At 56.2% G+C, this 47,387-nt stretch carries 38 protein-coding genes and 1 tRNA gene; 25 read left to right on the top strand and 14 right to left on the bottom strand.

The genetic code is table 11. The features are described 5' to 3' along the window. Window positions 1-276 precede the first annotated feature (276 nt). Entirely contained in the window at window positions 277-2,409 is a 2,133-nt protein-coding gene (locus AC13CN_RS11950; RefSeq protein ID WP_062363306.1) for a TonB-dependent receptor domain-containing protein, read from the bottom strand. A gap of 290 nt (window positions 2,410-2,699) precedes the next feature. Here AC13CN_RS11950 and AC13CN_RS11945 point away from each other — a divergent pair, with 290 nt between their 5' ends. From AC13CN_RS11945 to AC13CN_RS11925, 5 genes are all read left to right on the top strand, one after another. Further along, a complete protein-coding gene (locus AC13CN_RS11945) occupies window positions 2,700-3,635 on the top strand; it encodes an ABC transporter substrate-binding protein (RefSeq protein WP_062363303.1) in 936 nt (311 codons plus the stop codon). Window positions 3,636-3,691: 56 nt separating this feature from the next. Beyond that, entirely contained in the window at window positions 3,692-4,660 is a 969-nt protein-coding gene (locus AC13CN_RS11940; RefSeq protein ID WP_054641654.1) for a FecCD family ABC transporter permease, read from the top strand. Between the two features lie 26 nt (window positions 4,661-4,686). Next, entirely contained in the window at window positions 4,687-5,817 is a 1,131-nt protein-coding gene (locus tag AC13CN_RS11935) for a FecCD family ABC transporter permease (RefSeq protein WP_062363300.1), read from the top strand. Further along, window positions 5,814-6,614 carry an ABC transporter ATP-binding protein gene (locus AC13CN_RS11930; protein ID WP_062363297.1) on the top strand — a complete coding sequence of 267 codons (801 nt, stop codon included), beginning with the start codon at window positions 5,814-5,816 and terminating at the stop codon, window positions 6,612-6,614. The genes AC13CN_RS11935 and AC13CN_RS11930 overlap by 4 nt, the downstream gene beginning before the upstream one ends. Window positions 6,615-6,712: 98 nt before the next feature. Then, window positions 6,713-8,488 (top strand): ABC transporter ATP-binding protein, encoded by a 1,776-nt coding sequence (locus tag AC13CN_RS11925; protein ID WP_062363309.1) that lies wholly within the window; start codon window positions 6,713-6,715, stop codon window positions 8,486-8,488. Between the two features lie 26 nt (window positions 8,489-8,514). Here AC13CN_RS11925 and AC13CN_RS11920 read toward each other — a convergent pair whose 3' ends face one another. Continuing rightward, window positions 8,515-9,090 carry a hypothetical protein gene (locus tag AC13CN_RS11920; RefSeq protein WP_062363294.1) on the bottom strand — a complete coding sequence of 192 codons (576 nt, stop codon included), beginning with the start codon at window positions 9,088-9,090 and terminating at the stop codon, window positions 8,515-8,517. A gap of 138 nt (window positions 9,091-9,228) precedes the next feature. Here AC13CN_RS11920 and AC13CN_RS11915 point away from each other — a divergent pair. Further along, window positions 9,229-9,305, top strand: a tRNA-Ile gene (locus AC13CN_RS11915). A 328-nt stretch (window positions 9,306-9,633) separates the two neighbouring features. Then, a complete protein-coding gene (locus tag AC13CN_RS11910; protein ID WP_062362193.1) occupies window positions 9,634-11,634 on the top strand; it encodes a TonB-dependent siderophore receptor in 2,001 nt (666 codons plus the stop codon). Between the two features lie 85 nt (window positions 11,635-11,719). On the opposite strand, the gene AC13CN_RS11905 is transcribed toward AC13CN_RS11910, so the two are convergent. Together AC13CN_RS11905 and AC13CN_RS11900 are read right to left on the bottom strand one after the other, a co-directional pair. Then, window positions 11,720-12,616 carry a sucrase ferredoxin gene (locus AC13CN_RS11905; protein ID WP_062362187.1) on the bottom strand — a complete coding sequence of 299 codons (897 nt, stop codon included), beginning with the start codon at window positions 12,614-12,616 and terminating at the stop codon, window positions 11,720-11,722. Continuing rightward, window positions 12,613-13,434, bottom strand: coding sequence for an ABC transporter ATP-binding protein (locus tag AC13CN_RS11900; protein WP_062362178.1), 822 nt, complete (start codon window positions 13,432-13,434; stop codon window positions 12,613-12,615). Before AC13CN_RS11900 ends, AC13CN_RS11905 begins: the two co-directional genes overlap by 4 nt. A gap of 280 nt (window positions 13,435-13,714) precedes the next feature. On the opposite strand from AC13CN_RS11900, the gene AC13CN_RS11895 reads away from it, so the two are divergent. Beyond that, complete coding sequence (locus tag AC13CN_RS11895) at window positions 13,715-15,841, top strand: TonB-dependent receptor (protein WP_390612156.1); 2,127 nt, start codon at window positions 13,715-13,717, stop codon at window positions 15,839-15,841. Window positions 15,842-15,844: 3 nt separating this feature from the next. Here the strand turns inward: AC13CN_RS11895 and AC13CN_RS11890 are convergent, their stop codons facing one another. The 7 genes from AC13CN_RS11890 to sstT all read right to left on the bottom strand — a co-directional run bounded on the left by AC13CN_RS11890 (window position 15,845) and on the right by sstT (window position 21,827). Further along, a complete protein-coding gene (locus AC13CN_RS11890; RefSeq protein ID WP_062362176.1) occupies window positions 15,845-16,876 on the bottom strand; it encodes a FecCD family ABC transporter permease in 1,032 nt (343 codons plus the stop codon). After that, window positions 16,873-17,877, bottom strand: a complete 1,005-nt coding sequence (locus AC13CN_RS11885; protein WP_054641471.1) for a FecCD family ABC transporter permease — start codon at window positions 17,875-17,877, stop codon at window positions 16,873-16,875. The genes AC13CN_RS11890 and AC13CN_RS11885 overlap by 4 nt, the downstream gene beginning before the upstream one ends. Beyond that, complete coding sequence (locus AC13CN_RS11880; protein ID WP_062362174.1) at window positions 17,871-18,860, bottom strand: ABC transporter substrate-binding protein; 990 nt, start codon at window positions 18,858-18,860, stop codon at window positions 17,871-17,873. The genes AC13CN_RS11885 and AC13CN_RS11880 overlap by 7 nt, the downstream gene beginning before the upstream one ends. A gap of 68 nt (window positions 18,861-18,928) precedes the next feature. Next, a complete protein-coding gene (locus tag AC13CN_RS11875; protein ID WP_062362171.1) occupies window positions 18,929-19,264 on the bottom strand; it encodes an AzlD domain-containing protein in 336 nt (111 codons plus the stop codon). Next, window positions 19,261-20,001 (bottom strand): AzlC family ABC transporter permease, encoded by a 741-nt coding sequence (locus AC13CN_RS11870; protein ID WP_062362169.1) that lies wholly within the window; start codon window positions 19,999-20,001, stop codon window positions 19,261-19,263. Before AC13CN_RS11870 ends, AC13CN_RS11875 begins: the two co-directional genes overlap by 4 nt. After that, complete coding sequence (locus tag AC13CN_RS11865; RefSeq protein WP_062362166.1) at window positions 19,998-20,528, bottom strand: helix-turn-helix domain-containing protein; 531 nt, start codon at window positions 20,526-20,528, stop codon at window positions 19,998-20,000. The genes AC13CN_RS11870 and AC13CN_RS11865 overlap by 4 nt, the downstream gene beginning before the upstream one ends. 81 nt (window positions 20,529-20,609) lie before the next feature. After that, entirely contained in the window at window positions 20,610-21,827 is a 1,218-nt protein-coding gene (gene sstT, locus AC13CN_RS11860) for a serine/threonine transporter SstT (RefSeq protein WP_074210237.1), read from the bottom strand. 235 nt (window positions 21,828-22,062) lie between these two features. Here sstT and AC13CN_RS11855 point away from each other — a divergent pair, with 235 nt between their 5' ends. The 6 genes from AC13CN_RS11855 (at window position 22,063) to AC13CN_RS11830 (ending at window position 30,013) form a co-directional block, all read left to right on the top strand. Beyond that, window positions 22,063-22,392: a hypothetical protein gene (locus AC13CN_RS11855; RefSeq protein WP_074210238.1), complete on the top strand. Its 330-nt coding sequence runs from the start codon at window positions 22,063-22,065 to the stop codon at window positions 22,390-22,392. A gap of 340 nt (window positions 22,393-22,732) precedes the next feature. Further along, window positions 22,733-24,376, top strand: a complete 1,644-nt coding sequence (locus tag AC13CN_RS11850; protein ID WP_074210239.1) for an SLC13 family permease — start codon at window positions 22,733-22,735, stop codon at window positions 24,374-24,376. A gap of 109 nt (window positions 24,377-24,485) precedes the next feature. Continuing rightward, window positions 24,486-25,634, top strand: a complete 1,149-nt coding sequence (locus AC13CN_RS11845) for an exonuclease SbcCD subunit D (protein ID WP_062362151.1) — start codon at window positions 24,486-24,488, stop codon at window positions 25,632-25,634. Continuing rightward, entirely contained in the window at window positions 25,631-28,696 is a 3,066-nt protein-coding gene (locus AC13CN_RS11840; RefSeq protein ID WP_062362148.1) for an AAA family ATPase, read from the top strand. Before AC13CN_RS11845 ends, AC13CN_RS11840 begins: the two co-directional genes overlap by 4 nt. A 109-nt stretch (window positions 28,697-28,805) precedes the next feature. Then, the gene (locus tag AC13CN_RS11835) at window positions 28,806-29,534 is read left to right on the top strand and encodes a tellurite resistance TerB family protein (RefSeq protein ID WP_062362145.1); all 729 of its coding nucleotides are present in this window, start codon (window positions 28,806-28,808) and stop codon (window positions 29,532-29,534) included. Then, on the top strand, window positions 29,534-30,013 hold the full coding sequence (locus AC13CN_RS11830) for a phosphatidylglycerophosphatase A family protein (protein ID WP_062362142.1): 480 nt from the start codon (window positions 29,534-29,536) through the stop codon (window positions 30,011-30,013). The genes AC13CN_RS11835 and AC13CN_RS11830 overlap by 1 nt, the downstream gene beginning before the upstream one ends. Window positions 30,014-30,116: 103 nt before the next feature. Here AC13CN_RS11830 and AC13CN_RS11825 read toward each other — a convergent pair whose 3' ends face one another. Together AC13CN_RS11825 and AC13CN_RS11820 are read right to left on the bottom strand one after the other, a co-directional pair. Next, a complete protein-coding gene (locus AC13CN_RS11825) occupies window positions 30,117-31,499 on the bottom strand; it encodes an NAD-dependent succinate-semialdehyde dehydrogenase (RefSeq protein ID WP_062362138.1) in 1,383 nt (460 codons plus the stop codon). A gap of 248 nt (window positions 31,500-31,747) precedes the next feature. Beyond that, a complete protein-coding gene (locus AC13CN_RS11820) occupies window positions 31,748-31,996 on the bottom strand; it encodes an IclR family transcriptional regulator domain-containing protein (protein WP_083024800.1) in 249 nt (82 codons plus the stop codon). A 382-nt stretch (window positions 31,997-32,378) separates the two neighbouring features. Between AC13CN_RS11820 and AC13CN_RS11815 the strand changes: the two genes are divergently transcribed. The 4 genes from AC13CN_RS11815 (at window position 32,379) to AC13CN_RS11800 (ending at window position 38,229) form a co-directional block, all read left to right on the top strand. Continuing rightward, complete coding sequence (locus AC13CN_RS11815) at window positions 32,379-33,551, top strand: iron-containing alcohol dehydrogenase (RefSeq protein ID WP_062362135.1); 1,173 nt, start codon at window positions 32,379-32,381, stop codon at window positions 33,549-33,551. 76 nt (window positions 33,552-33,627) lie between these two features. Further along, on the top strand, window positions 33,628-35,049 hold the full coding sequence (locus AC13CN_RS11810) for a hypothetical protein (protein WP_062362131.1): 1,422 nt from the start codon (window positions 33,628-33,630) through the stop codon (window positions 35,047-35,049). A 94-nt stretch (window positions 35,050-35,143) separates the two neighbouring features. Next, window positions 35,144-36,742 (top strand): sigma 54-interacting transcriptional regulator, encoded by a 1,599-nt coding sequence (locus AC13CN_RS11805; RefSeq protein WP_083602195.1) that lies wholly within the window; start codon window positions 35,144-35,146, stop codon window positions 36,740-36,742. A 23-nt stretch (window positions 36,743-36,765) separates the two neighbouring features. Then, window positions 36,766-38,229 carry an NAD-dependent succinate-semialdehyde dehydrogenase gene (locus AC13CN_RS11800; protein WP_054641476.1) on the top strand — a complete coding sequence of 488 codons (1,464 nt, stop codon included), beginning with the start codon at window positions 36,766-36,768 and terminating at the stop codon, window positions 38,227-38,229. A gap of 107 nt (window positions 38,230-38,336) precedes the next feature. On the opposite strand, the gene AC13CN_RS11795 is transcribed toward AC13CN_RS11800, so the two are convergent. Beyond that, on the bottom strand, window positions 38,337-39,590 hold the full coding sequence (locus AC13CN_RS11795) for an IS256 family transposase (RefSeq protein ID WP_474189217.1): 1,254 nt from the start codon (window positions 39,588-39,590) through the stop codon (window positions 38,337-38,339). A gap of 206 nt (window positions 39,591-39,796) precedes the next feature. On the opposite strand from AC13CN_RS11795, the gene AC13CN_RS11790 reads away from it, so the two are divergent. From AC13CN_RS11790 to AC13CN_RS11760, 7 genes are all read left to right on the top strand, one after another. Next, entirely contained in the window at window positions 39,797-41,320 is a 1,524-nt protein-coding gene (locus AC13CN_RS11790; RefSeq protein ID WP_233420312.1) for a class I adenylate-forming enzyme family protein, read from the top strand. Between the two features lie 11 nt (window positions 41,321-41,331). Beyond that, the gene (locus AC13CN_RS11785) at window positions 41,332-42,498 is read left to right on the top strand and encodes an acetyl-CoA acetyltransferase (RefSeq protein ID WP_054645366.1); all 1,167 of its coding nucleotides are present in this window, start codon (window positions 41,332-41,334) and stop codon (window positions 42,496-42,498) included. Window positions 42,499-42,517: 19 nt separating this feature from the next. Continuing rightward, window positions 42,518-43,321, top strand: a complete 804-nt coding sequence (locus AC13CN_RS11780; protein ID WP_044629508.1) for a 3-hydroxybutyrate dehydrogenase — start codon at window positions 42,518-42,520, stop codon at window positions 43,319-43,321. 36 nt (window positions 43,322-43,357) lie between these two features. Then, a complete protein-coding gene (locus tag AC13CN_RS11775) occupies window positions 43,358-43,924 on the top strand; it encodes a LuxR C-terminal-related transcriptional regulator (RefSeq protein WP_054641781.1) in 567 nt (188 codons plus the stop codon). 226 nt (window positions 43,925-44,150) lie between these two features. Next, window positions 44,151-45,248 carry a TRAP transporter substrate-binding protein DctP gene (gene dctP, locus AC13CN_RS11770; RefSeq protein ID WP_062362127.1) on the top strand — a complete coding sequence of 366 codons (1,098 nt, stop codon included), beginning with the start codon at window positions 44,151-44,153 and terminating at the stop codon, window positions 45,246-45,248. Window positions 45,249-45,338: 90 nt separating this feature from the next. Beyond that, a complete protein-coding gene (locus AC13CN_RS11765; protein WP_044629505.1) occupies window positions 45,339-45,839 on the top strand; it encodes a TRAP transporter small permease subunit in 501 nt (166 codons plus the stop codon). After that, window positions 45,832-47,142, top strand: a complete 1,311-nt coding sequence (locus AC13CN_RS11760; RefSeq protein WP_253557888.1) for a TRAP transporter large permease — start codon at window positions 45,832-45,834, stop codon at window positions 47,140-47,142. The genes AC13CN_RS11765 and AC13CN_RS11760 overlap by 8 nt, the downstream gene beginning before the upstream one ends. Window positions 47,143-47,387: the final 245 nt, after the last annotated feature.

Genomic DNA, 47,387 nt, shown 5'->3' with positions numbered 1-47,387 from the left:
TGGCTGGTGAGGGTGCGGCAACTGGCGCGGAACTTTATGTTGGGCATGGCACTGTCTGGGTGAATGGCGATAATGGCTATATTGCCATGCAGGTCAGTGGGTTAGAAGTGCTTCCGGGGGCCGGTCTCACGGATTCAGGATATTAAAACCATGAATTGTCGCTATAGAGGGAAGCTACTGCTGAGGCGATCCACAAAAAACATAAAAAAGCCCCGGTGCGTAGCCGGGGCAGCAAGTGAGCATTGAAACAGTAAGTGAAACTACATGGGCGTCTGTTTAGAACTCATAGCGAGCAGAGAGCCACAGGCGGCGACCCTCTTCGCTGTTGGCGTAAACGTTGCCGAAGCTGGTGCCATCGCCGTAGGCGCGGTAGTCGACAAAGTCTTTATCAAATAAGTTGTAGAGGGTGGCGCTGACGTTAAATTGGTCGGTAAACGCGTAACTGCCGCCTAGGTGAAACAGCGAGTAGGCTTTGAAATCCCCCAGGTCAGCGAAGGAGGGCGCGCCCCTAACACGTTCACGGTTGCGATAGCGCTCGCTGCGGTACTCGGCAGAGAGCCAAGTATCTAGCTTCGGTGTCGCCTGCCAACGCAGCGTGGCGTTCAGCGCGTGTTCGGGCGTATCAGTTAGCGGTTCGCCACGATTATTGCCGCTTTTCTGCTCGCTATCGGTGTAGGTGTAATTAGCGGATAAGCGCCAATCGGGGGTGAATTGATAGCTGGTGGAGAGCTCGACCCCCTGAGTCACCGCTTCATCGATATTCACGTCCTGGCTATACACGCCATCCGGGATAAGCGGGTCGTTTTCAATCAGGATATCGTTGCCGCTGGCAATTTTATCGTCGAACTGGTTGTAGAACAGCGTCGCGCTGGCGGTAAAGCCTGTTTGACTATCGTAGTGCGCGCCGATTTCGCTGCTGGTGCTGGTTTCCGGCTCAAGGTCCGGGTTGCCGATCGTCAGGATCGTGCCCTGGCCGGTCACCCCGTTAATACCCGAGTGAAGGTCATTCAGGGTCGGGGTCTTGTAGCCACGGCTCACACCGCCTTTTAATGTCCAGTTCGGCGTGGTGTTCCAGACTAAATAGCTGCGGGGGCTGAACTGGCTGCCAAACGCATCGTGATGGTCGTAGCGGCCGCCCAGCGTCAGCGCAAGATCATCCCGCAGCATCCATTCGTCTTCCGCAAAGAGCGACCAAGTGGTTTGCTCGAAAGTCTCATTGGCCAAGCCATCATCCAACTCCGCATCCCACCACTGGAGGCCAACAGTGGTCATGTGGTTACCCAACGGCATAATAAACTTGCTATCCAGCACCGTATTGGTGGTTTCCAGCTTACGCGGGGCACCGCCAATAATGCTGGAGAAGCCCTCATAGGCAACACCCTCTTCACCGGGAATCGTACGGCCAGTGGTTTCAGTGGTGTTACGCATTAGGCTCGATTCCAGCGTGCCAGAGGCAAAGCGCCCAGTATGGCCGATAGCCACCTGTTCCCGCTCAAAACGTAGCTCGTCGGCATAGCCGTTTGCCACGCCAGGGTTGGGCGCACAGCTGCGGGTGCGGCCGTCCAACGTACCGAGTTGGCACTCGTCGTTGTTGTAGCGCTGGCGGTTCACCTCCCCATCCAGCCAAAGGTCGTGGCTGTCGTTAGGCGTCCAGGTTAGTTTGCCGCCCAGGTTGTACACATCGCCCTCTACCGGGCTAGGGCCGCGCTGGCTCACCTCAACCGGGTTGCCGTTAGCGTCGGTGTAGACAAGCTCTGATGCGTCACGCTCATAAAAACGCCCGCGCAGTTGAACGCCCAGCGTGTCCTCTACCAGCGGGCCGCTGGTGTAGAGGTTAATTTCACGGCGGTCGCCAAAGTCACGATCTTCATTAAAGGTACTCTCGACGCCGACCGAGCCAACCCATTCGCGGTCTACTCGGCGGGTAATAATGTTGATCACGCCGCCCATGGCATCTGAACCGTATAGGGTGGACATCGGCCCGCGAATCACCTCAATACGCTCAATGCTGGAAACCGGCGGGAAGAAGCTGGTCGAGGTTTCGCCAAAACCGTTAGGCGTGACGCTTCCAGCCGTATTTTGGCGGCGGCCATCAATCAGGATTAGCGTGTAGTCGCTGGGCATACCGCGAATGTTGATATTGCTGCCACCGGTTTTGCCCACTTGTCCGCCAACATCGACTCCTTCTACATTACGCAGTGCATCAGCCACGCTGGTAATGCGTTCGCGCTGAAGCTCTTCTCTGGAAATAACCGAGATACTCGCCGGAGCATCCACCATTGCCTGCTCAAACCCACTGGCAGAGACAACAATGTTATCCAGTTGCGCTGATTCTTGCGCATTAGCCACCGAGGCAGTAACGCTAAGCGCGATGGCACTGGCTAGGGCGGTGCGAGTAAAGCGTGGCATGGCGATCCCCTGATATGAGTCTTGTTTGCTAATGAAACTGATTATCAAATGAGTTGCGGATTCTAAGAAGAAAAGTTCCCACTTGCGAGATGGTTTGATCGAACATGGTGTTGCTATTAATGGAACAGTGCCGGGTGGCGAGCGCCTGCCTGCAGAAGGTTGTTAGACCGCTAGCTAATATGGGCAGCCTGACGTTGCAGTAACTGCAACACGTCATTCGGTGTAATAGTAGTGCAAGTGATTTTGAGAATCGTTACTATTGGATTGACGGTTAATCAGGAGAGGCTCACATGCGACACACGTTACTGCAGCGCGGTTTACTGGGAATGTTGATGGGCGGCTTGCTGGTGGGCACTGCCCAAGCGCGCACGCTGGAGACGGCTTACGGCAACGTTGAGGTTGTTGATCACCCAGAGCGTGTAGTCACCCTATATGAAGGTGCGCTGGATGCCGCGCTGGCGGCAGGCGTGACCCCGGTAGGGGCGGTCACCACCCGTGGCGGCGACAACGTGGCGGAATACGTGACCGACTACCTCAGTGCGAACGAGCTCGAACACCCTGAGATTGTGGGCGTCGTGCGGGAAATCAATATTGAAGCGGTGTTGGCCCAGCAGCCGGACCTGATTCTAGCCGCGGCCCAGCTGCCGGAGGAGCAGTACCAACTGCTATCGCAAATTGCTCCCACTGTGGTGCCCCACACGCAACCGCTAGCGGCCGATAACTGGGAAGCCGAAGCGCGCTTATTCGGCCAGGCTTTGAATCAGGAAGAGGCCATTGACGAAGCGATCAGCGCCGTCGATCAGCGGGTCGACGCTATGTCAGACGCAGTAGCTGACGCCGACGTGGGCATCAACGCCTATCTGGTGCGCTGGATGCCTGGCGGCCCCATGGTAATGTCGGAAAACCTGATTGCCACCGGCCTGTTAGAGCGCGTCGGCCTGGATGTGCAAGGCGGCGAGCTGATCGGTGAACGGGGCGTGCACAGCGACGTATTAAGCCTTGAAAACCTCTCTCAGGTAGACGGCGACTGGCTGTTTTTGGCCACGCTAAATGATGACGGCCAAGCCGCCCTAGATAGCGCCAAACAGAGCCCCGCCTTCAACCGCTTGAACGTGGTACAGAACGAACGAGTGGTGCCGGTCAACGGCCAGCTCTGGAGCAGTGCCAACGGCCCGCTGGCGGCCCAGGCGATTCTGGATGACATCGAGAATGCGTTATTGCCGTGATGCTACTTACCAAGGCTGGAAGTAGCGCCAGGTGGCGCTGCTCATCCCGACACTGGATGCTGATTCTGCTCACCGCCCTTGTGGCGGTGAGCGTCGTTAGTTTGTTGATAGGCGCAGGCAGCGTTGGCCCCCGCCAAGTGTTAGGGCTGCTAAGCGGTAGTGATCACGCGGAAGCGCGCTTTATCGTCTGGGAACTGCGCGCCCCTCGCACGCTAATTGGTATTGCCGTTGGCGTTGCGCTGGGCGTAGCGGGGGCGCTGCTGCAAGCGGTTTCACGCAACCCGCTGGCCGATCCGGGCTTGTTGGGCGTGAGCGCAGGCGCTGCGTTTGCTGTTTCCCTGGCACTGGTGTTAGGGGCCAGCGCGGCCACTTTGCGCATTCCCGTGGCACAGCTAGGCGCGCTGATCGGCTGCGTATGCGTACTCAGCGTGGCGCGGCTGCGCGGTGTGGGGAGCGACCCGGTGCGCTTAGTGTTAGCGGGGGCCGCGTTTTCCGGGCTGCTCGGTTCGCTCAGCGCACTGATGCTGCTCTACGACCAGCGCGCCGCCGATGAGATTCGCTTTTGGGTGGTGGGCAGCTTGGCGGGTAGGCGGCTAGACGATTTATGGGCCGTGCTGCCAAGCCTGTTGATAGCAGGAGCGGGCGTTGTCGTGATTGCCCGGCCACTGGCTGCGCTGGCGCTAGGGGAGCGGGCCGCCAGCGGTTTAGGGCACCGCCCTGGGCTGATTCGCTGGCTGGCGGTGGGCTGCGTGGCGCTATTAGTTGGCGCGGCCACCGCTATTGCCGGGCCGATTGCGTTTGTGGGGCTGGTAGTGCCTTTTGTGGCGCGGGCCATCGCCGGGCCGGATATTCGCCGCACGCTCTGGTTCTGCCTGCCCGTCGGCCCGCTGATCGTACTCACCGCCGATATTATTTCCCGTGTCGTCGTCGCCCCCTCCGAGCTGCCCTTGGGCGTGCTCACCGCGCTATGCGGCGCGCCGGTGCTGATTGCGGTGGTGCGGGCCAAGCGCCTGCCCATGCTCTAACGCACTCTCTTTGGTTATCTGATGCTATGAAAATGACGGCAAAACAGTCGATGAGCGGTGTGGCACTGCCCCACACATCCACCGCTTATCAAGAAGAGCCGAGCGGCCAGGCGGTGGCTGTCCCGCAGGGCTACTGGCGCGCTGCGCTGCCCCGTTATGGGGTGAGCGTGCTGCTGGAAAAGCGCGCTGTGGCGGTGAATATCGGGTTGAGTGCCGCACTGATGGCCGCTTGCGTGCTCTATTTAAGCCTGGGCAGCGTAACGCTTTCTCCCAATGCGGTGGTGGCTTCCTTGCTGGGGCAAGGCGATAGAATGACCGCGTTTATGGTGCAGCAGCTGCGCCTACCTCGCCTGATCGCTGCCTGTTTCACTGGGGCTGCGTTTGCGCTGGCCGGGGTATTAATGCAAACCCTGGCCCGTAACCGCTTGGCGACCCCCGGCATTATCGGCATCGATAACGGTGCCACCGCCTTTGCGGTGGCCTCGATTGTTGGGTTAGGCGTAGGGATTGCCCCGCCTGCCATGGCACTGGCGGGGGCGACCACCGCCGCCGTGCTCACCTTTGGCCTAGCGGCGGGCAGCGGCACCCAGGGCTACCGCTTTATTGTGGCGGGCATTGGCGTGGGCGCGGTTTTTGGCGCGGTCACGCAGCTGATGTTGGCGCGGGTAGCGATTGATACCGCCAACGCCGCCTACCCCTGGACCGTCGGCTCCCTCAATGCCCGCCCGGCAAGCGCGGTACAGCTATTGGGTATTGGCTTGGCGCTTGGGCTAGTGGCCGCGCTGGCGCTGGCCCGCTCGCTCACGCTGCTGCGCTTTAAGGATGCCATCGCCAGTGGCTTGGGCACCGCGGTGAAAGCGCGGCGGCTGCAGGTGCTGTTACTTTCAGTGGTGCTTACTGCGCTGGCCGTTGCCGTGGCGGGGCCGGTGGGCTTGGTGGCGCTGATTGGCCCTGAAATTGCCCGCTCGCTCTCCAGCGCCCGCCATGTTCCCATTCTAGCCGCCACGCTGGCGGGAGCGCTGGTGATGGTGCTAGCCGATTTAGCGGGCCGCACGCTGTTTGCCCCTATCGAGATCCCCGTGGGGATTGTTACCGCCGTGGTGGGTGGCCCCTGGCTACTCTGGATATTAATGCGCCCGCAACGGAGCCGCCCATGACCTCATTACCCACGCTTTCCACCGATGCGCTCAACATGAGCTACGGCCAGCGCCAAGTGATTCGCGAACTCGGCGTTAGCCTGCCCAGCGGGCAAGTAACCGCCATTGTTGGCCCCAACGGCTGTGGTAAATCCACGTTGCTTTCTGGGCTTGCCCGCCTGCATAAACCCGATAGTGGTGCCGTGCTGCTCAACGGCCACGACATCGCCCAGATGCCCGCCCGCCAACTTGCCACCAAGCTGGCGCTACTGCCCCAAGAGGCGGTCGCTCCGGAAGGGCTGACCGTCACCGAACTGATTCGCTTTGGCCGCCAGCCCCACCAGGGCTGGCTGCGCCAGTGGTCGGCGGAAGATCAACAGGTGGTGCACCATGCGCTTGCCGCTGCCGGGTTGGAAGCGCTTGCCGACCGGCCGTTGGAAGCGCTTTCCGGCGGCCAGCGCCAGCGCGCCTGGATCGCCATGACCATCGCCCAGCAAACGCCGCTTTTACTACTCGACGAGCCCACCTCCGCGTTAGACTTAGGCCACCAAATCGAGGTGTTCGAGCTGGTGCGCGACCTGGCCTGCCAGGGCCGCACGGTGGTGATGGTGCTGCACGACCTCGCCAGCGCCTGCCGCTACGCCGACCACCTGATTGCCATGCGCGACGGGCAGATTGTTGCCCAGGGCGCACCCGCTGAGGTGGTAACGCCCGCGCTGGTGCGGGAGCTGTATCAGGTGGAGTGCACGCTGCTGCTCGACCCCGATACCGGCAGCCCCTTGCTCGCCAACGTGCGCCGAGCGACGCAACCCGTTTAAAGGCGATTTACGCAGATAACAACGTAAAAGGAATTGATGTGGCTTCTTCCCCGACCCGCGCTGACAAAGCGTCCGTCAATCAAAGCTTTCACGCCTTAATGCGCCTGTTGCGCTACGCCAAAGGCTATCGGCGGCAGATTATCACCGCCACGATTTGCTCGATTATCAACAAGCTGTTCGATATCGCCCCGGAAATTCTGATTGGCGTGGCGATCGATGTGGTGGTGAACCAGGAAAACAGCTTTGTGGCGCGGCTGGGGTTTGAATCGCCTCAAGAGCAGATCACCATTTTGGCGGTGCTCACCTTCTTTATTTGGGCGGGGGAGTCGCTGTTTGAGTACCTGTTCCAGATTCTCTGGCGCAACCTAGCCCAGCGGCTGCAAGCGGATATGCGCCAAGATACCTATGAGCACGCCCAGCGCCTCGACATGGCGTTTTTTGAATCGAAAAGCTCCGGTCAGCTAGTGGCCACCATGAACGATGACGTCAACCAGCTAGAGCGCTTTCTGGATGGCGGTGCCAACGCGCTGATTCAAGTAGTGGTCACGGTGGTGGCCGTAGGCGCGGTGTTCTTCGTGCTTTCTCCGCTGATCGCGCTGCTAGCGTTTACGCCGATTCCGCTGATCATTTGGGGCGCGTTTTTCTTCCAGCGCAAAGCCGGGCCGCTGTACAGCGACGTGCGCGAAAAAGTAGGCGACCTTGCCAGCCGTCTCTCCAACAATCTCAGCGGTATCGCTACGATTAAAAGCTTCACCAGTGAAGCGCGGGAAGCCGAGCGGCTGCGGGATGCCAGTGAAGCCTATGTGGAAGCCAACCGTCGCGCGATTAAAGTCAGTTCTGCGTTTATTCCGGTTATCCGCATGGCGATTTTGGCGGGCTTTCTCGCCACCTTTACTGTTGGTGGCATGATGGCGCTGAACGGCAGCCTCAACGTGGGCGCTTACGGCGTGCTGGTGTTTCTGACCCAACGCCTGCTGTGGCCGCTCACCGGCCTTGCCCAGGTGATCGACCTGTTCGAGCGCGCCATGGCCAGCACCAAACGGATTCTGGATTTGCTCGAAGTGCCGATTACCGTAAAGGACGACAGCACCACGCCCTTGGCCGCCCCGGTAAAAGGCGACGTGCGTTTCGAGGCGGTCAGCTTTCAATATGAAGCCAGCCAAGTAGGCGTAAACGGCGTGGACTTGCACGTGCCCGCTGGCAATACGCTGGCGCTGGTGGGGGCCACCGGCTCCGGTAAATCGACGCTGATCAAACTGCTGCTGCGCTTTTACGACCCCGCCAGTGGCCGTGTGCTGGTAGATGGCCAGCCCATCACCGACGTAAGTATGCACTCACTTCGCCAAGCGATTGGCTTAGTCAGCCAGGATGTGTACCTGTTTGAAGGCAGTATTCGCGACAACATCGCCTACGGCCAGCCGGACGCCGATGATGCCGCGATTATCGACGCCGCCAAAACCGCCGAAGCCTGGAGCTTTATTGAAACGCTGCCCCAAGGGCTGGATACGCCAGTGGGCGAGCGGGGCGTGCGCCTTTCCGGCGGCCAACGCCAGCGGCTTTCACTGGCGCGGGCGCTGTTAAAAGACCCGCCGATTCTGGTGCTGGATGAAGCCACCAGCGCGGTGGATAACGAAACCGAAGCGGCCATTCAGCGCTCGCTAAAACGCATCGCCCATGGCCGTACGGTGATTATGATTGCCCACCGGCTCTCCACCATTGTGCACGCCGATGAGATTGTGGTGATCGAGAAAGGCCAAGTGGCGGAGCGCGGCACCCTCGCCAGCCTGTTAGCGGCGGACGGCCATTATGCCGCCCAGTGGCGGGTACAAACCGGGGCCGCCCAGGCAGGCGACGTTGAAGCGCTTAGCCACTAAGCGCCCATCAGTGGCTAAGTCAAGCGTTAGCGGTTCACCAGCAGCGCATTTAGCGTGACGGGCACATGCTCATCAATCTGCTGGTAGCCCAACATCGACAGCACGGTGCGCACCGTGCTGTTAGCCATCAGCGCGTTGCCATCCAGCGCCATGGGTTCGGCGTGGGTCACGCGCACCTCGTTTAACCCTTCGCGGGTAAAGCGCAGTGGCACCGCCTCTTCTTGGTTAATCAGGTCGGTTTGCACCCGAAAGGTGAGGGTTTCCACCATCGACTCGCCAATATCCAAGCCGTCTAACCGCTCCGGCGGCATTTGCGCCACCAGCGTCACTAGCGTGGTGTTCGCCAGCAAGCCCACCCACGGCGGCAGCTCCCCAAAGCGATTGAGCAGATCGGTTTGGCTCAAGCGCAGCGGCAGGCGCAGCGTGCCATCGGCAGCAATATCGCCCTGCAAGTTATTCACCTGATGGTGATGAATTTGCGGGGCCTCGCCATCCAGTTGGGTGATCGACGCCTGCACCTGAGACTGGCCAGGATCAAGCTGCCAATCCGCCTGCACCGGCAGCACCAACAGCAGCGGGAAAAGAGCCATCAAAGCTTTCAAAGCGATTCTCCATAGAAGCATTCACCACCAGACCCCAGCGCCGCCAATTAGTGCCGAAAAAATGCCGACTTCGCCGTAAGATAGCGCACCAAGGGGTAGCCTCGTCCCCACACATTCGCTATTATATGCACGCTTTTCGGGCCTATAGCTCAGTTGGTTAGAGCAGGGGACTCATAATCCCTTGGTCGTAGGTTCAAGTCCTACTGGGCCCACCATTTCTAAGTCTCTCCCCCTAGATTGCCTTCTTCTTAAGCCCCTGACCAACGTCAGTAAACGGCTCCTTTGCCATATTCGCAGTTTCTCAAAACCTCATTTGTCTCTATTGGTTCTTCCACCGATCCTCCTTCGAACCCCCCGTTCCTCCCCAACCTCTTGCCCCACCAGAGTGATTGTGGTTGTGAATAAAAATCCGTATCATTCGTCTTACTATAACGAACTCCTCATACCCGTTGAGACTCACTCATGCTCCGTAAAACCATGCCGTTTTCCGTCGCGCCGTTGCCTGCTGCCGTTCGCCGTTCACTGGTGGTGTCGCTCGGTGGAATGCTGTGCGCTGCGCCGATGGCCGCACTGGCTCAAGAAGACACCATCAATACCGGTACCACGGTGGTCACCGCGACCGCGTTGAAGGTAGATACGCCGTTGGTGGAGACGCCGCGCCCGGTCTCTAGCGTTGATCGGGAAGAGCTGGAAACCCGTAACGTGCAGCAGTTGGATGAAACCTTCCGCTATCGTGCCGGTGTGCTATCAGGCCATTTTGGAAGTGATAACAATACGGATTGGTTCAAGGTGCGTGGTTTTGACCAGTCCACTTATCAGGATGGGTTGCGCATTTACCGTGAAGGCTTTTACCAGTGGCTGCCTGAGCCGTATGGCTTGGAGCAAGTCGAAGTATTCAAAGGGCCTTCCTCGATTCTATACGGCGAGGCGCCTCCCGGTGGTTTGATCAATGCGGTGAGCAAGCGTCCTACGGAAACGCCGCAGGGCGAGGTGAATTTCCAACTGGGCAACCGTAATCATCGCCAAGTGGGGGTCGATACCAGCGGGCCGTTGGGTGAGTCTGGTGACGTTCGCTATCGGTTGGTGGGCGTGTACAAAGAGCGCGATGGCGATCTCGACCACACGGATAATGAGCGCTATTACTTCGCGCCTAGCCTCGCCGTCGATATGAGCGACGATACGAGCGTGACCTTCTTGGCCAGCGTGCAGAAAGACGATGGCGTGCCGGTCAACCCGTTCAAGCTGCCCTACGGCACCGTGCAAGATACGCCGTTCGGCCGCGTCGACCCGCAAACCAACCTCAGCGAGCCGGGCTACGACCGTGATAACCGCACGCAGTGGGCGCTGGGTTACGAGCTGCGCCATGACCTCAATGATACGTGGCGGTTTGAACAAGATTTACGCTACAGCGAGCTAGACCTGGAGCTACGCAGCACCTATGCGTTCTTCATGTCGGACGCCCGTCGGGCAACGCGTGGCCATGTCTATCGCGATGGTTCTATCGACAGCTGGACGGTCGATAACCGCATGGTGGGTAACTGGTACACGGACCGCACCGAGAACACGCTGTTGCTGGGTGTCGATTATCAGAACCTTGGGGTGAGTGGGCAAGAAGCCGACCCGTTCCCATTTGGTGATCCTATCGACGTGTTCGACCCCACCTACGGCAACTTTACGCCGGTGGGCGCGGATGACTTGCTGAGCCGCGAGATCGATAAAGAGCAGACCGGTTTGTATGCTCAAAACCAACTTCGTATTGATGACCGCTGGGTGCTGCTTGGCGGCGTGCGCGTTGACCAAGCCGAGACCGAAAACAGCAACCTGACATCCGGTGTCACGCAGCGCTCCGATGATGACCAAGTCTCTTGGTCGGGCGGCGCGATGTACCTGAGCGACCAAGGGATCAACCCGTATATCAGCTACACCGAGTCGTTCGATCCGGTGGGGCGTGTAGATGACGCGGGCGATCTGTACGAGCCCCGTGAAGGCGAGCAGTGGGAAGCCGGTGTCAAAATCGCGCCGTTTGGCTGGGATGGCTACGTGACGGCTGCCGTGTTCGACCTGAAAGAGAACAATACGCTCGTGAGTTCTCCTGCCGGGTTCCAGGTTCAGAAAGGCGAGCGTACTTCTCAAGGGTTTGAGCTGGAGGGCGTGGGTTACCTCACCGATGCGTTAAAAGTGACGGCTGCCTATACCTACACGGATTCACGCTTGGAAGATGATCAGCGTGCGCCATTAATTCCGCGCCATCAAGCGTCTACTTGGCTGGATTACGCCTTTACCAATGGGGCCTTGCAAGGCGTGAGTTTGGGTGCTGGTGTACGCTACGTGGGCAGTACGGTGGACACGAGCGTTGCGGACAATACCGCCGTCGATAGTTATATGGTGGCGGATGCCATGGTCGGTTATGAGTTTGCCGATGGCTGGCAGGCTCAGGTAAACGTCAATAATCTAACTGATGAAGAGTATGTGGCCAGCTGTGAGTACTGGTGCTACTACGGCGAATCTCGCAGTATCATCGGCAGCGTGAAATACCGCTGGTAAGAGCGATCACTCGCACTCAGCTTTAACCCACAACGCCCGGCTTTAAGCCGGGCGTTGTTGTTCGTCGTTGTTGTTCGTCTATGTACTACCCATTCACCATCGCGTGCCATACGGTGCATTTGGTGGGGCCTTGCGCTAGGTCTGCACAGGTATCCACGCGCCATAGGATGGTGGCTTGGCAGTGCACGGTCAGTTCACCTTGCCGCTGGTCGAGCCGCCACTGAAAGCGTATCTCTCGTGTTTGGTCGTCGCCGTGGTCGCTGATCAGAGTAAGCGTTGGCTGTGCGGTATCTGTGCTGAGGTGTGTTAACGCAGCGATTTCAGCGCTTTGTTGTGCGGGGGGTAATTGCGAGCCGCCGCGATAGCCGGGTAAGTAGCGCTGCTGGTGGGCTTCAGCCTGTAAGAAAGGTAGGGTCTGTTCTGGCGTAATGCGCCCATATTTGCGCACATTGGGCAGTATGATCACGCTGGCGGCGAGTCGGCAGCCGCCGAGGTGGCTGCTCTCCCATACCTCGAACGGCAGCGGGTGCTCAGCTACCGTGCTGGCTAGCGCTTTGAACGTTTTATAACCGTACTTCGCGCAGCACTTATCTTTGGTGCCGTGGGTACAGCAAAGAACCAAATCATTGCGCATCGCTGGCTGCTCCCACTGGCTAAGGCGGGTGCCACTTTGAAAGGCGCTGAAGAACGCCTCTAACTCCCATCGTGCCACGCGAAAGCGGCGCCTCTCCGGCATCAGAAAGAGCTGATGCTGGTACTTTTCCATGCCCGGCTGTTGGATCAGGTTGATGCGCAGGCCATCGTCAGCCAGCGTATCTAGCGTTTGCTTTAATGAATCGCTCATATCGCTGGCGTGGCGTAGTTTGCGCTGCCACTTCGCGCGCGGCCAGCTAAGCAGTAAGTTGCGCTCGGCATGAGCGGCGCTACCGGCCAGCGGGTCGTGCTGTTCACGGCTTAAATCCGCGCAGAAGGTGTGGTTCATAGGGCTGCCTGTAACGTCGCCGAGGTGAAGGGCACGCACACTGGGCTGCCGCTAGCGGGGTCGCGCAGAATGTGAGCATCCAAGTCGAAGACGCGCTTTAGGTTGGCCGCGGTGAACACATCGCTTGGCGTGCCGCTGATGACGATTTGCCCGTCGCGCATCATGACTAGGTGGTCGGCGTAAGCGGCGGCGAGATTCAAGTCGTGCAGTACCAGCAGCAGTGTGCGGCCATGGTCGTGGGCCAGCCGAGAAAGCAGTGCCAGCAGGTCTACCTGCACCTTCAAATCTAAAAAGGTGGTGGGTTCATCCAGCAAAATCAAATCGGTCTGCTGGGCGAGCACCATCGCGATCCAGCAGCGCTGGCGCTGGCCGCCAGAGAGCGCTTCCACATCTCGGTCGGCAAACTCGGTCACGTGCATATAGGCCATGGCTTCGGCGATGGCGTTGGCATCCTGCTGTGGATCTTTTTTCCAAAACCCTTGGTGGGGGAAGCGCCCCATCCCCACCAGCTGTTTTACGCTCAACCCCTCGGGGGCGATGGGGCCTTGCGGCAAAATGCCTAGCCGCTGGGCGACCTCCCGGGTGTTGCTGCGATGAATGTCCTTGCCATCGAGATAGACATGCCCGCCGCTGGGCGTCAGCGTGCGCGCCAGCGTTTTTAGCAGGGTCGATTTACCGCTGCCATTGGGCCCCAGAAGCACCGTGAGTTGGCCTTCCGCTACAGCAATATCCACCCCTTGCAAAATGCGCTTAGCGTCGTAGCCAGCGTGCAGGGCGTCAGCGGTGAGTCGTGATGCAGGATGGGAATAGACGGGCATAAGGTAGGCTCAGGCAAGCTCAGTCACGGAATTAGGGCAGTCAGCACCCTAAGGCAAAATATTCTCATTTTCAATGTTGTTCTTGTGGCTGCCTGTTCTGTGTCATTGCGGACGTTCGAACGGTGCGTTCGCAACGGTAGACCTGTCTGTTTCTTTGTGCATAATATAATCATTATCATTTAGATCCGCGTTAGCATTTCAGCGGCCGCTAAAGTGATAATTCACCAAGGGTTCATTCGTACGACGTTACACACAACGCAAGGGAGCAGACATGCAAACGATGAAACACGCCGCTTTCTGGCCAACGGTCACCTTGGCAGGATTAGTGGCAGCCACTCAGGCCAATGCCCAGCAAGAGGCAACTGACGTGGGGCAGGCGCTCAACGAGTCATCACCCACCATGGTCGTGACGGCGACGCGTAGCCGCAGCGAAGAAGGCCAAACCCCGCAGCGGGTGACAGTGATCACGCGTGAGCAGATCGAACAGCAGCTCGCCATCACCGACGACCCTGGCCAGGTCTTGAGCAACTTGATTCCCTCCTTTTCACCTAGCCGTCAGAAGCTGTCCAACGCCGGAGAGACGCTGCGCGGGCGCGATGCGCTGTTCCTGATCGATGGCGTGCCTCAGTCCAATCCGCTGCGCGATAGCTCTCGTGATAGTTACACCATCGACCTCTCCATGGTCGAGCGGATTGAAGTGATTCACGGGGCCAGCGCCGAGCATGGCTTGGGGGCCACCGGCGGTTTGATCAACTTCGTCACCCGTCGGGCCGAAGGGGGCGGTATTAGCCAAAGCGCGGGCATTAGCGTCACCATTGACGACGACCTGCACTCGGAAGGCCTGGGCAACAAGCTCAACTATCGCATTAGCGGTCAGCAGGGCGACTGGGATTTCGTGGCCTCGGCCACCCGCCAGGAGCGGGGCGTGTTTTACGATGGCGGCGACCGTCGCGTGGGCATTGCCTACCCCGGCGAGCTGCAAAACTCGGAAAGTTACGACCTGTTCGGCAAGTTAGGCTACTGGATCGACGACAATCAGAATATCGAGCTGTCGCTCAATCATTTTGATTTGGAAGAGGGCGACGACTACGTGCCCGTGGTGGGCGACCGCGATGCGGGCATCCCGACCAGCGCCGAGCGGGGCACACCCGACGGCGCGCCAGGCTTCAATGAAGTCACCACCGCCCGCTTGGCGTACTCCCACGCGGATTGGTACGGCAACGCGGTCGATGCCCAGGTGTATCGCCAGCGCTTCCGAGCGCGCTTTGCCACCACGCCGTTCTTCCCTTACCTGGATGGCAACGGCAATACCCAGTTCGACCAAACCCGTAACGAATCGGATAAACAGGGCGCCAAGTTCACCCTAAACCGCCAGGGCATGCTGGATGACCGGCTCGGCGTGACGGTGGGGTTAGACATCCTCGAGGATGAAACCCGCCAAATGCTGGTAGAGACCGGGCGCACCTACGTGCCGGAAAGCCGCTACAGCAACATTGCGCCGTTCTTACAGGGGCAGTTCAAAATCGCCGACCCGCTCACGCTGCATGCCGGCGTTCGCCATGAGCACGCCGATCTTGAGGTGGATGCCTACGAGACGATTGACCGTAGCAACGTCACTCAAGATAACGTCGCGGTAGGAGGCGGCAACCCCAGTTTCGATGAAACGCTTTATAACGTGGGTTTGACGTACCAGGCCACGGAGTGGGCACAGCTGTATGCCAGCTACTCGGAAGGTTTTGGCATGCCGGACGTGGGTCGCGTGCTGCGGGGCATCGGCGAACCGGGGCAGGATGTGGATACGCTGCTTCAACTGCAGCCCATCGTGACCGATAACCAGGAAATTGGCGCGCGCTTTGACTGGGAGCGATACGGCCTGGAAGTCAGCTACTACGAATCGAACTCTGACTTTGGCCAGCGCTTGGCCGAACAGAACGGTACGTGGGTGGGCAGCCGGGAGAAAACCGAAATCCAAGGGGTGGAAGTGACCGGCAACATGCAGGTCAATGACCAGCATGATCTGTCGCTCTCCTATGCCCATACCGAAGGCAAGTCGGACCAAGACGGCGATGGCAGCGTGGACACCAAGCTCACCGGGATCAACATCGCGCCCGATACGCTCAAGTTGGGCTGGAGCGCCGTATGGAACGACCGTCTCTCGACCCGCCTACAGGGCCGCTATTACTTCGACCGCAGCGTCGATAACCCGGCGCTCGACTTCGATGGCTACGGTTTGGTGGATGCCTCGCTGGCCTACCAGCTCCCTACGGGGCAGCTATCGCTGGGTATCGAGAACCTGACCGACGAAGACTACCTCACCTATTACTCTCAAGCCGCTCGCATCAGCGATGAGTACTACTTCACCGGTCGTGGGCGCACGTTCACGGTGGGGTATCAGCTGGATTTTTAAGGCTTAACGCTGGCGCGCCCGATACAAGAGATAAACAAAAAAGGGCGCGCCAATGCCCGCAACGAAAATACCGGCAGGCAGGTCGTTAGGCAAAAAGGCGACGCGGCCGAGTAGGTCGGCATAAAGCACGAGTAATGCACCGACCAGTGCGGATGCAGGCAGTAGCCGCGCTAAATGTCGGCCCACCCATCGCGCCGCTAGGTGCGGTGCCATGAGGCCCACAAAGCTGAGCCCTCCCGCCACGGCCACCGCAGCACCGGCCAGCACCACGCTACAGGCAAGTAGCACGATTCGGCTGCGCAGTAACGGTACGCCTAACCCTTGGGCTACGCTGTCGCCAAGCGCCATTGTATCGGCGTGGCGCGTTAGCAGAAAACTCACCGGCGTCGCTAACAGTAGCCACGGCAGCAGGCTGGACACATCGGCCCATTGGGCGGCGTATAAGCTGCCGGTCAGCCAGGTATAGGCGCTCATGGCGGCGGAGTCGTCACTCATCACGATCAGTAGCGTAGTGCCCGCGCCCATGGCGGCGGCTAGGCCAATGCCCACTAGCACCAAGCGCGCAGGGCTAATACCACGCTGCCATGCCAAGCTGACCACAAGCAGAGCGGCGAATAAGGCTCCGAGCATGGCCGCCACCGGTAGCCAGCCGATGCTAACGTGCGAACTGAGCAACGCGATAAAGAGAACGGCGGCTAGCGCCGCGCCGCTGGTAATGCCAATAACATCCGGCGAGGCAAGCGGGTTACGCACGATGCTTTGCAGAATGGCGCCTGCCATTGCCAGCGCCGCCCCTACCAGGATCGCCAGCACAATACGCGGTAGCCTAAGCTGCCAAATAATGAACGTCAGCTCGCTATCCGCTGGGTTAATAAGGGAATGCCCGACTTGCAGTGGTGGAGTAGGAAAACTTCCCAAGCAAAGCGACAGAGCCGCGCTTAGCACAAGCCCCACACTCAATAGCAGCAGCGTGAGACGAAAACGTGTGCCAAGCGCGTTGCTGGCGTCAGAAGGAGAGAGCGCTGCGAGTGTCATTGGCGAGCCATGTTGCGTCGTGCGAGGTAAATAAAGAAAGGCGTACCAATGAGCGCTGTCATGACGCCGACCGGCACTTCCTGTGGAGGAATTAAAAACCGCGATGCCGTATCGGCCAGCAGAAGCAAGCAAGCGCCCAAAACGGCACAGCCAGGAAGCATCCAGCGATGGTCAATGCCAAAGAGGCGGCGAGCCATGTGGGGCACGATTAGCCCGACAAACCCAATCATGCCCGCCAGGGCTACTGAGCTGCCTGCCAATACAATCACCACGAGCCCCAGAAGCAGTTTGATGCTGCCCGCGCGCATGCCTAGGCTTGTCACCATGTCATCACCTAATAACAGCGCATTGGCGTGACGTACCAAGAGGGCGCTAAGCACTATGGCACCACCAAACAGCGGTAGCAGCGGCAGTACTAGGTCAAGGTCGCGTCCCGCCACAGAACCCGCTAGCCAATAAAGCACGCTTTCAAAGCTCTGCTGGTCGACCACCAGGAGCCCCTGGCTGAAGGAGACAAACATCGCGGTCACCGCGACCCCTGCCAGCACCACCCGCAGCGGCGAGTTCTCGCCATAGCGCCCGCGACTTAGCAACGCCACTAAACTTGCTGCCACTAGCGCGCCGAGTAGGGCGGCACCCACATAATGGGCAGGCGTATGCAGCGGCAGTAGCGCTACCGCTACCACGACGAAAAACATCGCCCCGGCGTTAATGCCTAAAATACCCGGCGAGGCGAGCGGGTTGCGAGTCATGGTCTGCATCAGTGCGCCCGCTACGGCCAAGCTAGCACCCACGAGCGCCGCCACCACGGCGCGTGGCAGGCGCTCGGTATATAGAATGATATGCGCCACATTAGCGGGATCGTAAGCGGTTAGCATACGCCACAGTGCCGACCACTCTAGCGGGGTGGTGCCGAGCATGACGCTGCCGATAAACGCCAGTAGCGTCATGGCAGCGCCTGCTAGCAACCCTAACCACTTAGCGGAGCTGCTGTTCAGCATGAGGGCGGCTCCTGAATGCATAAAGCGCAGTGTGGCAAGTGGCCATCGGTGGCCGGGGTGAGCTGATAGTAGCGGTAAAGGTCATCCAGCATGGCGTTGGCCGCCAAAATACCGCCGCCCATCATCCAACTAACGGGGTCTGCCTCAAATACTTGGCCGCGCTGCACAGCCGTTAGCCGTTGCCACAAAGGGTGAGAAGCCCAGTGTTGGTAGTTGGCCGCAATGGCTGGGTCATCTGGCTCCAGCAGCACAAAGATGACATCAGCCTCAAGCACCGGAATGTTCTCCGTGCTGACAAGCTTCATCCCCCAGTCTTGAGAGGCCAGCGTCTCGGGTTGTTCAAAGCCCAGCTCATCTAGAATCGAACCGGCAAACCCGCTGGTATAGATCCGCACATGATCGCTTTTAAAGCGCACGACGGCGACTTTTTGCGGCCATTGGCCCCCTAGCTGATCAGCGATCTGCTGGCGAAAGTCCGCCACGCGGGTTTCCCAGCGCTGCAGCAGCGCTTGGGCTTGCTGTTCGCGCTCGCTGGCCTCGGCCACCAGCGCTAACGTCGTTTTGAAATCATAGACGGTGTTGGCGTAAACGCTGGTCGCCATGGCGCTTAACAGCGGGGCGACGCGTTCGTGCCGAAAGTGACTGGCGATAATGGCATCCGGGTTCAGCCAAGCCACTTTCTCAAGGTTCGGCTGGGTTTCCAGCCCCACGTGCTCAACATTGGTAAGCGCATCGCGTAAATAGCGGTAGGTGGGCTTTTCCAGCCAAGCGTCAACCACGCCAACGGGGGTAATTCCGAGAGCTACGGCACTGTCCGTGGCTCCTTGGTAGAGCGTTACTAGGCGTGGTTGGTCACATTGAGTAGGTAAATCAGCAGTGGTGGCTACTTCATTGGCTATAGCAAAGAAAGGCAGCAGGGTGGAGCAAAAAATAAGCAACACCCGCCACCCTGTGCGGCTGCCATAAGCGTCTGCTGTCTGCATACGTGCCCTTCGGTGTCACGGAGAAAGGCGAAATCATGGCATGTTGTAAAAGCTAATGCAAAGCATTATCAAATAAGGGCTGCCACTACCTCCACCGCCCCAAATACTCCCACCCCGGCGGCCACCGGCCAGCCCAGTGAGCGCAGGCGACGCCACACCAACAGCGTAACGCTCAGGCCAATCGCGGTGGCCAACCAAGAGACAGGGCTGGGGTTGACGGGCACTATCGAGACGCCCAACACGGCGGCAATCATCATGGGGCCCAGAATCACCAGCCATTGGGGCATGGCGTTCATTCCCGCTGCGCTACCAAGACGGCGCTGCATCCATAAAAAGGGCACCACTCGCATCAGCAGCGTGCCGAGTGCGCAGATAATGACGGCGATCCACATGGCGCTGCTCATGGGCGGCTCCTCCGTGGTTGGAACGTGACCGTATAGAAGCACAGCGCGCCGCAGGCGGCTGCGAGAGGAATGGCCACGTTGCTCCATCCGGCCAAGTTCAACCCTAGCGCGGCAAGAATGGTACACAGCATGGCGGCAGCCCAGCGCTTGTCGGTAAAGCGCGGTGCCACCATGGTGAGAAACAGCGCGGGGAGGGCGAAGGGCATAATCTCACCCAGTAGCGGCCAGCGGGCGGTGACCGCCTCGCCGCCGGTCGCACCCACCGCCGTGCCGATAATCCACACTCCCCACGCCAGCAGCGAGGCGCCTACAAACCAGCTAAACCGTTTTACTTCCGGTAGCTGGGGGAGCCGTGTGAGCGCCAAAGCAAAGACTTGATCGGTCAGGCCGTGCATCAGCCAAGGCCAGTGGCGGCTTCGGGGCAGCAGCGCGGCCAAATTGGGGCCGTACACCACGTGGCGCACGTTGATGAGTAGCGTCATGGCCACCACCAGCCATAGCGGCGCACCAGCGGCAATCATGCCCACGAACAGAAACTGCGAGGCACCCGCGTAGATCAGCGCTGAAATGGCGGCCGCTTCCCAAGTGGTAAAACCGGCCTGGGTCGCGACCAAACCAAACGAGAGCGCGACCGGAATATAGCCGCCTAACAACGGAATTGCTTCACGCACGCCCTGTAAGGCAGAGCGCAGCGGTGAGTGGTTGGCGTGCACCGTGTGATCGGCTGGCTGGCTCATGGTGGGGTCCCTTCTTGGCCGTAGGTGACGGTGAGTAGCAGGGTGGCTTCATCGGTGTGCGTACGGTACAGGTGCGGCTGGTCGGCCTGAAAGGTGATGCTTTCGCCAGGGGTGAGCGTGGTGGTCGCACCCTCTGGGCCTACTTCTAACCATCCGCTAATGAGCGTCAGCGTTTCCCGCGTGCCCAGGGTATGGGCCTCGGCGTGGCGCAGCGTATTGGGCGCGCAGCGCATCCAGTAGGCATCCACCTGTGGCACGCCTTTGCCCTGGTCAATCAGCTGCACCTGCACGCCATCCTCGCCGAGCGGCACGCTAATCGGTGCAACTAGGGTGCCAAACGGAACGTTGAGTTGGACGGCCAGCCGCCAGATCGTGTCGAGCGTGGGGTTACCGTTGCCCTGTTCTAAGCGGCATAGGTTGGATTTCGCGATGCCCGCCGCGTTGGCAAGTTGCGAGAGCGATAAATCCTGCGCTTTACGAAGCGCTTGGAGGTGTTGGCCTAGCGTAACAAGAGAGTGCTCATCCATGGTGATTGCCCGTTGTTCCTTTTATAGAGCGTTCTATATAAGGAACAGCGGGCTGTCAATCGACAAGCAATAAAGAAGTGGTTAGGTGAGCTTGCGCGCTCGGCAGGCGGCGGCGGTAAACAGCACGTCGGTGGAGGAGTTGAGGGCTGTCTCCATGGAGTCTTGAACTACGCTAATCACAAAGCCAATGGCCACTGCCTGCATGGCGACTTCGGTAGGAATGCCGAACAGGCTAGCGGCCATAGGGATCAGCATTAATGAACCGCCCGCCACGCCAGAAACGCCGCAGGCCGCGAGGGCCGACACCACGCAGAGCAGCAGCGCGGTGGGGAAGTCGACGCTAATGCCCAGCGTATGCGTGGTGGCCAGGGTGATCACGGTAATCGTGATCGCCGCGCCGCACATATTGATGGTGGCACCCAGCGGAATGGAGATTGAGTAGGTGTCGGCATCCAGGTCTAAGCGGCGGCACAGCTCCAGGTTCACCGGGATATTGGCTGCCGAGCTGCGGGTGAAAAATGCCGTAATAGCGCTGCCCCGTAGGCAGGCAAACACCAGCGGGTAAGGATTTTGGCGGGTAGCCAAGTAGACCAATAGCGGGTTACTTACTAGCGCGACGAACAGCATACAGCCAACGATCACCCCCAATAGCTGGGCGTAGTTAAGCAGTGCCTGCACGCCAGACTCCGCCAGCGTACCGGCCACCAAGCCGAAAATACCCAGTGGGGCTAAGCGAATCACCAGCGTGACAATACGCGTAATGGCGGCGGATAAGTCGCTCAGCGCTTGGCGGGTAGTGTCGCTGGCTTGGCGCAGCGTTAACCCCAGGCCAATCGCCCAGGCCAGAATGGCAATAAAGTTGGCTTCCATCAGGGCAGTGACGGGGTTGGCCACCGCGTTGAGCAGCAGGTCACGCAGCACGCTAAGAATATCGCTGGGAGGGTTGCCATCAACTTGGCCTGCATCCAGCGCCAGCTCCGTAGGGAACGCAAAGCTGGCCGCCACGGCAATTAACGCGGCAATCAGCGTACCTGCGACGTAGAGTAAGAGCACCGAGCGAATATGGGTCGGCTGGCCCGCCTGATGGGCGGCAATGGCCGCCGCCACCAGCACGAAGACCAAAATAGGCGCCACGGCCTGCAGCGCGGCAATGAAAAGCTGCCCGAGAAGCGCTACATCGCTGGCTATGTCGGGTACGAGTAGGGCCAGCAGCACCCCAGCGACAATACCGATGACGATTTGAGGAATAAGCCCCAGCCGTAACAAGGGTCGAAAAACGGTGGTAGCGGTGGCAATCATTGCGTGACTCTCAGGTAGTAAAAGGGGGGAAGTGATGCGGCGGTAAGCGCCACCGCGCCTGAAAGGGGCAGCATTCTATCAGTTGAGGGCTTCTCTGGGGTGGGTGTGCCAAAAATCGGCACTCGCTGTCACAGAGATGAGCGCCAGACTATACTTCGCTTGCTGCGGGGCATCATCGCAGCGTGGCTTTAGTGCTACTTCCCGCCTATCCCAAAAAAAGAAGAAGGAACGTTTCATGCGTATGAAAGTGTTGTTTGCTGCACTGCTGATGCTGTGCAGCTCGTCGCTCGTCATGGCGGCCGACTACTACGTCGATATCACCAACCGTGCTGGCTACACCATTTACTATATGTACGTGAGCCCGGCGGATTCGAAAAGTTGGGAGGAGGACGTGCTGGGCAGCGACGTGTTGATGAATGGGGATACCCAGCGCGTGACGCTAACGGGGTATAAAAGTCCCTTATTCGATATTCGCTTGGTCGACGAGGACGATGACAGCTATACCTTCTGGAACGTCGATGTTTCTACCCAAGATATCGTGGTGACGCTGGATAATCTGGACTAATAACGGGCAAGCGGCTTGCAACCCATTGGGAAGCAAGTGTTTTGCTATCAGCATGTTCTGCGTGCTTATTGCGCTACAGATTAAGCACTGGAATCACTGAAAACAAAGCCAAGCAAACTCATCTACGAAGACTAATCGACAATAATTATTTCGACTAAAGTGGTTAGACTTTGGTTGTAATTGCCGCCAATTTACTGGACTAATGGCCTATTGCAGTGAATAAAGGGCACCCTAAAAGCCAGCGGCGCTGGCAAAAAATGCCATAGGGACAGCTAAGTCCTGAACCCTTTCGTTCACCCTGACTGCGAGCGGTACTTCCATAATGCGCAGAACTGCCACGATGACGCTGTGGGATCAGCTTTGGCACTCCCACGACCAAGTTAAAAATCTCCTGATGTGTGCGTTGCCGACCTCAAGTGCTGGAGGCTCCTCATCCCGAAGTGACTCCCATAAGACCCAGGGCAGCGGCGGCCATTCGCCCCGTCCGCCCGTGTATAGTACGGCACAGAAAATCGGCTTGGTGCTGGGCCCTTTGCTGTTTGCTTTGGTCGTGATGTTTTTCCACCCCGCCGGCTTGAGCTTCGAAGGGCGCATGGTGCTGGCAACTACTTTATGGGTGGCGGTGTGGTGGATTACCGAGGCCATTCCTATCCCGGTGACGTCACTGCTGCCCATTATTCTGCTGCCGATTACCGGAGTGCTGGAGAGCAGTGCCGTAACGGCGGCGTACGGTAACCCGATTATTTTCCTGTTCCTGGGCGGCTTTATGATCGCCTTGGCAATGGAGAAGTGGGATCTGCACAAGCGCATCGCGCTGTCGATTATCTCCTTGCTAGGCACCAGCATTAACAGCATCGTGTTTGGCTTTATGGCGGCCACGGGCTTCTTGTCCATGTGGGTATCCAATACCGCTGCCGTCATGATGATGCTGCCCATTGGTACCGCCATTGTCTACCAGGTGACCCAGGAGCTGAACAAAACCGAAGGAGATCACAGCGACGAGATTGATAAGTTCAGTAAGTCGCTGATTTTTGGCGTGGGCTACGGGGGCACCATTGGCGGTTTGGGCACGCTCATTGGCACGCCGCCGAACATTATCCTGGCGGCGATCGTGAACGAGCTGTTCGGTGTCGAGATTTCGTTCGCGGGCTGGCTGATGTTTGCCTTCCCGGTGGTAGTGACGCTGCTGGTGATTGGCTGGGTGATGCTCACACGCTTCATTTATCCGATCAAGCTCGCCAAATTGCCGGGCGGCCGAGCGCTGATCCGCAAAGAGAAAGAAGCGCTGGGTAGGATCACCTTCGAAGAGAAGGCGGTGCTCGGTGTGTTCCTGTTTGCCGCGTTTTTCTGGATTACCCGCTCGTTCCTATGGCAGGGGCAGATCCTGACGATCCCCGGCATTAACGACACCATGATTGCGATTACCGCTGCCGTGGCGCTGTTTCTCATTCCTTCTCCCAACAAAGGCGGCTGCCTGCTGGGGTGGGATGTGGCCAAAGACGTACCGTGGGGTATCTTGCTGCTGTTCGGCGGTGGCTTGGCGATTGCGGCGGGCTTTGGCTCGTCGGGTCTGGCTTCCTGGATTGGCGGCCAAATGAGCGTGCTGGAAAGCGTCAACTTCCTGCTGGTGATTCTGCTGGCGACCGGCATGGTACTGTTCCTGACCGAAATCACCTCCAACACAGCCACGGCCACCATGATCCTGCCGGTATTGGCGTCGCTGGCGCTGGCGCTTGATATTCATCCGTTCGTGCTGATGGTGCCAGCGGCCATGGCGGCCAACTGCGCCTTCATGCTACCGGTAGGCACCCCACCCAATGCGATCATCTTCTCCACGGGTAAAATCAAAATCATCGAGATGGTGCGCAACGGTTTCTGGCTCAACATCATTGCGATGCTGTTGATCGTGGCCGCGGTCTACTTCCTGCTGCCGATGCTGTGGGGCGTGGATCTCACCACCTACCCGGATGCGTTTAGAGACTAACCCGCGACGTGTTCCGCATTAATCGCCCCGACTCGTGCGGGGCTTTTTCATGGGTGAAACGCAGGCGCGGTTGCTATGATGACCGCACACTTTTTTCATCGAGCCTGTCATGCGATTACTTCATACCGCCGATTGGCATTTAGGGCGGCTATTTCACAACCTTTCCCTGCTGGATGACCAGCGTCATGTGTTGCAGCAGTTGCTGGAGATCATCGACCGCGAGCAGGTGGATGCCGTGCTGGTCGCGGGCGATATTTACGACCGCTCGGTGCCACCCGCTGCGGCGGTCACGCTGCTGGATGAGATCTTAGGCGAGCTGTGCGAGAAGCGCGGCCTGCCGGTCGTGATGATTTCCGGTAACCACGATGGCGCTGAGCGGCTGGGGTTTGGCGCCCGCCACCTGCGCCAGGCCGGGTTGCATATTCTCACCGACCTAGCCACCTGCGACCAGCCGGTCACGCTTACGATTGGCGATGACACGGTGGATGTGTTCGGCATCCCCTACGCGGACCCAGAGTACGTGCGCAGCGCGTTTGGCGTGGACGTACGCGACTTCGATAGCGCCCACCGCTACCTGCTGGAGCGCATTGAGGAACAGCGCCAGCCGGGCCGCCCGACGCTACTGGTGAGCCACTGCTTTGTCGATGGCGGCACCGCCAGCGACTCCGAGCGCCCGCTCACCCTAGGCGGTGCCGAAAGCGTGGCGTGGGAACCCATGCAGAGTTTCGACTACGTGGCGTTGGGCCACCTTCACGGCCCCCAGATTCGCGGTGGGGAGCACATTCGCTATAGCGGCTCGCTGCTGAAGTACAGCTTTTCCGAAGCCACCCAGCGCAAAGGCGTCACCCTTGTTGAGGTGGGCAGCGAAGGTGTCACTCAAATAGCCCACCATCCGCTGCTGCCCCGCCGGGATGTCCGCGTGCTGGAAGGTGAGCTGGCTCAGCTGCTGGCCCAAGGGGCCGCTGACCCCCACGCCGATGACTATCTGCTGGTGCGCCTCACCGACCGCCACGCCATTCTCGACCCCATAGGCAAACTGCGGGCGGTGTACCCCAACGTGCTGCACCTGGAAAAGCCCGGCATGCTGGAAGCAAAAGGCCGCCAACAGCTAGACCGCGAGCGGCTCGCGTTCAGCGCGCTGGATATGTTCAGCGACTTCTTCACTCAAACCAGCGGCGAACCAATGAGCGACGAGCAGGCCCACGCTATGAGCGAGCTGATCACCACCCTCAGCCGTGAGCAGGAGGGCCAAGCATGACGCCGTTGAGCCTCACCATGCAGGCCTTTGGCCCCTTTGCGGGTAGCGAGACCATCGACTTCACCGCGCTGGGTAGAAGCCCGCTGTTTCTGATCAATGGCCCCACCGGGGCGGGTAAAAGCTCGATCCTCGATGCGATGTGTTTTGCCTTATACGGCCAAACCACCGGCAACGAGCGCGATGCTGGCCAAATGCGCTGCGATCAGGCGCCCGCGACCCTGCTGACCGACGTGACGCTGACATTCCGTCTGCGGGATGTCACCTATCGGGTGCGCCGAGTCCCGCAGCAGGAGCGTCCCAAAGCCAGCGGCGAAGGCACGACCACGCAAGCGGCGGAGGCTCAGCTATGGCGACTCACTCCAGAAGGCGAGGAGGACGAGTGCCTAGTGGCGCGTAAGGTCACCGACGCCACGGCGGAGCTGCAAGCGCTAATAGGCCTAGACGCCAATCAGTTTCGTCAGGTGATGGTGCTCCCCCAGGGTAAGTTCCGCGAACTGCTGCTGGCAGGCTCCAAAGAGCGCGAAGTCATTTTTTCCCAGCTGTTTCAAACCCAGGTGTTCCAGCGTATTGAAGAGCGCCTGCGCACTCAGGCTAATCAAATCGAGCGGGCGGTGAGCGATCATCGCCAGCATATCAATGGCATTCTTGCCGGGGGGGAGCTTGAGAGCGAAGCCGCGTTGGCGCAAGAGCTGGAAGCGCTGGTGCCACAGGTAGGCCAAGCGCGGGAAGGCTTTGAAACCGCGCAGCGAAAGCGCCGACTTGCCGAACAGCAGCGCGATGAGGCCCTGGCGCTACAGCGCCAATTTGAAGCGCGGGACGCGCTGGCAGCCGATAAAGCCCGTCATCTTGAGCAGCGCGCTGAGGTAGACAATAGCCAAGCGCGGTTAGCGCAGAGTACCCATGCCCAGGCGCTGCGCCCCCAGAAAGCCGCTCTAGACCAAGCGCAGCAGGCGTTGGCTACCGCCCACGATGAGCAGCGCCAAGCAAACGCCGCGTTAATCACGCGGCACTCTCACGCTGAACAGGCACAGCAGGCGCTAGAGACGGCACGCCAGCAGCAGGCGGAGCTCCCCGTAATGAGGGAGCGGCACCGCCAGCTGGGCGAGTTTATCCAGAAAAGCCAGCAGCTCAGTGAACTGCAGGAGCACTTTCAAACAGCTCAGGCTGTTTGGCAACAGGCCGATGAGGCGCTTAAGCGCGATGAGCAGCAGCTAGATGGCATTCGCCAGCAAGGCGAAGCCATCGGCGTTCACCTGGAACGCTTGCAGAGTGAGTTTCAGCAACTGGCGAGCGCCCCCGCTGAGCTAACCCGCCATCACCACCTGCTAGCCCTGCGCCAAGAGCTGGATGAACTCACCCAGCGGCACCAGGCATTAACCACGCAACAGCTGCAGGCTAAAAACGCGCTCAGCCACCAGCAAGGCGAGACCAAGCGTGCCGAACGCTACGCCACTGAGCAGGAGATGCGCTGGCACCATGGCCAGGCCGCGCTGTTAGCGCGGACCCTTGAGCAGGATGCCCCCTGCCCGGTGTGTGGCAGCCTGGAACATCCCGCCCCAGCGATAAATCGCGCTGAGTTGGTCACCCAGGCACAGGTGGAAGAGGCCAGAGCAGCGCAGGAACAGGCCCGTCAAGCGCTACAACGGGCAGAGCGCCATCACCATCAGCTCACCCAACAGATCGACAGCCACACAGAGCAGGCCCAGCGACTGAATCAGCAGTTAGGGGAGTGGGTGAGTCAACCGCTGTCTGCCTTGCAAAATGCCTATGAAGACCTGCGCCGCCAGGTGCAGCGCCGAGAGCAGGTTGACGCTGAGATTCGCCAACAGACCGAATCCCGGGACGCGCTGCGACGCGAGTGGGGCACGCTGGATAAACAGCTAAAAGCCCAGCGGCCTGAGGTGGAAAAGGCGAAAGAGCACGCGCTTCGCTTAGAGAGTCAGCGCGACCAGCTGAGCCAATCGCTGCCAGAAGACGCCCGTTATCCCGAAGCAATGCGCCAAACCCTGGCCGAGCTGGAGCAGCACATCGCCCAGCTTGAAAAAGCCTGGGAGAGTGCCCAGCAAGCGCTTTCGACTAGCCAGACCCAACTGGCGCGGGCGGAAGAGCAGCTGCGCGGGGCGAACGAGCGGGTCGAGCGTAGCGAGCAGTCGCTTCAGCAGGCTCACGCCGAGTGGCAGGCCGCGCTGCAGGCTAGCCCCTTTGCTGATGAGGCGGAATATCAGGCTGCCCAACTGAATGATGCCCAGCGGCACGAGCTGACGCATCGGGTAGAGGCGTATCAACGCCGCTTGGCCGAGCTTGAGGGCGCGCTAGAGAATTACCAAACCCAGCTGGCGGAAAAAATACCGCCGGATCTTGCCGCACTGACTGCCCAGGCTGAAAGTGCACAGGCTCAAGAAAACAGCCAGCTAGAGGCGTGGCGGCAACTGGATGGGCGATTAACCACGCTGCAAAACATTCACCAAAAGCTGACGGCTGCCCACGCCTCCCAGGCGGAGCTGGAAGCCCAATACCAGCTGTGGGGCACGCTGAGCGACGTCGCCAATGGCCGCACCGGCCATCGCATTAGCCTGCAGCGCTTCGTACTGGGCGTGCTGCTGGATGATGTGTTGATTCAAGCGTCTGAGCGTTTGGTGCGCATGAGCCGTGGGCGATACCAGTTGGTGCGCCGGGAAGACCCCTCTAAAGGCAATAAAGCGTCTGGCCTTGAGCTGGACGTGGCTGATACCTACACCGGCAAAAATCGCCCGGTGGCCACGCTCTCTGGTGGGGAGTCGTTTATGGCGGCGCTGTCGCTGGCGCTGGGGCTTTCCGATGTGGTGCAGGCCTACGCGGGCGGTATTCAGCTCGATACGCTATTCATAGATGAAGGCTTTGGCAGCCTGGACCAAGACGCCCTGGACCAAGCCATTGCCATGCTGAGCGAGCTGCAAATGAGTGGCCGCATGATTGGGATTATTTCCCACGTCAGCGAACTCAAAGAGCAGATGCCGGTTCGTATTGAGGTGAGCGCTAGCCGTCATGGCAGTTCGGTCGAGGTGAAAGGGGCGCTGAGCTAAGTGCTAGCGCAAGGTTAATTCATGCTGCATTCATGTAGCATGCGCTATAACAAGGGTTAAACGACTCGCGTTCGACCCGTCGAATGAATGTCTATTGAGGAGTGCGAGGATGAATGCAAGCAAAATTCTGCAGCAGCTGATGAGCCAGGCCAGTGGTAGCAAAGGCAGCAGCGGCGGCATGGATGTCAAAGGCGTGATTGATGGGCTCTCCCGCCATTTAGGCGGTAATAGCAGCCAAGGTACGCGTCAAAGCAGCGGTTCCAGCGGTTTTGATGTGAAAAGCCTGCTGGGCGGCGGTGCCCTGGGCATCCTGGTGGGCTCGAAGCGTGGCCGCAGTATGGGCGGTAAAGCGCTCAAGTATGGTGCCATTGCGGGAGTCGGCGTACTGGCGTGGAAAGCGTGGCAAAGCTCTCAGGAAAAGAAAGGAGCTGCGACCCAATCCTCTTCAGAAGGCGAACGTGTAGAGGTGTTAAGCGGCGAGGTTCAAGAGCGCCGCAGCCTGGAACTGCTGCAGGCGATGATTATGGCCGCACGGGCCGATGGTCATATCGATGAGCAGGAGCAGGCGCTGATCACCGATCAGATCGATGCCCTCGGCGCGGATGAGGAGATGCACCGCTGGGTCGAACAGCAGCTAAAAGCCCCGCTGGACGCCCAGGCATTGGCCCGTGAAGCGGACTCCCCCCAGGCCGCTCGCGAAATGTATTTGATCAGCGTCGCCGTGATCGACGGCCAAAACCCCATGGAGCGCGCCTGGTTGGATCAACTCGCCAGTGCGCTAAACCTAACGCCAGAGATGGCGGCAGAGCTCGAGCGTCAGGCGCAGCAGGCTGGCTAATGCTCGATACGCTCAACTTCTGGCTAGCCACTGGCTTTGGGTTGGGGCTAGCGCCCGTTGCGCCGGGTACCTTTGGGTCACTGATTGGCTTGCCGCTGGCGTGGTGGCTCTTGGGCCGCTCAACCGGGCAGCAGGCGGTCATCATCGCGCTGATGCTGATAGCGGCCGTGCCGGTCTGTCATATTGCTGCGTGGCATTATGATGGCCTGGACCATGGCAGCATCGTTGCCGATGAGTACGTCGCTTTTCCGCTCGCGGTGCTAGGGCTAAAAGCCGCTCGCCATCCATTGGTTCTGGCCCTGGCGTTTGGCGTCTACCGCTTTTTTGATGCTTTAAAACCGCCGCCTATTCATTTAGCGGAGTATGTCACCGGTGGGTTGGGCATTGTGTTGGATGATGTGATTGCCGCGCTGGTAAGCTGGCTGGTGGTCGCGCTGATAGTGACGCTATGGCAGCGTTGGCAGCAGAAAATCGTCTAACGCCACTTTTAAAATACGCTACCCATAAAAACGCCGCAGGTCATAAACGACACTGCGGCGTTTTTATGGATTAGCCCATCGTAAGCCGATGGGCTTGGCGATGTTAGCTTTGCACCACAATCACCGATTTAATGTTGACGAACTCGTGCATACCAAAGCCGCCGTGCTCACGGCCGTAGCCGGAATCTTTCACGCCGCCAAACGGCATTTCAGGCGTTGCCACACCAAATCCGTTGATAAACACCATGCCGGTATCGAAATACTTGCTGGCAAGCTCGGTGGCGCGCTTCACGTCTTTGGAGATGATGCCGCCGCCCAAGCCGTAGCGGCTGTCGTTGGCGATGCGCATGGCGTCTTCATCATCTTTGGCACGAATCAACGCGGCAACCGGGCCAAACAGCTCGTCGTCATAGGCAGGCTGGCCGGGGGTGACGTTATCCAGCACGGTGACCGGGTAGAATGCCCCTTTACCTTCTGGTTTTTCGCCGCCGCAGAGGATTTTTGCGCCTTTACGCACGCTCTCTTCCACCTGTTTGTGAAGGCCGTCACGAAGATCGACACGGGCCATCGGGCCTAGGTCGCTATCTTCTTTGGTCGGGTCGCCCGCTTTTAAGTCCTTCATGCGTGCCACGTAGCGCTCTTTAAACGCTTCGTAGTTCTTTTCGGTGACCACAAAGCGTTTTGCCGCTACGCAGGTTTGGCCGCCGTTAAACACGCGGCCAGTGACGCAGGTATCCACCGCCACGTCCAGGTCGGCATCGTCCAGCACCAAGTAGGCATCGTTGGAGCCTAGCTCTAGTACGGTCTTTTTCAGATGCTCGGCGGCTTTGGCGGCCACTTTGCGGCCAGCGCCGTCGCTGCCGGTCAGGGTCACACCACGCACGGCTTTATGGGCGATGATGGTGTCGGATACATCGTGTGAAATCACCAGCGTGCGGAAAACGTTTTCCGGAAGGCCCGCTTCGCGGTAGATTTTTTCAAGCAGCAGGCCGCTGCCCGTCACGTTTTCAGCGTGTTTTAGCAGCACGCTGTTGCCCGCCATAATATTGGCGATGGAGTAACGCACCACTTGGTAAGCAGGGAAGTTCCACGGCTGAATGCCGTAAATCACGCCCATGGGGGAGTAGGTAACAATACCGCGCTCGCCGTTGCCGGGTTTGCGCTCTTCATCGGCCAGCTTGGTGGGGCCATGTTCGGCGGTGTAGTCACAAATGCCGACGCAGAGATCCACTTCCCCGCGCGCTTGCGAGGGCAGCTTACCCATCTCTTTGACCATCAGGTCGGTAAGCTCTTCTTTATGTGCGTTCATGGCTTCGCCAATCGCTTTCACCACCTTGGCACGGTGCTCTAGCGGCTTGAGCCGCCAATCTAAAAACGCCTCATGACTGGCCTCGACTATCTGCTTGGCCTGGCTTTCATCCATCAGCGTGTAGGTCTCAAGCGTTTCGCCGGTGGTCGGGTTCACTGTCGTAATGGTGTTGCTCATAAGATCTCCTATCTTTAGATCAACGTGTGGGTCATGACGTCCAGCTTCTGGGCGTTTAATCGACCAGTCTATTTCTAATGCAAATCCACTCTAGTACAAACTGAGTGCCTCTGCATAATAAAGGTACTTACTTTCGGGCATTGATTTAATCAATCAGTTCCTTCGATTTCTCATTGAATTTTTATAAGTTTATTTTGTTTCCCCGAGGTATAAGGTGATGCTAAAAATATTCGGCGTAATCAATAGTTTTAGCTACGCATGCGGGCCGCTTTGGTAATGGCGCGGGCACACTCCATTAACGAGGGCGCGAGCTGTTCCAGGGCGCGGTCGAGGGTCCACCGGCTGCTAGGGGTGGTGATGTGCACGGCAGCGACGGGAGTACCCGCAGCGTTGCGTATCGGCGCGGCAATGTTGATATCGCCGAGAAAGTATTCGGCGTCGTTCCAGGCGACTCCGCGTGAGCGGCATTCGCGGATCAGCTCGCTAAGGGTGTCGATATTATTAACCCGGCAATAAAATAGCTATGATGCGGCGTATTGGATTGACGGGGCTTTGAAGTATTTCGCGACTCGCATCGGGAGCTTCTGAAGCTTCCGAAGGTGAGACATCGCCTTCCTCTTTAACTGGTCTCTGCTGCGTGCCGGAGTACCGCTATGGTTACGCTGATGAATTAAGTCATCAAAATGTCGCTATTCGATGATTTTTTGCATCCCATATACCTGCATGATTTTATCTTTAATTTTTTTATCAATTAAATCATACAGTTGTTAATTTTTCTTGGTTGGCATGGCGTTTGCTAGGTAAAAAGTGGCCAGCGTTATTCTCGGTTTGATAATCGAGCTGGTAAAGCAACCAATAAAAGTTAACAGGAAGCGCCATATGCAGTTAAGTAGCTTTAATCGAGTGAGTAGCTTTAAAAGCGCCGGTAAGCTGATTACCGGCCATGGGGCCGCACAGCAGTTGCAGCTTTATGTTCAATCGTTGGGTATGCAGCGGCCCTTAATCGTTACCGATAGCGGCGTGGTGGCTTCAGGCACGCTGGATATGATTACTGAGCAGCTCACGGCACTAAAGGTGACCTATGAGGTGTTTGATCAGGTAACGCCCGAGCCGGAAGTAGAAATAGTCGAAATGTGCACCCGTGCTTTCAATGCTGGCAAGCACGACAGCGTCATCGCTGTAGGCGGCGGGAGTGCCATGGACATCGCTAAGTGTGTAGCGGTATATGCGCACTACGAAGGTCCGCTGGAGGCGTTGTTTGGCGAGAACAAGGTTGACCAACGCACAATACCTTTGATCGCCATGCCCACCACGGCGGGCACCGGTTCTGAAGTGACCAATATCGCGATTCTGTCGGATAAAGCCCAACAGATGAAAAAGGGCATCGTCAGTGACTGCTTATTACCGGATGTCGCGATTGTCGCCCCTGAGCTTACGTTGAGTTGCCCACGTTCTGTGACAGCGGCCAGCGGGGTGGATGCGTTAGTCCATGCAGTGGAGGCGTATCTATCTAACTTTGCCACGCCGATTACCGATGCACTGGCGGTTAAGGCAATGAACCTCATTGTGCATTCGCTCCCCAAGGCGTTTGCCAATCCCAACAATCTCCAGGCCCGTGAAGATATGGCCACCGGTAGCCTGCTGGCAGGCCTTGCCTTTGGTAATGCTGGCGTGGGCGCAGTCCATGCGTTGGCGTATCCGTTAGGTGGGCGCTACCACTTGGCCCATGGGGTGACGAATGCGCTTTTACTGCCCTTCGTCATGGAGTGGAACAAGCTGGCCTGCGTCGAGCGCTTTCGCGGCATTGCGGTGGCCTTTGATGAACCCGTGGCTGGGCTTTCGGATGATGCTGTCGCCCAAGCGGTTATCCAGCGCATGCATAAGCTGTGTGCTGATGTGGAGATTCCTTCCGGTTTACGCTCGTTTGATATTCCTGAATCCGCCATTCCTGAGTTGGCCGCCGAGGCCATTAAGGTGGAACGTTTGCTGCGTAATAACCCGCGGGTATTAACGCTTGCGGATGTTGAGGCGATTTACCACGCCGCTTATTAATTCGTCGCTAATTAAAACGCTATAACGACAAAACGTTTATTAAAAATACTAACAACTTTAAACAGGAGTCCATGCCATGAGCGCTTGGAAGCAACGCGTTGACGGTGAAGAAAGCCCGTACACACCATTAGGACCGTTTAAGCTACGCCTGCCGTTTTACCATTATCGTTTTGAACTGCCCGATTACCTGCAAGGGCTTTTGATGTGCGCGGTGGATCTTGCCGCGATCCCATTGATGATGCAGCTACTGGGCATGCCGTTTGAAGCGGCGTTGGCCATCGTCATTTTAAATGGCTTGCTTTATTTGCTGCATCACCTGTTGGGTGACCCTGTCATTCCAGGGTGGATCACACCTGCTATTCCGCTGTTGATGGCTTATGTGTCGACCTTTCCCGAGGGGGGAGACAGGGTGCATGCGCTGATTGCCTTTCAGATGATGTTGGGGGTACTGGCACTGGGCCTGGGGGTAACGGGTATGGCCAGTAAAGTGGTGCGGCTCATTCCTTCTGCCATCAAAGCAGGGGTCATTATGGGCGCAGGGTTAGCCGCTATTGTGGTGGTGTTTGATGAAGGCGGCCGCTTTGAACAGTACCCCTTTACTATTGCGATTGCCGTAGGTGTCGCGTTTTATCTGATTTTCTCTCGCCATTTCAACAAGCTGAAAGCGCAGGGCGGCCTGTGGGGTGCCGTGGGTAAACTGGGTATTTTCCCGATTATCGTGCTGGCGATTGTGGTGGCTCCACTGTTTGGTGAAGCGCCCTGGCCAGACGTTGAGTGGGGCTTTAGTCAGCCTGATTTCGCGCTGATGTTCAGTGAATACACGGTATTTGGCGTTGGTTTACCTCCGTTGATGATGTTTTTAACGGCCATTCCGACCGTTATTGCGGCCTACATTGTGCTATTTGGCGATGTGCTTCAAAGCAAGGCACTTTTGGAAGAAGCTGATGAGAAGCGCCAGGATGAAAAAATCGACTATAACCCTAACCGCGCTCATATGATTTTTGGTGGGCGTAACTTTGGGATGAGTATTTTTGGCCCTGATGTGGTGATGTGTGGTCCGCTCTGGGCAGCGATGCATGTGGTAACGGTTGAGCGTTACAAGCAGGGCAAAGCGGCGATGAACTCTATCTTCGGTGGTTCTGGTTCATTTCGCTGGGGGACGAATACGGGGCTGTTGTTGCTGCCGATCGTGAGCTTGGTGGAGCCTATTCTAGGAATTGCGCTGGCGCTGACGCTGTTGATTCAAGGCTATGTCAGTGTGCGCATCGGCATTATGGAAGCGCGCAGCCAACGGGACTTGGGTATCGCGGGCATTATCGCGGCCATGCTGGTGATAAAGGGCGCTACCTGGGCCTTTGGGGTGGGCATTTTGCTTTGCGCGTTAATTTACGGTAAGCGCTTCTTCTCCGGTGAGGTGGATAAAACTTTCGTTAAGGATTGGGATGAGGCATCCCAGCCCGTTGAGGATCCTGAGCCGGAAGTGCCATTGCGCAAATAACAGTCTCAGCCTTTATAGTGGTTTAACCGCCAAAAGGTTGGAAAACCAGTGTTCACCGCTTAGGCGGTGGACCTGGCCTGTGAGAGGAACTGTTATGCAACGGATCGAAGAGGGGCTTTCACTGGAAACCGCACTGCCGTTATTTGATTTACACGGCACTGATGCGGTGGAAGTCTTTGATACCCAAGGTCAGGTCATTGGGGTGTTGACCCGTACCGATATCGAAAAGGCGCAGTGTGATGCGACGTTGGGCCAGTTGGTGGGCGAGTGTATTCGCTACCGTGTCACCGGTATTAAACCGCCGGTGGAAGCTGAAAGCGTAGATGCGTTTGGTTTTGACCAAGAGCCGATGCGTTCACTGTTGGATGCTTTGCATGACGGGGTTTATATCACCGATGCCAACGGTATTACGGTAACGATCAATAAAGCCTATGAACGTATCACCGGCATTTCGCGCGCTGAGGTAGTGGGCTTTCATATGGCGGATTTGGTGAAGGCAGGGTTTATTTCCAAATCCGCGTCGTTGGAAGTCATCCGTGAACGCCGCCCGATTACGCTGGCGCAGACTATCCATAACAGCCGCAAGATCGTAGTCACTGGAACGCCTATGTTCAGTGCCGATGGCTCGATTGCTTATGTGGTTACCAGTGTTCGGGATATCACTGAGTTGCTACTGGCGAAACATGCCCAAGAGCAGCTAGAGCAAATTCAGCGCATCCGCGAGGCATATAAAGTGCCCGAGGTTATGGCGCTAAGCGCGCCGGGGGTGATCACCAGCCAACAAACGGAGCCCTGTTTTGCGCTTGCCAGTCGAGTCGCGAAAACAACGGCGAAGATTCTGATTCAAGGTGAAACAGGCACCGGTAAAACGCTATTGGCCCGCTATATACATCAGCAAAGCGACCGTGCGGATGGACCTTTTATGGAGCTTAACTGTACGGCATTTCCTGAAGGGTTGCTGGAAGCGGAGCTGTTTGGTTACACCGCAGGCGCATTTACCGGGGCGTCCCCTAGAGGCAAACAGGGGCTATTGGATGTGGCTCATGGCGGTACGCTTTTTCTGGATGAAATTGGCGATTTACCTCTCGCACTGCAGGTAAAACTACTCAAAGTGGTGGAAGAGAATCGCTACTTGCCGGTAGGTGGGACAGCTTTTCGTCATGCCAACGTACGTCTGATTACCGCTACTCACCAAGATTTAAATGATCGGGTAAAGCAAGGGCTCTTTCGCGAGGATCTGTTTTATCGCATTAGCGTGGTGCCGCTCTGGCTGCCCCCTTTGCGGCAACGGCGCGATGAGGTGATTCCATTGCTGAACTATTACTTAGACCATTTTAATCAGTTGCATGGGGTAGAACGGGTCTGGAACCCCGAGGCGTTGGAGTTACTTTCTAGCTATTCGTGGCCTGGCAATATTCGTGAGCTGATCAACTTAACCGAGCGTTTATCCGTCACGGTTTCAGACAATGAGATAACCGCAACGGCACTGCCGAACGAGATATTCCCAAGCACTCCGTTTAGCCAACCGCCCGTGAGTGGTGATCTTCGCCAGCAGGTAATGCAGTTTGAACAGCAAATCATTCAACAGGCGCTTACTCGCCATGGTACGACCCGAGCGGCAGCCGCTGCATTGGGCATCGATCAATCTACGCTGGTCAAAAAACAGCGACGTTGGCGTCAAGAACTTATCTAACCTTCACTTTGAAAGGAAAAATAATGTCTATCTCCAAGCAAACGTTTTTTAAACAAGACGCGTATATTAACGGCCAGTGGGTGGCCGCAACGGATGGCAGTAGTGTCGCGGTCACCGACCCTGCTAGCGGTGAGACGCTTGGCCATGTCCCTAGCTTGAGTGCGGAGCAAGTCAGTCAGGCTATTGAAGCTGCAAATGCCGCACTGCCTGCTTGGCGTGCTAAAACCGCGGCGGAACGTTCGCAGCTTTTAAAACGCTGGCATGCACTGATTATGGAAAATGAGGCAGCGCTAGGCGAGCTGATGACCTTGGAGCAAGGGAAGCCGTTAAAAGAGGCACGCGGTGAAATCGGCTATGCGGCCAGCTTTATCGAGTGGTTCGCTGAGGAGGCGAAGCGGTTATACGGCGATACTATTCCCGGTCATGCGACTGATAAACGCATCATTGTTTCCCGTGAGCCGGTGGGCGTTTGTGCGGCGATTACGCCGTGGAACTTCCCTGCGGCCATGATTACCCGCAAGGTGGCGCCTGCCTTGGCGGCGGGTTGTACGATTATCGTTAAGCCCGCTATGGAAACCCCATTGACGGCGCTTGCGCTAGCGGCGTTAGCCGAGCAAGCGGGCATTCCTGCCGGGGTGATTAATATTGTTACTGGTGATGCCAAAACGATTGGCCCCGTGCTGACAGATAGCCCGATTGTGCGCAAACTGAGCTTTACCGGTTCTACCCCAGTGGGCGCGCATTTAATGGCTGCCTGTGCTCCAACGGTCAAAAAGGTGTCTCTTGAGCTTGGCGGTAATGCGCCCTTTATTGTGTTTGACGATGCCGATATTGAAGATGCGGTTACCGGAGCGCTAGACAGTAAGTTCCGTAATGCTGGGCAAACCTGTGTCTGCGCTAATCGTATTTATGTGCAAAGCGGTGTTTACGACGCATTTGTTGAACGTTTGGCCCAGCGCACCAGTGAACTGAGTGTCGGTAAAGGTAGCGCCGAAGGCGTAGAGGTGGGGCCACTCATCTCTGAAAAGGCGGTAGAGAAAGTTGAAGCCCATTTGCAGGATGCACTCGATAAAGGTGGTCGCTTAATCACCGGTGGTAAGCGACACGCCTTAGGCGGTACCTGGTTTGAGCCAACAGTTGTGGCTGACGTAACCGCTGACATGGCATGTGCTCGCGAGGAAACCTTTGGGCCATTGGCGCCGGTATTCAGGTTTGAGACGGAAGCGGAGGTTATTCGTCAGGCCAATGATACGGAGTATGGGTTAGCGGCGTATTTCTATGCTGAAAGCGTGTCACGGATCTGGCGCGTATCGGAAGCACTGGAGTACGGCATGGTGGGCATTAATACGGGGCTCATCTCGACCGCTTCGGCGCCTTTTGGGGGTGTCAAATCGTCGGGCATCGGTCGTGAGGGCTCACGCTATGGCATCGATGAATACACCGAGCTGAAGTATCTGTGTTTGGGTATTAAGCAAATGGCTGAATAACAAACACTTAAGGGTATAAAGGTCGTTTTATTTACGCGCTCTCTGTGAGGCGTTCTTTGAAGCCCACTAGACTTTTAGGAGTTATAGTCAAATCTGGTGGATGGCAGTCAGGCGGCAGTCCTGTCTGATTGATCGGTTACCTGCTCCCCATCCTGAAACCGGACGTTGTTCACGACCAGCTCCAGCTTGCTGAACCCCTTGATGCGCTTCCAGCGTTTCTCGGCGCTCTGGAGCAGCTTGAAGACCATCGCCAGGGTCGTCGCCCGGGATCCGCAGTTCCGGCTGCGCTTGCTCCGTAGACGGACCGTGGCGAAGGTCGACTCGATCGGGTTGGTGGTGCGGATATGCACCCAGTGCTCTGCTGGATAGTCGTAGAACGCCAGCAGCTCGTCCCGATCCTTGGCCAGGCACGCCATCGCCTTGGGGTACTTGGCCTCGAAGCGTTTCAACGTGCGATCGAAGGCCTTGTGCGCCTCATCGCGGGTCTCGGCCATCCAGATGTCATGGAGGTCGGCCTTGACCTTGGGCTGCACTGATTTCGGCAGCTTGTTCAGCACGTTAGCGGTCTTGTGGACCCAGCAGCGCTGATGGTCGGTTTCCGGGTAGATCTTGCTCAGCGCCAACCAGAACCCCATGGCACCGTCGCCCACCGCCAGCTTGGGGGCTTGAGTCAGACCGCGCTCTCGCAGCCCCGTCAGCAGCGTTTCCCAGCTGTCTGCCGACTCACGGAAGCCGTCCTCGACGGCCACCAGCTCCTTGCGGCCCTGCTCCGTGACGCCGATGATCACCAGCAGACACAGGCGGTCATCCATGCGCACGTTGCTGTACACGCCGTCGGCCCACCAGTAGACGTAGCGACGGTCTGACAGGTCACGCTGCCGCCACTCGGTATGCTCGTCTTCCCACTGTTTCTTGAGCCGAGACACCGTGTTGGCCGAGAGCCCCTTGGCCTGGTCGCCCAGCAGCGCCGCCAGCGCCTCCTGGTAGTCGCCAGTGGAAATCCCCTTCAGGTAGAGCCAGGGGATCAGTTCCTCGATGCTGCGGGCCCGCTTCAGGTAGGGCGGCAGCAGGCTGCTGTTGAAGCGAGCACCACCGCCGCTGCGGTCACGCACCTTGGGCACCTGCACGCTGACATCCCCAATCCCGGTCTGGACCGTGCGCTCGGGCAGGTAGCCGTTGCGGACCACGGCCTGACGTCCATCGCCGAGCCGCTGATCGGCATACTGCGCCAGGAAGGTGGCCAGCTCGGCCTCGACGGCCTTGGCGATCAGGTCACGGGCACCTCGTCGCAGCAGCTCGTGCAGCGGGTCAGTGACCTGGGGTTCTGGTTGTGAAAGAGCCCGGAGGGTAGAATCGGTCATGGCGTATCCACTCGTGTTGGTTGAGATCTTGGTCGTGATCAATCAACAGGATACGCCACCCTTCCTACCTCCTCCCATACACCAGACTTGAGCTTAACTCGACTTTTAGTCTAGTGGGCTTCGTATTACTACGTATATGACTAAGTAGCCACTGCGCCTAGCCTTAGGGAGTAATAACAACTAAAGCAGGAGAGTGCTCCTTGAATGTGGCCAACTATTTAGCCGTGAATGCTTGTCGGTTTCCTTCGCGAACGGTCATTTACCACGGTGATCTACCGGTTCATAGCTATGCTAGCCTTGCGCGTGTAGCCCAGCGTTGGGCAGCGTTTTTTTGCCACGAGGCAGGCTTGCTGCCGGGTGACCGCGTCGCTCTTTTCCTGCCTAACAGTAGTGCTTATATCGAATTACTATGTGGCGCTTGGTACGCAGGGTTGGTGGTTGTCCCTATCAACTACAAATTGAGTGTCTCGGAAGTTAGTCATATCGTTGAGGATAGTGGAAGCCGCATCGTGTTTACCGAACACGATGAAGTCGCTCAGGCGTTATCCAGTAGCCAAATTCTCCCGCCAGTGTTACTCGCTGAAGAGGCCGTTGGAGCGAGTCGCGACACGTTCCCCATTTTTCGTGCAGCAGCCGACCCCGCTTGGATTTTTTACACCAGCGGTACTACCGGGAAACCCAAAGGGGCGACGCTCAGCCATCTTAACTTGGCGGCTATGTCCTTTAGCTATGTGGCTAATATCGAACAGATAACGGCCGACAGTAAGTTGGTGCATTTTGCCCCTATGTCCCACGGTTCGGGGTTGTATGTTGTGCCGTATCTAATGGCAGGTGGTGCCAATATCATTCCTGCCTCTTTAAAGTTTACGGGCGAGAACTTCGTTACCACGTTAGCCAATCATGCGCGTGTTTCTATGTTTCTGGCGCCTACCATGATTCGACGTGTGCTTGATTATATTGCGCAGAATAAACCTGATTTTAGCGCTGACCATATCGACACCATTACTTATGGGGGCGGCCCCATGTATGCCAAAGACTTGAGTGAGGCATTAACGGTTTTTGGCTTACGCCTGGTACAGATTTATGGTCAGGGTGAGAGCCCGATGACCATTACTTATTTGGGTAAAGAGCAGCATCGCGATCTGACACCGGAAAACCTGCAGGCGCGACTTGAGATATCTCCTTTATTACCCGTGGGCCAATCACACCCGCAGCTTGAAGTGACGATTCAAAATCACGATGACGTTTGCCTGCCCGTTGGGGAAGAGGGGGAGGTGTGTGTCCGCGGTGATATCGTGATGAATGGTTACTGGGAAAATGCTACTGCAAATCAGGAAACCCTTCGCGACGGTTGGTTGCACACAGGTGATATAGGTCATCTAGATAAACACGGTTTTTTGTACCTAACCGACCGTTTGAAAGATGTGATTATCAGTGGGGGCACCAATATTTATCCTCGTGAAGTGGAAGAAGTGTTACTGCAGTTCCCTGGGGTTAAGGAAGTGTCCGTTGTGGGTCAGCACGATGCTGAATGGGGCGAGGTGGTGGTGGCCTTCATTGCTAGTGCCAGCTCACTTGAAGTCACTGCACTTGATCAATTCTGCCTTGCCAAAATGGCCCGCTTTAAACGACCTAAAGCGTACCATTTCGTTGATGAATTGCCGAAGAATGCGTATGGCAAAATCCTTAAAACTGAGCTGCGGGCGCAGCTCATTACTGCGCCTTGTTAGGAGATCGTTTTATGCGTAGCTATATCATTGGTACCGGTGGCCATACTCGCTTCGGCAAACTTGAAGCATCATTGGAAGCGTTAATTGGTGAGGTGGCTATTGAGGCGTTAGTGTCTGCCCAAATGGAGGCAAAAGATATTGACGCTATCTATATAGGTAATTTTAACAGCGGGATGTGTGATCAGGAGTTTCCAGCATCGTTAGTATTGAATGCATTGCCTGACATGCGCTTCAAGCCGACGACACGGGTCGAGAATGCATGTGCTAGTGGTTCTGCCGCCCTGCATCAGGCGATTAATCTGATTGAAGGTGGTTTGGCGCGAAATGTATTGGTCATCGGTGCCGAAAAAATGACCGATGCAGATGCTGCACGTATTGGTAAGGGATTATTGGGCGCTAGCTATCAGCCAGAGACACAACATCAGCAAGCTGGCTTTGCTGGGGTATTTGCGGATGTGGCTAGCCAATACTTCGAGGTTAACGGCGATCAAACAGAAGCCCTGGCTCGTATTGCGGCTAAAAACCATGCCAACGGCGTACACAACCCTTATGCACAGTTACAAAAAGATGTTGGCGTGGCGTTCTGTCGCTCGGTTTCGGAAAAAAATCCCATAGTGGCTGGGCCTTTAAAGCGCACGGATTGCTCTCCTGTTTCTGACGGTGCGGCGGCTGTTGTGATTTCAAACCAGGATGTGGCAAATGCTGCGTCTCAAAAAGTAAGGTTTTTAGCGCGCACACAAGTGACGGATTTTATGCCGATGCGACAACGTAATCCTTTGGTTTTTGATGGCGTCACCAGGGCGTGGAAGAATGTATTAAGTGACGCTAATATTACCCTTGATTCGCTGTCGTTTGCGGAAGTACACGACTGCTTCACTATCGCTGAGCTGATGATCTATGAAAGCATGGGGTTAACGCCTTTTGGACAGGGGGCGACCGCGATCAATGAAGGCTGGGTAATGAAAGACGGTCGCTTACCGGTCAACCCTTCTGGTGGTTTAAAAGCTAAAGGACATCCCGTGGGGGCGACAGGCGTTTCCATGCATGTGATGGCTGCTCGGCAGTTGTTAAATGCTGCAGGTGGCTGCCAGATTGATGATGCGCACACCGGGGCGGTCTTTAATATGGGTGGGTTAGCAGTTGCTAACTATGCAAGTCTTTTACAACGCGTCGATTGATCTTGGAGATTAAATAACAATGACGACAACAACAAATAATACGTCTAAAAGTATCATGGTTACTGGAGCGTTAGGGGGCATAGGTTTTGCCATTTGTCAACGATTTGCGCGCCATGGTTTTCAAGTCATTGCCCATGATATCAACGAGAGAGGTGACGCTGATGTGGGTAAGTTCTTGGAAGAAATGTATACTGCTGGCGCCACGTCAGCTCACTATTTTCAAGCTGATTTAAAACAACTTTCCGCTATAGATGAGTTATTTGCTGCACTTCGTGAAGAGGGGCTTAGCGTCGATATTCTGGTGAATAACGCTGGAATCCAAAAAACAGCGCCTATTCGTGAGTTTGATGCTTCGTCATGGTCAGATATTCTTGCCATCAACTTAACGGCCGTTTATCGCTGTATTCAATATGCAGTGGAAGATATGCGCTGTGCTGGCTGGGGACGTATTATCAACCTTTCTTCGGTCCATGGCTTGGTTGGCTCCGCTAATAAAGCGGCCTATGTAGCCGCAAAGCATGGCGTTGTGGGACTGACAAAGGTCATTGCGTTAGAAACGGCAACGCAGAATATTACGGTTAACGCTATTGCTCCAGGTTGGACCGATACCCCTATCTTACGTCCTCAGATCGAACAGCGTATGGCCTTACTGAATAGTACCCGCGATGCAGCAATTCAGCATTTAGTCGCGGAAAAACAGCCGTCGGGTCAGCTAGTTCCACCTGAACATGTAGCTTCTTTAATTCACTTCCTTTCCGGTGATCATGCCACTCATATAACAGGCACTACGATGCCTATAGATGGTGGTTGGACGTGCCAGTAAGTGGTGTTTAAACAATAACAACGGCGGTAATCAGCGATGAATGCAATGGTGCTGGGCAGCGATCTCCTTCAGGTGGCTTTTGAGCACGCACCTTGTGCAATCGTTGTGACTAAAAATCGTCGAGTATTGGAGTGCAACCATGCTTTTTGCGACCTTTTTGGTTATGAAAGACAAAAGCTGATCGGACAGTTGATGTTGAAACTGTACCCTTCGTATGCAGACTTTAAATCGATAGGAGAGCTTCGGTATAAAGATTTACTGCAAAATAAAAAGTGTATCGATGAACGCTTTATGCGTAATAGTCGTGGTGAGGTGTTTTGGACTAAAACTATTGGTAATACATTGACACCTGATTCACCGTTTGAATTAGCTGTCTGGTCATTTATGAAAATTAATGTTGGTCAGGATAAGTCTAATGATTTAACTATGCGTGAACTCGAGGTTTCCGGTTATATAGCGAATGGGCATACCTGTAAGGAAATAGGCAGGCTTTTGCATATATCTCATCGTACGGTTGAAGCTCATAGAGCTAAAATCATGAAGAAGCTGGGTTGCCGTAATACAGCAGAATTAGTTTCTAAAATCATACAGTTAGATGATTAAATGAAGTCTTTAGAGATGAGGGCTGGAATGAGGGAGTCTGTTTTCAGAATCCCCTACATGTATACGTAGTACTACGTATACCGCATCGTACCTGGAGAGACTAGGATGAACTATAAGATACTTTGCTAACAGCGGAATAATAATACTGAAGTGTCTTTGCCTACTGGGATAGTCGACCAGGTTAATAATAACGCTAATAAAGTACAGAAGATGTCAGGAGATTAAGATGAAACGAAGAGATTTCTTACGGCTTAGTGCTGTTTCGATTGGTGGCACGCTCACGCTAACGACCATGCCTAGTATGGTGTTTGCACAATCTGCAACGCGATTGAAATATGATTCTTATGTTACGGAGCATGCTTCCCCTTCGGTTTTGGATCGATGGTTTTTAGATGAACTTGTTAAGCGTACCAATGGGGCGATTGAGATAGATTATTATTGGGCACAATCACTTAATAAAGCGGGAGCCCATCTAAATGCCATCAAAAATGGTATTTCAGAAATTTCATTAATATCACCTGGCTATTATCAAAGTGATTTGCCGGTTACTCGAGGGTTGGAGTGGTATTACAAAATGAATCGTGCAGATGCGCTTCTTAAAGTATGCCGCGATGTTTATGAGCGTTATGAGCCGTTGCAGCAGGAATGGGAGAGTAGACACAAATCCAAAGTGCTGTACTGGACCAATTGGTATTATTGCCCGTTAATTACCCGTGACCCTATTAATTCTATTGATGATCTTAAGGGGAAACGGATTCGTGGCTATGGAGTAGGCACTGATATCGTGGAAAGCTTGGGAGGTAGAGCTATCCCCATGGCTGCCCCTGAGGTTTATTCCGCGCTTGAACGTGGGGTATTGGACGGTGCTTATGGCTTTGATTTTATAACCGCCATTAGCTACGCGCTGCATGAAGCGGCGCCGTATATTACCGAAATCGGCGCTGGACCTCATGGGCCCTCGGCAACGGTTATTGGCATCGAGGTGTGGGAACAATTACCTGAAGATGTAAAACAGGTAATGAATGAACTGGCGAATGAAATTTACGAGGGTAAATACCAGGAAATTTACGCAGAAATTGCTGAAGACCGAGTCCGCAAGGCGATGAATGAAGGTGCTCAGTTCTCGACATGGAATACTGAGCAAATTGAAACAGCACGTGGCTTGGTGCAACCCGAGCAAGTTAATCAATGGGTTAATACTGTGGCCCGGGATGCTGGGATTGATGGTGAAGAGATGCAGGCCATCATTGATGAAGCCATTGAGCGGCATGATGGTGATGGTGTCTTGAAAACCCCTTACGAAATCTATCAGAGCTTGTCATAGCTTTTTAAGCTATTTGCTTGGTAACTATTAAGCCAGCCAGGGCTACTTAATGTGGCCCGCTGTCTAGCTTTGACTTTAGGGTGTTACACCATGCAAAAATTACAAAAAATGGAGTCTTGCTTGGCTAATGTGATGGGCATCATCTCAGCGGCTGCGCTCATCTTTATGATGCTCTCTACCGCGCTTGATGCGACGTCTCGCAGCTTATTTAATTTCCCATTACCGGGTGTTTATGAGTTTTCTGAAATCTCTATGGCGATTATTGTTTACTTGGGGCTTTTATGGGCTCAGCACGACCGAAAGCATATACGCGTCTCATTGATAAGTGAAAACAAGTCGTTACCGGGTAAGCAAGCGTGGGAAGCCGTGGGGTGGTTCTTTGCTGCACTTTTTCTTTTAATACTTGCAGTACCCACTATAGAGGGAGCTTATACATCATTTTTAGATAAAGAGTTTCGCTGGGGTATTATTCAAATGCCTATTTGGTGGGTGAAAATAGTGGTTGCATGTGGTCTTGTGCTGGCGTTTATTCAAATGGCGCTACATTTTATTCTTGCTATTTATTCTTCGTTTGGTGCTGCTAATGAATAATTCTGCCTTACTTGGCCTGTTATCAGTCGGTCTTATATTTTTGCTAATGGGATTGGGAGTTCCCGTTTTCGCCGCGTTGGGTTTAGCTGGAATTATAGGCATTTTCTTGGTTCAAGATGCTAGCTACATCTATAACGTGTTACAGAACTTTGCTTTTGATGAGACAGCTGCTTATTTGCTCACCGTTATTCCACTTTTTATTATTATGGGTAACTTTGCTCTACATGCAGGGGTGGGGAAGTCTCTTTTCCATGTGGCTAAGCGGTGGTGCGGGCATTTGCCCGGTGGTCTTGCAATTTCCACGATTTTAACTTGTGCGGGATTTTCGGCGACGTCTGGATCTAGTGTTGCTACTGCGGCGACTGTTGGTGCTATTTCCTTACCCGAAATGAAGCAGGCGGGATATGATAAACGTCTTTCAGCGGGCTGTGTCGCTGCTGGTGGGGTTCTGGGTGTACTAATACCTCCCAGTGTCTTATTGGTCTTTTATGCTGCGTTGACCGAAGTTTCAGCGGGTAAAATGTTGGTGGCTGGGATTTTACCCGGTATTCTTTCAGTGGCTGTATTTGTAGCTGGGGTCTTCATTATCTCGGTGATGAAACCAGATATGTGCCCAAAAGGTGAGCGTGTCGGTTGGAAAAAACGTATTACCTCGTTGCGCAAGGCGTGGCAGTTGTTGGTGTTAATTATTGTTGTTCTAGGCAGTATTTATACGGGTTGGGCGACCCCGACCGAGGCAGCCTCGCTTGGTGCTGTCGCATCTGTTTTGTTCCTTTTATGTTCTAAGCAAACAACTTCATCCAAGATGCAAGCTATCGGAACTTCCTCACGTGATGCAGTCAATACGACTGTCATGATTATGATGACAATGCTGGGGGCGGGTATTTATAGTTTCTTTTTGAGCTTAATTAGAATTCCTCAGTTAGTTTCTGGATGGGTAATAGATTTGCCTCTGCCAGCTATCGTCATTATCGCATTGATTTTGTTGCTTTACGTGCCCATGGGAATGTTTTTAGATGCATTTTCTATGCTGGTGATTACACTGCCTATTTTATTTCCAGTTGTTATGGATCTTGGTTTTGATCCTATTTGGTTCGGCATACTGGCAATTAAAATGTGTGAGATTGGCTTGATTACTCCCCCTATAGGATTGAATGTTTATGTCATTGCAGGCCTGGATAAAGACACTTCGCTTACGGATGTTTTTTCTGGTGCTTATTGGTTTGTCGTAATGGAGGTAGTGACAATAATATTCATTTTCTCTTTTCCTTTTATAGCGACTTATTTGCCAAGCACTATGTGACTTTAAGTATTGGAGATGCTCTCTAGTAACAGCCTTGTAGCGTTGATATGTGAATATTTCACACACTACAAGGCTGCATGTCTTAGCTTTTTACGCCTTAAGTTTTACCTGAATCCGTGAAGCCGGCGCCGACACTTTCCCTATCACCGCCAGCGAGCACTTTTTGATCATTCGCCCCGTGCAAGTTGGCTTTCGCAAGCCCGTTATTGCCAAAACCCACCGTGCTGATCGGTGCTGACGGCCCG

It is taken from the genome of Vreelandella sp. L-25 (assembly GCF_056857535.1).
Note: the sequence above shows the minus strand (reverse complement) of the source record. Positions and strands in the feature narration are given on the sequence as shown.

What these genes read in the sequence shown, in the direction of transcription:
- AC13CN_RS11785 (WP_054645366.1), top strand. Translation starts at nt 41,332, where the DNA reads ATGCGTAGCTATATCATTGGTACCGGTGGCCATACTCGCTTCGGCAAA.
- AC13CN_RS11805 (WP_083602195.1), top strand. Translation starts at nt 35,144, where the DNA reads ATGCAACGGATCGAAGAGGGGCTTTCACTGGAAACCGCACTGCCGTTA.
- AC13CN_RS11815 (WP_062362135.1), top strand. Translation starts at nt 32,379, where the DNA reads ATGCAGTTAAGTAGCTTTAATCGAGTGAGTAGCTTTAAAAGCGCCGGT.
- AC13CN_RS11810 (WP_062362131.1), top strand. Translation starts at nt 33,628, where the DNA reads ATGAGCGCTTGGAAGCAACGCGTTGACGGTGAAGAAAGCCCGTACACA.
- AC13CN_RS11930 (WP_062363297.1), top strand. Translation starts at nt 5,814, where the DNA reads ATGACCTCATTACCCACGCTTTCCACCGATGCGCTCAACATGAGCTAC.
- AC13CN_RS11795 (WP_474189217.1), bottom strand. Translation starts at nt 39,590, where the DNA reads ATGACCGATTCTACCCTCCGGGCTCTTTCACAACCAGAACCCCAGGTC.
- AC13CN_RS11935 (WP_062363300.1), top strand. Translation starts at nt 4,687, where the DNA reads ATGAAAATGACGGCAAAACAGTCGATGAGCGGTGTGGCACTGCCCCAC.
- dctP (WP_062362127.1), top strand. Translation starts at nt 44,151, where the DNA reads ATGAAACGAAGAGATTTCTTACGGCTTAGTGCTGTTTCGATTGGTGGC.
- AC13CN_RS11825 (WP_062362138.1), bottom strand. Translation starts at nt 31,499, where the DNA reads ATGAGCAACACCATTACGACAGTGAACCCGACCACCGGCGAAACGCTT.
- AC13CN_RS11850 (WP_074210239.1), top strand. Translation starts at nt 22,733, where the DNA reads ATGACGCTGTGGGATCAGCTTTGGCACTCCCACGACCAAGTTAAAAAT.
- AC13CN_RS11780 (WP_044629508.1), top strand. Translation starts at nt 42,518, where the DNA reads ATGACGACAACAACAAATAATACGTCTAAAAGTATCATGGTTACTGGA.
- AC13CN_RS11865 (WP_062362166.1), bottom strand. Translation starts at nt 20,528, where the DNA reads ATGGATGAGCACTCTCTTGTTACGCTAGGCCAACACCTCCAAGCGCTT.
- AC13CN_RS11870 (WP_062362169.1), bottom strand. Translation starts at nt 20,001, where the DNA reads ATGAGCCAGCCAGCCGATCACACGGTGCACGCCAACCACTCACCGCTG.
- AC13CN_RS11830 (WP_062362142.1), top strand. Translation starts at nt 29,534, where the DNA reads ATGCTCGATACGCTCAACTTCTGGCTAGCCACTGGCTTTGGGTTGGGG.
- AC13CN_RS11880 (WP_062362174.1), bottom strand. Translation starts at nt 18,860, where the DNA reads ATGCAGACAGCAGACGCTTATGGCAGCCGCACAGGGTGGCGGGTGTTG.
- AC13CN_RS11910 (WP_062362193.1), top strand. Translation starts at nt 9,634, where the DNA reads ATGCTGTGCGCTGCGCCGATGGCCGCACTGGCTCAAGAAGACACCATC.
- AC13CN_RS11885 (WP_054641471.1), bottom strand. Translation starts at nt 17,877, where the DNA reads ATGCTGAACAGCAGCTCCGCTAAGTGGTTAGGGTTGCTAGCAGGCGCT.
- AC13CN_RS11765 (WP_044629505.1), top strand. Translation starts at nt 45,339, where the DNA reads ATGCAAAAATTACAAAAAATGGAGTCTTGCTTGGCTAATGTGATGGGC.
- AC13CN_RS11895 (WP_390612156.1), top strand. Translation starts at nt 13,715, where the DNA reads ATGAAACACGCCGCTTTCTGGCCAACGGTCACCTTGGCAGGATTAGTG.
- AC13CN_RS11950 (WP_062363306.1), bottom strand. Translation starts at nt 2,409, where the DNA reads ATGCCACGCTTTACTCGCACCGCCCTAGCCAGTGCCATCGCGCTTAGC.
- AC13CN_RS11845 (WP_062362151.1), top strand. Translation starts at nt 24,486, where the DNA reads ATGCGATTACTTCATACCGCCGATTGGCATTTAGGGCGGCTATTTCAC.
- AC13CN_RS11900 (WP_062362178.1), bottom strand. Translation starts at nt 13,434, where the DNA reads ATGCCCGTCTATTCCCATCCTGCATCACGACTCACCGCTGACGCCCTG.
- AC13CN_RS11925 (WP_062363309.1), top strand. Translation starts at nt 6,713, where the DNA reads ATGCGCCTGTTGCGCTACGCCAAAGGCTATCGGCGGCAGATTATCACC.
- AC13CN_RS11840 (WP_062362148.1), top strand. Translation starts at nt 25,631, where the DNA reads ATGACGCCGTTGAGCCTCACCATGCAGGCCTTTGGCCCCTTTGCGGGT.
- sstT (WP_074210237.1), bottom strand. Translation starts at nt 21,827, where the DNA reads ATGATTGCCACCGCTACCACCGTTTTTCGACCCTTGTTACGGCTGGGG.
- AC13CN_RS11800 (WP_054641476.1), top strand. Translation starts at nt 36,766, where the DNA reads ATGTCTATCTCCAAGCAAACGTTTTTTAAACAAGACGCGTATATTAAC.
- AC13CN_RS11775 (WP_054641781.1), top strand. Translation starts at nt 43,358, where the DNA reads ATGAATGCAATGGTGCTGGGCAGCGATCTCCTTCAGGTGGCTTTTGAG.
- AC13CN_RS11835 (WP_062362145.1), top strand. Translation starts at nt 28,806, where the DNA reads ATGAATGCAAGCAAAATTCTGCAGCAGCTGATGAGCCAGGCCAGTGGT.
- AC13CN_RS11905 (WP_062362187.1), bottom strand. Translation starts at nt 12,616, where the DNA reads ATGAACCACACCTTCTGCGCGGATTTAAGCCGTGAACAGCACGACCCG.
- AC13CN_RS11875 (WP_062362171.1), bottom strand. Translation starts at nt 19,264, where the DNA reads ATGAGCAGCGCCATGTGGATCGCCGTCATTATCTGCGCACTCGGCACG.
- AC13CN_RS11760 (WP_253557888.1), top strand. Translation starts at nt 45,832, where the DNA reads ATGAATAATTCTGCCTTACTTGGCCTGTTATCAGTCGGTCTTATATTT.
- AC13CN_RS11945 (WP_062363303.1), top strand. Translation starts at nt 2,700, where the DNA reads ATGCGACACACGTTACTGCAGCGCGGTTTACTGGGAATGTTGATGGGC.
- AC13CN_RS11890 (WP_062362176.1), bottom strand. Translation starts at nt 16,876, where the DNA reads ATGACACTCGCAGCGCTCTCTCCTTCTGACGCCAGCAACGCGCTTGGC.
- AC13CN_RS11940 (WP_054641654.1), top strand. Translation starts at nt 3,692, where the DNA reads ATGCTGATTCTGCTCACCGCCCTTGTGGCGGTGAGCGTCGTTAGTTTG.
- AC13CN_RS11855 (WP_074210238.1), top strand. Translation starts at nt 22,063, where the DNA reads ATGCGTATGAAAGTGTTGTTTGCTGCACTGCTGATGCTGTGCAGCTCG.